At 42.5% G+C, this 57,671-nt stretch carries 50 protein-coding genes, 2 tRNA genes and 1 pseudogene (1 of these 53 running past the window's edge); 22 read left to right on the top strand and 31 right to left on the bottom strand.

All coding sequences use genetic code 11. The annotated features are described in order from the left end of the window. The 10 genes from WHS63_RS06315 to WHS63_RS06270 form a co-directional block, all read right to left on the bottom strand. Positions 1–764: the 5' portion of a hypothetical protein gene (locus tag WHS63_RS06315; RefSeq protein ID WP_445204370.1), read on the bottom strand. It extends 871 nt beyond the left edge of the window; 764 of the gene's 1,635 nt are visible here — the first part of the coding sequence; it begins with the start codon at positions 762–764; the stop codon falls past the left edge of the window. 206 nt (positions 765–970) lie between these two features. After that, positions 971–2,371: an alkaline phosphatase gene (locus WHS63_RS06310; RefSeq protein ID WP_445204369.1), complete on the bottom strand. Its 1,401-nt coding sequence runs from the start codon at positions 2,369–2,371 to the stop codon at positions 971–973. Positions 2,372–2,528: 157 nt separating this feature from the next. Continuing rightward, entirely contained in the window at positions 2,529–3,002 is a 474-nt protein-coding gene (locus WHS63_RS06305) for an ExbD/TolR family protein (RefSeq protein WP_445198347.1), read from the bottom strand. 2 nt (positions 3,003–3,004) lie between these two features. Next, positions 3,005–3,580: an ExbD/TolR family protein gene (locus WHS63_RS06300; RefSeq protein WP_445204368.1), complete on the bottom strand. Its 576-nt coding sequence runs from the start codon at positions 3,578–3,580 to the stop codon at positions 3,005–3,007. Positions 3,581–3,638: 58 nt separating this feature from the next. Then, the gene (locus WHS63_RS06295) at positions 3,639–4,070 is read right to left on the bottom strand and encodes a hypothetical protein (RefSeq protein ID WP_445198345.1); all 432 of its coding nucleotides are present in this window, start codon (positions 4,068–4,070) and stop codon (positions 3,639–3,641) included. Positions 4,071–4,076: 6 nt separating this feature from the next. Then, complete coding sequence (locus WHS63_RS06290) at positions 4,077–4,874, bottom strand: MotA/TolQ/ExbB proton channel family protein (RefSeq protein WP_445204367.1); 798 nt, start codon at positions 4,872–4,874, stop codon at positions 4,077–4,079. Positions 4,875–4,947: 73 nt separating this feature from the next. Further along, positions 4,948–5,038: transfer RNA gene (locus WHS63_RS06285), tRNA-Ser, on the bottom strand. A 76-nt stretch (positions 5,039–5,114) separates the two neighbouring features. Continuing rightward, the gene (locus WHS63_RS06280) at positions 5,115–6,152 is read right to left on the bottom strand and encodes an asparaginase (protein ID WP_445204366.1); all 1,038 of its coding nucleotides are present in this window, start codon (positions 6,150–6,152) and stop codon (positions 5,115–5,117) included. Further along, a complete protein-coding gene (locus tag WHS63_RS06275; protein ID WP_445204365.1) occupies positions 6,139–6,924 on the bottom strand; it encodes a TatD family hydrolase in 786 nt (261 codons plus the stop codon). The genes WHS63_RS06280 and WHS63_RS06275 overlap by 14 nt, the downstream gene beginning before the upstream one ends. 3 nt (positions 6,925–6,927) lie before the next feature. Beyond that, a complete protein-coding gene (locus tag WHS63_RS06270) occupies positions 6,928–8,205 on the bottom strand; it encodes a M23 family metallopeptidase (RefSeq protein WP_445204364.1) in 1,278 nt (425 codons plus the stop codon). A 95-nt stretch (positions 8,206–8,300) separates the two neighbouring features. On the opposite strand from WHS63_RS06270, the gene thiL reads away from it, so the two are divergent. Next, on the top strand, positions 8,301–9,347 hold the full coding sequence (thiL, locus tag WHS63_RS06265) for a thiamine-phosphate kinase (RefSeq protein ID WP_445204363.1): 1,047 nt from the start codon (positions 8,301–8,303) through the stop codon (positions 9,345–9,347). 36 nt (positions 9,348–9,383) lie between these two features. Here the strand turns inward: thiL and gcvH are convergent, their stop codons facing one another. From gcvH to pdxA, 4 genes are all read right to left on the bottom strand, one after another. After that, positions 9,384–9,767, bottom strand: coding sequence for a glycine cleavage system protein GcvH (gcvH, locus tag WHS63_RS06260; protein WP_445204362.1), 384 nt, complete (start codon positions 9,765–9,767; stop codon positions 9,384–9,386). Positions 9,768–9,885: 118 nt separating this feature from the next. Next, complete coding sequence (sov, locus tag WHS63_RS06255) at positions 9,886–17,238, bottom strand: T9SS outer membrane translocon Sov/SprA (RefSeq protein ID WP_445204361.1); 7,353 nt, start codon at positions 17,236–17,238, stop codon at positions 9,886–9,888. Positions 17,239–17,260: 22 nt separating this feature from the next. Continuing rightward, positions 17,261–17,845, bottom strand: a complete 585-nt coding sequence (gene ruvA, locus WHS63_RS06250; protein WP_369488583.1) for a Holliday junction branch migration protein RuvA — start codon at positions 17,843–17,845, stop codon at positions 17,261–17,263. 12 nt (positions 17,846–17,857) lie between these two features. Beyond that, positions 17,858–18,910 carry a 4-hydroxythreonine-4-phosphate dehydrogenase PdxA gene (pdxA, locus tag WHS63_RS06245; RefSeq protein ID WP_445204360.1) on the bottom strand — a complete coding sequence of 351 codons (1,053 nt, stop codon included), beginning with the start codon at positions 18,908–18,910 and terminating at the stop codon, positions 17,858–17,860. Between the two features lie 183 nt (positions 18,911–19,093). On the opposite strand from pdxA, the gene WHS63_RS06240 reads away from it, so the two are divergent. Further along, the gene (locus WHS63_RS06240) at positions 19,094–20,197 is read left to right on the top strand and encodes a CofH family radical SAM protein (protein WP_445204359.1); all 1,104 of its coding nucleotides are present in this window, start codon (positions 19,094–19,096) and stop codon (positions 20,195–20,197) included. A 67-nt stretch (positions 20,198–20,264) separates the two neighbouring features. Here the strand turns inward: WHS63_RS06240 and WHS63_RS06235 are convergent, their stop codons facing one another. From WHS63_RS06235 to WHS63_RS06220, 4 genes are all read right to left on the bottom strand, one after another. After that, entirely contained in the window at positions 20,265–20,771 is a 507-nt protein-coding gene (locus WHS63_RS06235; protein ID WP_445204358.1) for a thioredoxin family protein, read from the bottom strand. A gap of 57 nt (positions 20,772–20,828) precedes the next feature. Continuing rightward, complete coding sequence (locus WHS63_RS06230; RefSeq protein WP_369488590.1) at positions 20,829–21,029, bottom strand: 4Fe-4S binding protein; 201 nt, start codon at positions 21,027–21,029, stop codon at positions 20,829–20,831. A gap of 211 nt (positions 21,030–21,240) precedes the next feature. After that, a complete protein-coding gene (locus tag WHS63_RS06225) occupies positions 21,241–22,068 on the bottom strand; it encodes a hypothetical protein (RefSeq protein WP_445204357.1) in 828 nt (275 codons plus the stop codon). A gap of 41 nt (positions 22,069–22,109) precedes the next feature. After that, positions 22,110–22,985 (bottom strand): FecR family protein, encoded by an 876-nt coding sequence (locus WHS63_RS06220; protein WP_445204356.1) that lies wholly within the window; start codon positions 22,983–22,985, stop codon positions 22,110–22,112. Positions 22,986–23,273: 288 nt separating this feature from the next. Here WHS63_RS06220 and WHS63_RS06215 point away from each other — a divergent pair, with 288 nt between their 5' ends. Next, a complete protein-coding gene (locus WHS63_RS06215; RefSeq protein WP_445204355.1) occupies positions 23,274–24,077 on the top strand; it encodes a hypothetical protein in 804 nt (267 codons plus the stop codon). 96 nt (positions 24,078–24,173) lie between these two features. On the opposite strand, the gene WHS63_RS06210 is transcribed toward WHS63_RS06215, so the two are convergent. The 4 genes from WHS63_RS06210 to rho form a co-directional block, all read right to left on the bottom strand. Continuing rightward, a complete protein-coding gene (locus WHS63_RS06210) occupies positions 24,174–26,825 on the bottom strand; it encodes a carboxypeptidase-like regulatory domain-containing protein (RefSeq protein WP_445204354.1) in 2,652 nt (883 codons plus the stop codon). A gap of 53 nt (positions 26,826–26,878) precedes the next feature. Continuing rightward, complete coding sequence (locus tag WHS63_RS06205; RefSeq protein WP_445204353.1) at positions 26,879–27,760, bottom strand: FecR family protein; 882 nt, start codon at positions 27,758–27,760, stop codon at positions 26,879–26,881. Next, complete coding sequence (locus WHS63_RS06200; protein WP_445204352.1) at positions 27,757–28,329, bottom strand: RNA polymerase sigma factor; 573 nt, start codon at positions 28,327–28,329, stop codon at positions 27,757–27,759. The genes WHS63_RS06205 and WHS63_RS06200 overlap by 4 nt, the downstream gene beginning before the upstream one ends. 72 nt (positions 28,330–28,401) lie before the next feature. Then, entirely contained in the window at positions 28,402–30,207 is a 1,806-nt protein-coding gene (gene rho, locus WHS63_RS06195; RefSeq protein ID WP_445204351.1) for a transcription termination factor Rho, read from the bottom strand. Positions 30,208–30,585: 378 nt separating this feature from the next. On the opposite strand from rho, the gene WHS63_RS06190 reads away from it, so the two are divergent. The 4 genes from WHS63_RS06190 (at position 30,586) to WHS63_RS06175 (ending at position 35,041) form a co-directional block, all read left to right on the top strand. After that, on the top strand, positions 30,586–31,857 hold the full coding sequence (locus tag WHS63_RS06190; RefSeq protein WP_445204350.1) for a carboxypeptidase-like regulatory domain-containing protein: 1,272 nt from the start codon (positions 30,586–30,588) through the stop codon (positions 31,855–31,857). Between the two features lie 81 nt (positions 31,858–31,938). After that, on the top strand, positions 31,939–32,466 hold the full coding sequence (locus tag WHS63_RS06185; RefSeq protein WP_445204349.1) for an RNA polymerase sigma-70 factor: 528 nt from the start codon (positions 31,939–31,941) through the stop codon (positions 32,464–32,466). 27 nt (positions 32,467–32,493) lie between these two features. Further along, positions 32,494–33,477, top strand: coding sequence for a FecR family protein (locus WHS63_RS06180; protein WP_445204348.1), 984 nt, complete (start codon positions 32,494–32,496; stop codon positions 33,475–33,477). Further along, on the top strand, positions 33,452–35,041 hold the full coding sequence (locus tag WHS63_RS06175; protein WP_445204347.1) for a carboxypeptidase-like regulatory domain-containing protein: 1,590 nt from the start codon (positions 33,452–33,454) through the stop codon (positions 35,039–35,041). Before WHS63_RS06180 ends, WHS63_RS06175 begins: the two co-directional genes overlap by 26 nt. On the opposite strand, the gene WHS63_RS06170 is transcribed toward WHS63_RS06175, so the two are convergent. Continuing rightward, positions 35,038–35,580 carry a hypothetical protein gene (locus WHS63_RS06170; RefSeq protein WP_445204346.1) on the bottom strand — a complete coding sequence of 181 codons (543 nt, stop codon included), beginning with the start codon at positions 35,578–35,580 and terminating at the stop codon, positions 35,038–35,040. The genes WHS63_RS06175 and WHS63_RS06170 overlap by 4 nt on opposite strands. 202 nt (positions 35,581–35,782) lie before the next feature. Here WHS63_RS06170 and WHS63_RS06165 point away from each other — a divergent pair, with 202 nt between their 5' ends. Together WHS63_RS06165 and WHS63_RS06160 are read left to right on the top strand one after the other, a co-directional pair. Then, complete coding sequence (locus tag WHS63_RS06165) at positions 35,783–36,331, top strand: hypothetical protein (protein ID WP_445204345.1); 549 nt, start codon at positions 35,783–35,785, stop codon at positions 36,329–36,331. Continuing rightward, positions 36,303–36,764: a hypothetical protein gene (locus tag WHS63_RS06160; protein WP_445204344.1), complete on the top strand. Its 462-nt coding sequence runs from the start codon at positions 36,303–36,305 to the stop codon at positions 36,762–36,764. The genes WHS63_RS06165 and WHS63_RS06160 overlap by 29 nt, the downstream gene beginning before the upstream one ends. Here WHS63_RS06160 and WHS63_RS06155 read toward each other — a convergent pair. Next, the gene (locus WHS63_RS06155) at positions 36,744–37,595 is read right to left on the bottom strand and encodes an MBL fold metallo-hydrolase (RefSeq protein WP_445204343.1); all 852 of its coding nucleotides are present in this window, start codon (positions 37,593–37,595) and stop codon (positions 36,744–36,746) included. The genes WHS63_RS06160 and WHS63_RS06155 overlap by 21 nt on opposite strands. 138 nt (positions 37,596–37,733) lie before the next feature. Here WHS63_RS06155 and clpX point away from each other — a divergent pair, with 138 nt between their 5' ends. Continuing rightward, positions 37,734–38,957, top strand: coding sequence for an ATP-dependent Clp protease ATP-binding subunit ClpX (gene clpX, locus WHS63_RS06150; protein ID WP_445204342.1), 1,224 nt, complete (start codon positions 37,734–37,736; stop codon positions 38,955–38,957). Here clpX and WHS63_RS06145 read toward each other — a convergent pair. From WHS63_RS06145 to lptB, 5 genes are all read right to left on the bottom strand, one after another. After that, positions 38,954–39,439, bottom strand: coding sequence for a dihydrofolate reductase (locus WHS63_RS06145; RefSeq protein WP_445204341.1), 486 nt, complete (start codon positions 39,437–39,439; stop codon positions 38,954–38,956). The two genes, clpX and WHS63_RS06145, sit on opposite strands and share 4 nt — an antisense overlap. Before the next feature lie 15 nt (positions 39,440–39,454). Then, complete coding sequence (locus tag WHS63_RS06140) at positions 39,455–40,249, bottom strand: thymidylate synthase (protein WP_445204340.1); 795 nt, start codon at positions 40,247–40,249, stop codon at positions 39,455–39,457. Between the two features lie 62 nt (positions 40,250–40,311). Continuing rightward, positions 40,312–41,292 carry a nucleoside recognition domain-containing protein gene (locus WHS63_RS06135; protein ID WP_445204339.1) on the bottom strand — a complete coding sequence of 327 codons (981 nt, stop codon included), beginning with the start codon at positions 41,290–41,292 and terminating at the stop codon, positions 40,312–40,314. A gap of 78 nt (positions 41,293–41,370) precedes the next feature. Beyond that, positions 41,371–41,452 (bottom strand) — tRNA-Leu (locus WHS63_RS06130). Between the two features lie 65 nt (positions 41,453–41,517). Further along, complete coding sequence (gene lptB / locus WHS63_RS06125; RefSeq protein WP_445200027.1) at positions 41,518–42,243, bottom strand: LPS export ABC transporter ATP-binding protein; 726 nt, start codon at positions 42,241–42,243, stop codon at positions 41,518–41,520. 193 nt (positions 42,244–42,436) lie between these two features. Between lptB and WHS63_RS06120 the strand changes: the two genes are divergently transcribed. Further along, the gene (locus tag WHS63_RS06120) at positions 42,437–44,341 is read left to right on the top strand and encodes a polysaccharide biosynthesis protein (RefSeq protein WP_445204338.1); all 1,905 of its coding nucleotides are present in this window, start codon (positions 42,437–42,439) and stop codon (positions 44,339–44,341) included. Next, a complete protein-coding gene (locus WHS63_RS06115; RefSeq protein ID WP_445204337.1) occupies positions 44,316–44,756 on the top strand; it encodes an acyl-CoA thioesterase in 441 nt (146 codons plus the stop codon). The genes WHS63_RS06120 and WHS63_RS06115 overlap by 26 nt, the downstream gene beginning before the upstream one ends. Here WHS63_RS06115 and rimM read toward each other — a convergent pair. Both rimM and WHS63_RS06105 read right to left on the bottom strand, forming a co-directional pair. After that, the gene (rimM, locus tag WHS63_RS06110; RefSeq protein WP_445204336.1) at positions 44,751–45,272 is read right to left on the bottom strand and encodes a ribosome maturation factor RimM; all 522 of its coding nucleotides are present in this window, start codon (positions 45,270–45,272) and stop codon (positions 44,751–44,753) included. The two genes, WHS63_RS06115 and rimM, sit on opposite strands and share 6 nt — an antisense overlap. A 5-nt stretch (positions 45,273–45,277) precedes the next feature. Then, positions 45,278–45,805, bottom strand: coding sequence for a 30S ribosomal protein S16 (locus WHS63_RS06105; protein ID WP_369488637.1), 528 nt, complete (start codon positions 45,803–45,805; stop codon positions 45,278–45,280). Between the two features lie 188 nt (positions 45,806–45,993). Here WHS63_RS06105 and WHS63_RS06100 point away from each other — a divergent pair, with 188 nt between their 5' ends. From WHS63_RS06100 to xerA, 10 genes and pseudogenes are all read left to right on the top strand, one after another. Then, on the top strand, positions 45,994–47,370 hold the full coding sequence (locus WHS63_RS06100; RefSeq protein WP_445204335.1) for a bile acid:sodium symporter family protein: 1,377 nt from the start codon (positions 45,994–45,996) through the stop codon (positions 47,368–47,370). Positions 47,371–47,400: 30 nt separating this feature from the next. After that, the gene (locus tag WHS63_RS06095; protein WP_445204334.1) at positions 47,401–48,750 is read left to right on the top strand and encodes a 1-acyl-sn-glycerol-3-phosphate acyltransferase; all 1,350 of its coding nucleotides are present in this window, start codon (positions 47,401–47,403) and stop codon (positions 48,748–48,750) included. 119 nt (positions 48,751–48,869) lie between these two features. Next, entirely contained in the window at positions 48,870–49,622 is a 753-nt protein-coding gene (locus tag WHS63_RS06090; RefSeq protein WP_445204333.1) for a LytR/AlgR family response regulator transcription factor, read from the top strand. 9 nt (positions 49,623–49,631) lie between these two features. Then, the gene (ruvX, locus tag WHS63_RS06085; RefSeq protein ID WP_369488644.1) at positions 49,632–50,051 is read left to right on the top strand and encodes a Holliday junction resolvase RuvX; all 420 of its coding nucleotides are present in this window, start codon (positions 49,632–49,634) and stop codon (positions 50,049–50,051) included. A gap of 25 nt (positions 50,052–50,076) precedes the next feature. Then, entirely contained in the window at positions 50,077–50,628 is a 552-nt protein-coding gene (gene def, locus WHS63_RS06080; RefSeq protein ID WP_445204332.1) for a peptide deformylase, read from the top strand. Between the two features lie 1,681 nt (positions 50,629–52,309). Further along, entirely contained in the window at positions 52,310–52,765 is a 456-nt protein-coding gene (gene rplM / locus WHS63_RS06075; protein WP_445199546.1) for a 50S ribosomal protein L13, read from the top strand. 8 nt (positions 52,766–52,773) lie between these two features. Continuing rightward, the gene (gene rpsI / locus WHS63_RS06070) at positions 52,774–53,160 is read left to right on the top strand and encodes a 30S ribosomal protein S9 (protein ID WP_369488650.1); all 387 of its coding nucleotides are present in this window, start codon (positions 52,774–52,776) and stop codon (positions 53,158–53,160) included. A gap of 119 nt (positions 53,161–53,279) precedes the next feature. Next, positions 53,280–54,149 carry a 30S ribosomal protein S2 gene (gene rpsB, locus WHS63_RS06065; RefSeq protein WP_369488652.1) on the top strand — a complete coding sequence of 290 codons (870 nt, stop codon included), beginning with the start codon at positions 53,280–53,282 and terminating at the stop codon, positions 54,147–54,149. Between the two features lie 29 nt (positions 54,150–54,178). Beyond that, a complete protein-coding gene (gene tsf / locus WHS63_RS06060; protein WP_445204331.1) occupies positions 54,179–55,006 on the top strand; it encodes a translation elongation factor Ts in 828 nt (275 codons plus the stop codon). 1,499 nt (positions 55,007–56,505) lie between these two features. Then, positions 56,506–57,590, top strand: a pseudogene (gene xerA / locus WHS63_RS06055) (site-specific tyrosine recombinase/integron integrase). Positions 57,591–57,671: the final 81 nt, after the last annotated feature.

The following is a 57,671-nucleotide window of genomic DNA, read 5'->3' as shown; positions in this document are numbered from 1 at the left end:
CCAAGCTGAGTATCCTCAGTGGGTTGCGAGGCGGTGGCATATACAACTGTTTGAGTAACAAACTCAATAGGAATATTTAGCTCCTGGAACTTTTTAATTTTTTCCTGACGAACAGCGGGAGAGTCTTCAGGATAAATCCAGCAATCGTAAAGCGCATTCTGGGTTTCCTCATTGAACTTTACTTTATAAAGGTATCCATTAACGGTGGCCTTCCATCCCTTCATTTTCTCAACCTTTGCCTCTTTCATGGTAAGTATACTCTGGTAATCAAGCACCAGTATGTAACTTTTCTCAATCAGGCGGTTCCCATAATCCTTAAGTATGTTATCGCCTCGCTTTGTGGCTTGGGCTTTTATGTACTGAGCGTCGGTAGCATTAAACATACCCCTGTCGAAAATGAGGTCCAAATCCATTGAGCCATCATCCTTACGGTTGTACCACTTACTAACAATTGACTTTGACACCCCTTTCTGCATCAGAAAGTTTTCGATGGCTTTGGTTGGAACAACAGAGGCATCGCCTCGGGTAAAGGGTGCTTCAAATACCAAAGCATCCAGATTGTTGTTGTAATACTTATCGGTAAACTTTACTTCCGGAAATTTAGCTTCCACCTCCGAGGCATGGTTTTCACCCGGGAACTTCATGTATAAAACCGTAATGGAGCTACGGTCGTAGGTGGATGGAATGCGATTCCCTTTTTCAATATCCTGAGCGTAAATATTGGCACTAAGCAGTAAGGCCAAAAGCAAATATCCCTTTTTCATACTTTATCACTTTAAAGTTATTGAATAAAGTTACGGCAATTTTTTTATTTTAAAATTTTTTTTGGCCATATGAATTGATAAATATCACCAAAAAACGTTTGTTTAAAGCAGATTGCATTTAATTAAAGCAACAATTCATTGCATTCGTCAAATAAATAAGGGAAGGTTTAACCTTCCCTTACATTTAATTTCGCTTATGGTTTAGGCTATAAGCCTGCAGCTCTAGCAATATTTTTGGGGATATCGGTGTTATCGAGCAAAGGAACAAATAGCTGCTGACCACTACCAATTGCAAACACTGGCACGGGTTGACCAGTATGTGAGCCCGATGTCCATCCTACTGCAGCCTTTGAGTTTAGTATCTGAATGGAAACCTTTGATATGGGATCAGTTTCGCTATATGTGGTTTTTTCATTTGATTTTAAACCCTTAAAGGCTACGTTGTATGCATCTTTCAGCATCTTGATATTGTTTTCGTTTAGCTCAATATCTTTTGAAAGCCCTGTCTTATCGGCCAGGAACTTCAATAAATCGTCAAACTTTGCCTTTGGGTTTTGTTCCCTTAATTCAGCAATAACCTTATGCAAACGCTCCTTGGATGCAGTTTGGTAATGGAGCAACTTAACGTGAAAATCGTACTTGTTTTCCCTGTTTCCAATTGAAAGTCCACCAGTTTCGTGATCAGCAGTAACCACTATTAATGTTTCGTGAGGATGTTTCCTGTAAAATTCCAAGGCAACATCAATAGCACGGGCAAAAGCAAGCACTTCATGTATCACAGTTGCAGCATCGTTGTCATGGGCAGCCCAATCAATTTTGCCCCCTTCAACCATAATAAAGAAACCGTTGGGGTTATCCACTACCTCAATGGCTTTACGGGTAATGTCGGCAAGGCTTACATCGGATTCCGAACGGTCAATTTCATACTGTAATGTGCTGCTGGGTGCAGGATTTGGGGCAGAGTAAACAATGGATTTTGCTCCTGCTGCCACCAAAGAGTCTACCTCCGTTAGCGATGAAGTAAATTGGTAACCTCTAACCTTTCCCAACTCATATACGCTAACGGCATTGGAATCGGTTTTGGTACCATAGGGTTCAAGAAAACCACCCGATGCAAAAAAATCGTAATTTGACTTTAGCAGTTGTTTAGCAATATCGTAGTAACTGCCACGTGAGCCAACATGGGCATAAAAAGCTGCCGGTGTTGCATGGTCAATGCTTACGCTGGTTAAAATGGCAACTTTTTTCCCAGCTTCCTTAAACTTTTTGGCTATACTGTATAAAGTATCCGTCCTGTCGTAAGTTAAACCAATGGTGTTGATTGAAGTTTTGGTACCAGTTGAAAGAGCAGTTCCGGCAGCTGCTGAACAGGTAACATACCTGTTATGTGCATAGGTAGTAGAAAGCGAAGTGACGGGGAAACGGGTAAACGACATTGCCGTGCTGTCGTGCAAAACGCTATCGGCATACAGCTTTGCAAGTGTCACGTGCGATACTCCCATTCCATCGCCAATAAAGTAAAACACATACTTTGCCTTGGGCTCATGTTTCCCACAGGAAGCCATTGCTATAGCGAGCAAAATTGTTAGTAGGGTTCGTGATCTCATCTCTTATGATTTAAAAAATTTATTGAATGTTAAGGTAACAAAACTACACTAAAAAAGTTGGAGCAACATACAAGCCTTTAGCTCGGTTTATTAAAAGGTGTTAAAAAACAGGAAGCTGCCCAAGGGCAGCTTCCTGAAAGAATGATATAAAAGCAAATTACTTTTTCTTATCGGCCTTGCGGGCAGCGTAAACTATCTTAAGTGCACTGGCCTTACGCAACTCCTGCTTAACATCGGTAACAATACCCATACGGGTCTCCTTGTCAATTTTGAGTGATGTGGTAAGCAAGGGCTTTTCATCTTCCTTCATCGCTTCACGCTCCGATGCGATAAAATCGCGAATATCGTCGAGCGATTTGAAGGAATCGTTAAGCTGTATGCGTGGCTCAGTACCAAACAGTGATTGGAACTGCCTCATAGGAGGACCAATGTAGATATACGATACCAACGACTTCTTTTCCAACTTGTTTACTTCAGTGGCTTCGGGTAACTGGCTACGAACCATTAGCGTGGTTTCACGCATGGTTGTACTAACCATGAAGAAGAAAAGAAGCATGAACACAATATCGGGAAGCGAGGCAGTTGAAATAGCCTGCAACTCGTTTTTACCTTTTCGTTCAAACTTAGCCATAACTACTTTCCTCCTACGTTCTTAGGTTCAGCTTCGGAAATCTTCAATGGAATTGCCTTAGAGATTGTTTCCTGCTCTTCCTTGGCTAACTTGCTGAATGGCTTTCCGTAAACTGAAGTTGATAATTCGTCGCGTAACTCATTGTATGCAGCAACCAATTCGTTCTGAACCTTCATGTACATCTCGTACGATGTACCACGGTCGTTCTGAAGCGAAACAACGCCCTTGGATACTTTAAACTTACCAATTCCGGGAATATCCTTTTCCTCAAACTCGGAAAGGTTGGGGTCGTTATTCGGGTTCATAATGAACTCCTTGGTCTTCTCTTTCAACATGCCAACCTCCATGGGTTCACCACGGACAAGTAACTTATCGCTCTTGTTGATAAGCACAGAGAAAATATTCCTGCGCTTAACCTCAACATCATCCTGTTTCTGATTGGGATCGGGCATGGGAGGAAGCATCCTCGTAAGACCCGTATCCACGTTCATGGTAGTGGTCATCAGGAAGAAGATGAGCAATAAGAACGCAATGTCGGCAGTTGAACTGGCATTTACTTCTGGTACTTTTCTTGCCATCTTTATACTTAGTATTTTTCAGGTTAGCCGAACTGAGCCGGCTAACCATTTGTTTAAACTACTTATGGAATGCACTGCGAACGCCGGTATATAACAACAATAGCATAGAAATGCCAAATAACAGGTATGTTGCAATTAAACCGGTATCGCTAATAATCAGAACGGTAGGATTTGAAAGGTCAGCGTTTTGAGTTGGCGATGGAATTGGAGTAGCATCGGCCAAAACATAGCCAATTACAAAGATTACAGCAACTGCCAGTAATCCTACCAACGATTTGGTGACATTCTTGGGGTTTCTAACAAGGTTTACAACAGGGAAAACTAATGCCGAAACGGCAGCAATGGCAAACAGAATATAAGCCCAATCAATGAATGGTTCTACAGATTCAATATCCTGGTTGCTTAAAAAGAATAGTATGGTTATAACAATAGAAACACCCATTAATAGCCACGAAAGAACCTTGGTATAGGTTGATAATGAGCTATTCATGGCCAATTATTTTTGAAGGTTATACTTAACAAGAATATCGAGAAGACTTACAGAAGCATCTTCCATTTCATTGGTGATGCTATCAATCTTATTGAGCAGGTAGTTATAGAACACCTGAAGAATAATAGCAACAATAAGACCGAACACGGTAGTGATAAGAGCAACCTTAATACCACCAGCAACAAGCGACGGAGAAATGTCACCAGCAGCTTGGATAGCATCAAAAGCACCGATCATACCGATAACAGTACCCATAAACCCTAACATAGGTGCAACTGCGATGAAAAGCGAAATCCAGGTTAATCCCTTTTCCAGTTGACCCATCATAACTGAACCGTAGGTAACAATTGATTTCTCAACAACTTCGATACCTTCGTGAACACGGTCAAGACCCTGGTAGAAAATGCTGGCAACAGGGCCACGGGTGTTACGGCAAACTTCCTTTGCAGCCTCAACACCACCATTTTTCAGGGCTTCCTCAATATTGTTGAGTAACTTTTTGGTATTGGTGGTAGAAAGGTTTAGGTAAATAATACGCTCAATTACAATAGCCAAACCAAAGATTAAGGTTAAAAGAATGGATGCCATAAATCCAGGACCACCCTCAATGAATTTGGTTTTGATAGCCTTGTGTAACGATTGTTCTTCAACAGCAGGGGCTGCAGGTGTTGCTGCCTGAGCTGCTTGCTCCTGAACCATTGCTGAGTCAGGTTTTGCTGCAGGTTCATCCTGTGCGTTTACAAAGGTTGATGCTCCAAACGAGAGCACTCCCAATACTGCTACTAGTGTGAATAGCTTTTTCATGGTTTGATTGTCGTTTAATTATTACTAAAGGTTTGTTTTGTTTGTTCTCAAATTTAGTTAAACATTAAAAGGCTGGCGGAGAGAGAGGGATTCGAACCCTCGATACGCTTTTGGCGTATACACGCTCTCCAGGCGTGCGCCTTAGACCACTCGGCCATCTCTCCAAAGTTACGAAATACTAAATAAAGAACCTTTAAAACGTGGCGCAAATTACAAAAAAAATATTGAAAAAAACAATGACTATTTCAATGTTATTTCGCCTGCTATGGATTTTTCTAACTCATGGGCAAGCTCCTTACCATAAAACCCTTTGCCTAGCAAAAACATTAGCTTAGCAACTGCTGCCTCATAGGTTATATCGTGGCCGCTAACTACACCCAATCGTTTCAGCATAAGGCCATTCTCATACTTATCCATGTCAACCCCGCCAGCCTTGCATTGAGTAACGTTAAACACAACTATATTATTGTTTATGGCGTATTCCAGTTTCTTTAAAAACCAGTTCTGCATTGGTGCGTTGCCCGAGCCGTAGGTTTCCAGTATAACCGCCTTTACCCCTTTGGTGGTTAAAACGGATTCCACAACATTTTCCGATATTCCCGGAAAAAGTTTAAGTACAGCAATAGAGCTATCGAGCTGTGTGTGGACAATAAGCTGCTTTTCCTGCGTAGGGTAATGAATAAAAGGGTAATTGTACTTTATTGATATCCCTGCCTCGGCAAGGGGGGGGTAGTTGTCGGAACGAAAGGCATTAAAGTGTTCGGAGTTATGCTTGGTTGTTCTGTTCCCACGGTATAGCCTATTCTCAAAGAAAATGCTTACCTCCGGTACCATTGCCTGCCCGTTTTGAATGGAGGCGGCAATCTCAATGGCGCTGATAAGGTTCTCCTTCCCATCGGTTCGCAACATGCCTATGGGTAGCTGGGAACCGGTCAGAACAACGGGTTTTGACAACCCCTCGAGCATAAAGCTCAGAGCAGAAGCAGTAAACGACATGGTGTCGGTTCCATGGAGAATCACAAAACCATCGTAGCTTTGGTAATTATCCCCAATTATTGCCGCTAACTTCCTCCAGAAATCGGGATTGATATCCGATGAATCGATTGGGGGTTCAAAAGAATATGTGTTGAGGTTGAAGCCAAATTTTTTGAGCTCGGGAACCTCCTGTTCAATTTGTTCAAAGTTAAAGGGGGCCAATGCACCGGTTTCAGGGTTTTGCTTCATCCCAATTGTCCCACCAGTGTAAATAATTAGAATTTTTGTGTTACCCGATTTCATCTATCTGAAGTTTGAAGAGTTTAACGGCATTTTGGGTTGTTTGTTTCGCAACCTGGTTGACAGAAGTTCCAAGCAGGTCGGCTACCTTCTCCGTAATGTAGATAAGGTTAAAGCTTTCGTTCCGCTTACCCCTGACAGGTACTGGCGATAGGTAGGGGGAATCGGTTTCCAATAAAATTTTGTTTGGATCCATCTGGTTTACTAAACCGCCAACCCCTCCATTCTTGTAGGTTACAATACCACCAATCCCCACCAAAAAGGTTTTGTATTGGTCAATATGTTTATAATCGTCAATATTTCCAGTAAAGCTGTGAAAAACACCCTTAAGAGTGTTGTCAATTTCCTGATCGACAATATCAAAAATCTCCCTGAAAGAATTGCGGGAATGAATTATAACCGGAAGGTTGAGCTTTTTGGCCAGCCTGAGCTGATGCCTGAATGCCTCCTGCTGCTGTGTAAAGTATGTTTTATCCCAATACAAATCGATTCCAATTTCCCCAATGCCCCAGAACTTGTTCTTGGACAACTGCTCCTCAACGTGATAAATTTCCCTTTCAAACCCGTTCCGGACAGAGGTAGGATGCAAACCCATTAAGGGGAAGCATTGCGGAAAGCGATTGCAGGTATCGAGCAAACGGTTGGTAGAGGAAGAATCGATGTTTGGTAAAATGTGATATTTTACACCAACCTCGGCAGCACGCATAAGAACAGCTTCACGATCGGTATCGAACTCGTCCGAGAAAATATGTGAGTGAGTATCAATTAAAAGCATGGCTTACTCCTTTTGAGCTGCATAGTAGGTTCTACTTCCGGGTGTTATGCTATCGAGCTGTGCCGAGAGTTTGGCTACCACATTCCTGAAAGCCTCAAGATTTTCCTGCTTAACGGGCTCCACGGGAGGTGATTTCATTTTTAGAGGGTCAATGGGTGAGCCATTCATCCAAATACGCATGTCGAGGTGCGGGCCAGTGGCATAGCCTGTACGACCAACATACCCTATAATATCGCCCTGTTTTACGCGCGCACCCCTTGCAATACCCTTGGCAAATCGTGAAAAATGATTGTAGCCAGTTGTATAAACGCTGTTATGGCGAATTTTAATGTAATTACCTGCGGCCTTATCGTAACCCATATCAATTACAACACCATCGCCTAGGGCCATTACAGGTGTTCCTTCAGGAGCAGCATAATCCACACCGGAATGAGGGCGGTAAATTTTTAGCACGGGGTGGAAGCGGTTCCCGCTAAAACGGCTTGAAATGCGTGAAAAGCGGAGCGGAGCTTTGAGGAACGATTTACGAAGTGAGTTTCCTTTTTCGTCCCAGTAGCTGGCTACGGAGTCCTGTTCAAACCTGAATGCATAAAATTTCTCGCCACGATGTTCGAACCATGCAGCATAAATAGTCCCAATCCCAATCGATGCGCTATCAACATAAAGCTCATCGTACATCACCCTGAACTTGTCTCCCTTAAAAAGGCCAAAGAAATCGACTGTCCAAGCAAAAATATCGGAAAGCTCAAGGGCAAGCATGGGATTTAGTCCATTTGCCTTCATATCGACCCATAACGACGTTTTGATTTCAGCCTCGGAAATTTTCCTAACAGGCACAATCTCCTTTTTAAAGGGGTAAACGTAAAGGGAATCGGTTAGGTTGAAAACGAAATATTCAACAGGTGAAACCTCATAAACAAGGTAAGCAGGAGTTTGAAGGGAATCCTTCCGGGCGAAAACCTTATACCGAGCCCCCGCCCTAACCTTTTTCACATCAAAGATATCGGGCGTAAGTGAGAGCAGAAACTCATTAACATTACCAGTTAGGTTTAAGCTGAAAAGTATTTTTCCCAGTGTTTGGTTACTCCTAACGGTGTATTCGGTAACATAAAACGAATCGATTGGTATACCATACTCCAGTATAGGTTGCACATCCTCCACCAATGGTTTTTGATCCTTTTCAGGGCTGTATAGCTTAATGTAGGCTGTACCTATGAAATAGTCAATTATGAACACTGTAAGTAAAGAAATAACTAAAATGGGTAAAATCTTTTTAAGCATAAATTTTCTGAATTTTGCCCCAAAACTACCAAAAAAGAATTTAACTGTATTTTGGTTATTCTATTTTGATGTAGGTTTGCAGAAAAATTATAAAGATGAGCGAAACACAGAAAAGAACCGAGCTTTACGAACTGGGTGAGTTTAAGCTGATTGATAGGTTAACCGAGCCGTTTGCCCCAAAACATCAAGAGACACTAAAAGGGGTGGGCGATGATGCTGCGGTAATATCATGCGGAAAAGGTGAATGCCTTGTGGTAACCACCGATTTGCTCCTTGAAGGAATTCATTTTGACCTAACCTACACACCCCTTAAACACTTAGGCTATAAAGCTATTGTGGTTAACCTCAGCGATGTTTACGCAATGAACGCAACCCCTAAACAGGTAACGGTTTCCATAGGCGTTTCGAAGCGCTTCTGTGTGGAGGATCTTGATGAACTTTACAGCGGAATCAAGCTTGCCTGCGATAGCTACAATGTTGACCTGGTAGGTGGTGATACATCGTCGTCGATGACCGGAATGACCATAAGTGTTACTGCTATTGGCAGCGCAAAGGAGGATGAAATTGTTTACCGGAGTGGGGCCAAAGTAAACGACCTAATTTGCGTAACCGGTAATTTAGGCGGGGCTTACATGGGGCTTCAGCTGCTGGAACGCGAAAAGAGAATCTTCCTTTCAAATAAGGCAGCCAAGCCAAAGCTGGAAGGTTACGATTACATTCTTGAGCGATTCCTGAAACCCGAAGCCCGAAGGAATATTATTGAGAACCTACGAAAGGCAGGGGTTAAACCTACATCTATGATAGATGTTTCCGATGGGCTGTCGTCGGAGCTGCTGCATATTTGCAAGAACTCCAACGTGGGATGCAGGATATACATGGACAAAATTCCTATTGATGAGCAAACCGCACGAATGGCCGAGGAATTTAATATAGATATGTTTACTGCTGCACTGAACGGAGGCGAGGACTACGAGCTTTTGTTTACGGTTCCGCTATCGGAATACCAGGTAGTTGATAGCATGGAAAATGTCAGAGTGATAGGGCATATTGTTGAGCCACACCTTGGTGCATACATGATACCACCATCGGGTGAAGACATAAGGATTACTGCTCAGGGCTGGAATGCTTTACAAAAGGAGTAGCAATAAAAAAACCCCGCTTGAGCGGGGTTTACTTTTTTACTCGTTGATAATTCCTTTGTACTGCTCGGCATTGAGCAGATCGTTAAGCTCAGCAGGATTGGACATTTTGATTTTAATCATCCAGCCTTCGCCATAGGGATCCTTGTTAACGATATCGGGTTGTTCAGTAACCTTAGGGTTAACCTCAACCACCTCGCCACTAACAGGCATAAACATATCGGAAACGGTTTTAACAGCCTCAATGGTGCCAAAAACCTCTTCCTTGGCAAGGGTTTCACCCTGAGTTTCAATCTCAATGAAAACAATGTCGCCAAGCTGTGTTTGGGCAAAATCGGTTACGCCAACGGTAGCCATGCCATTGCCTTCGTCCTTGATCCACTCGTGATCCTTTGTGTACTTTAGGTTTGATGGAATATTCATAGTATTTTCAGTTAATAGTATTACACTAAAGATTTTGCTGTTCAAAAGTAGTGAATTTTAAGATTGCATGTTCAACCCGATAAGTTTTTTTAATTAGTGCTGCATGTTATTCAGCACATTAGTTAACCAATTCAAACCTAACGCTAAATCCAAAGCTGGTATTGGTTGTTCGGAATGTTCTTGAAACCTTAGGGTTATTGAGGGTGCGGTCAAAGAACAGGCGAATGGTTACCTTCTCATTAATCCGGTAGTCAGCAGCTGTTTTTATAGTGCTAATCAGCTGACCTGCAATAATATCGTTCGAATCCTCAACCAACTTTCGAAGAATGGTAGTATTATCGCGTAGCGAAAAATCCACAGTTAATCGTAAATCGCTCTTGATTGCCTTTTTACCGCCATCCTCGGCCTGGAAAATAAGAGGTAAATCCTCAAACCGGTAACCAGCTCCTACGATAAACTCGTTGCCATAAATCTCGGTAAGCTGGTTATTGGCAAAGCTCATGGCTAATGAACGGCTATTCTTAATCTCGATCCTGTTGGTAAGGTTATTGTTCCATCCCAAATCGAGCCCAATCAATGGGATAAACTGCTCGTTTATGGCAACATTAGTGATCTCGTTCTGCGGAACAAAATCGCCGTTAATGTTACGAACGTAACTAAACCCATCATCCTCGGGTAAATAGGTAAGATTGCTTGTAAAAGCCCCAATGGTATAGAGCGATCGATACCCATGATTGATAGTAATTGACTTAAACCAACGCTTAAGAGGTTTCATCTTGGCCAAACCATCGTACGATAGCTGCCAGTTAGGCATTGGTATAAGGGGGAAATCGCTTAGCGAGACCTTGCCTGGGGATGTGTTGGTGTAAGCGGCCAAAAACGAAGCCCTGAGAACATCCTGTGATAAAGGCCCATAGCCATCGGGAAATCCTGTAACAGGATCTATCACATTGGGGTCATAGCCCTGCGATGGATTTGGAACCCTCCTATCGCGGAGCCTATAGGCAATTTCCAATCGGTTTTGCTTCATCCTTTCAAAAGCCTTGGAACTTCCAGTCCGTTTACCACCCTCGAATGCAGTACCTATGGTAAGCACGCTAATACTGAAATTTCCTGTTGTGAGCGGACTTAGCACCCTGTAAGAACCCAAACCATCGGATTTAAAAATTTTGCTATTGCTTTTACCCAGTGTTCTAGTAGCGCTAACATCGAAACGGAAGCCCGGTAAAGGTTCCAGTGTTGCTCTGAAGTTAAGATTCTCATTGCGAGTAAAAACTACTGGTGTGTTAAACGATGTGTCGCGGGTGAGCCAACCATTAGTAGCGGCCTTCCAGGCAAAGTCGGGGTCCTGCCAACCAGCTACAAATTCCCAGCCAGGGGCAAGCATACCGTTAAAGTTCTCAGTTCCCAAGTAGTTTACCCCAGGTTTATAACCAGGTAGTAATGTTCCGTTTGTTTCCGTGTACGATGCTCCCAGGCTTTTTATGCTCATCAGAAGTCGGAGTGTGGTTTCAAGGGCAAACTTGGCGGGGTTAATCTTTTCAGGGACTTTACCTTCAACCACAACCTTGCAGTTCTTATAATCGGCATCGGCCTTAATGGCTACCTTGGTGTCGCCACGTACCTGTGAACTTACCTTTATCTCCTTGCCATTGGGGTCGAAAACCTTTACAGTAACCTTTTCCGTTTTTAGCTTGTGGGTAATAACCTTAGTTGCATTTGCCCTAAGGTTTACCTTTTCCTCCTCATACTTAACCGTTCGGGTTTGGGGTGCAGCCCCCCTTGCCCGCTGGTCAAACTGCTGGTTAACCCTTTTAAGGTATCCTACCTTATTAAATAAGGTATTAATGTTTACCTGCCCATTCAGCTGAATGGTGTTTGAGTTCTGAACTGTATTCCCCGGATCGAACCGTGAAGTGTCGGCCAAAATTGGCCCGGCCTGCCAACGGTATATTCCGGTGTAACGCGATGTAACGCTAATCCAGTTGAGTAATGGAATCTTGCTTAACGGAAGGGAATAGGTTATGTTAAACTGATGGTTGTACATGGTGTTTCGTCCACCCCTACGGATATTCTGCCAAACCGAGTCCTTCCACTGCTCATACCTGTCCCTATCCCTATACCTGTCCACCATGCCCTCGGGTTCATCGATACGAGCTGTGGCAGTAGCCACAAAATCAAACTTAACCGATTGGGTAATATCCCAGTTCAAGGAGTAGTTCCTATTCCACATAAAATCCTTTGAAAATGTGGGTAAAAATACCTGATTGGGGTTCTGAATATTTCGGAATTGCTGTTCAAAGTAATTCCTATTCAGATCGGTACGGAACGAGAGCTGGGTTGGGAATAGGTTAAAGTTAAAATCGCGTACTAAAGCCAAATAGCTTGAATTTAACCATTTTATCTTGCTAAATGGGGATATGTACTTGGGCTGTCGATTATAATTATAGGTAAATGCACCCCGAATATTGCGCTGAATCCTATGATCAATTCTTACGTTACGGGAGAAAATCTCGCTGTAAGAGTAGCTTACCGAAATATTTGCAGGGTCCCATAGACGGGGCTTTGAGCCCATTTTATCAATCTTTACATTGGTGAAGTTGATACTTCGCCTGCGAGTATAATCCTGGGCAATCCGTTTAATGGAATCTCTTTCGCGTTCCGATGCGTTACGTAGGGCATCGTCGAGAAGTATATCGGGGTCAAGCGGGTTGTACTGGGGGTTTGCCATCGATTCGCCGAATCCAATGAACATTGGAATTTTAATGTTGAACGAGGCGGGGAAAAACTTACCCAGCTCAAGGGTTGAGTTGATATCGTACTGGTAAACTGTCTCCTTGCTCCGCTCGTTAACCTTTTTCTCAATTGAACCAAAACCGGGTGTTATGGTGGTGCCAGCAACGGTAACCATTCCCAAATCGGCAAGTTTTGCCGATAAGCGAGCATTGGCTGCCCATCCGCTTTGATCGTTAAAGTTAGTAAGCCTTAACTCGTTGAACCATGCTATTACCGATTTAGGCATTCTATCATCGGCAGGGTTCCTAATTCCTATCATTATCACCTTAACGTTGCTAAGGTTTGGATTTCCGGTAACTTTTAGCTTACTGTTCCCGCTTTGAACAACATACACAGTATTCAGGGTGATAAGCGATCCCGGTTTTTGCATGGCATTGTTTCGGGCTACTTTAACATCAACCAGTTTATCGAGGTCGATATCAATTACATTCTCCCTTGGCCATACCGCCTCGCGATCGCGCTCCCGGCTATTGTAGTAAAACCCGTAAGGAGTCAGCTTTAACGGTATTTCGTACTCGTAGTAGTTAGTATTATAGTCGGTACCTATACGGATGAAAGCTGTTACCTCTTGGTCGTTCAATGGATACCCCTCAATAGCTTCGGCATGAACATCCATTTTGAGTCGTTTGTACTGCCTGATATCGATGTTAACATTCTTAAACGCTGCACGGGCATCGCCATCGGCCAAATCGGTTACCCTGTACTCCATGGCCTGTTCGTTAAGCTGGATAAGCTGGGGTTGACTTGGGTCAATAACCCTATCCACACCTGGTGGCAACACGTAGTTAACGGGTGTTCGTTTGTCGTTCTCCTCAATATTTACGGTTGCTATCGATAAGCTGCCTACAGGTAAATCGCCAACGGGCATACCCTCCTGGCCTTGAATAAGTGAGTAATTGTATTTACGCCACTCGCTACGAACCAGATGCAGCGTAGCAAAGCGTAGTATAACCGTATCCTGGAAACCGCGCATGAACATCCTCATGAAACGGATTGACTTGAAATCCTCAATTGGGCCAACCACCTTCTCGTATTCTGCAATGGGAACCTTAAATTGATACCACTTTACTGCTTTATTTAAAATTTTATCCTTATCGCCTGTTATAACGTTAGTTATAAAATTCTTACCAACCTCCATGTCCTGCGGGCGAAGCGAAATGCGATACTGGTAGTAAGCCTCATTCTCGTTCATGGTATTATCGGTTCCCAGTTCCTCCACATCGGGGGTTGAGTAGCTCTGCTGCGAGGTAGTTCCGGTTGCAACTGGCGAATTATTCTCGGTTCCGTTAAAGTACTTATATCGGTCGAGAATAGTGGCACGCTGTTGGTCGTAAACCCCGCTAAGGTAATGCCTGAAGTTATCGCCTGCCGGATCGCTTTCAAATCCTGCGAGTATATCGTTATCGGTAATTTTATTCCTAAGCTGGTTTATATACTCCGAAAAGAAAAACTGCTCATCGGGTATCCCATCGCCATCCAAATCGACCGACGAGGAAAGTCCATCTAATCCAATATCCTGGAAGGGGCGCTTAGCTTGGTCGTTATCGAAACCAACAGGCAGATACTGCTTGGTAGGAACCCTACCCCAGGCAGTTTGATCGGTTTTGGAAAGTTCCTCCGATGAGGTGGGTAGTCCATTCTCAAACGATTTTCGGCCATCCCTTAAAATATCCTCCGAGATGTTACCAAGGTTGATGTAAAAATCGCCGCCACTACTGAGCGTGTCGTACACAAACGGATCCATCAACCAAAACTCAATATACTCAATGTTTGATGCTTCAAAGTCAGTGGTGCTCAGGTTGCGCATTATACCACCCCAACGGCGCTGCGGATCTATTAACCTTCCGTTTGCATCAAGTTCAGTAGTATTAAAGTTATACTGGCCACGTTCAGCAGGGTAGAATGCAAGGTTAAGAACGGAGATATTGGTTGGTTGCCCCTGTGGCGTGTTCTTGTTGGGAAAAAGTTCGCGCTCAAATATTTCGCGAACAAAATGGTTCCCCTGCAACTCCTTATTATTACGGAGATACGATGGCGTAAGCGATGTGTTCCTCAAAAATAGCGGATCGATGTAGTACCAAGCCAAATGGGCGCGGTTGTAACCATACCGTAAATCGTTGGAGAACGAGGCTTCCGGGAACATATCGGGTTGCCCCTGGGGAGTACTTGCTAACTTCCATTCCACCCATGAACGAATATCAAGCGATGTGCTGCTCCCCTCAAAATCATCGATATATACTGTACCAGCCTTACCAATGGCACGCGAGTGCCCGGGAATTAGCTGTGCAAATTCAGCGTCAAATGTTATTGTTGATTTTTCCTTGGTTTGAATGAATGGAAGAAAGTCGACCATTTTAGTCAGGAACTTGGACTCGGTTTGGTACGAGGTATTAAATCCCCATATTGTATTCGATACTGCCTCGTTTCCAAAACTTACCTTTTGGGTTAGGGGGCGCTCCGTGAGGTTCATTAAGGTTGCCCCAACATTAAAGTTATCGGAGAAACGGTAATCAAAGTGGGTTCCAACCAAGGTTTTGGTTTGTAGGCTGAACAAGGCGTTGCTTTCCACTGCAACCTTTATGGGAGTACCGGATTCAAGAAGTCCCTGGTTGATAATTCGCACAGTACCCAGATTGTAATCAACAATAAAATCAACATCCTCCTGCAGTTTTGCACCACCTGCAGTTACAACCACGGCACCTTTAGGAATATTGGGCGCATTCAGAAAGATTTCCGATCCTCCGGCCGACTTGTATGAACCCCCTATTAGGAATTTGTTCTTATCGGCAACCTGTCGTGCTTTGGTTAACGATGAATCGTATAGCTCTTGGAAAATATACTTCTGGGCAATGGTAGGATCGCCTATACGCGATGCCAAATCGCGTCCAAACGGTTCCAAAACAGGAAAAATAATTTTGCCGTTAGCGGGATTAATGGTTACACCCTCAATAAAGTCAAACACTCCATCGGGGAACGCATCGAGCTGGTTGTTCAGGTTATCAAGATTAAGTACTCTGATTAGCGGAACTTCGGCAATATTCCCTTCCTTGATATAGTTAACAGGGGTTCCGGTTGCATCGTCCTGGTAAAAAATATCGAGCCTGAATTCATCTTTGCTAATCTGATAGGCATTCATGGAGTAAATGTTTTTCATCATCAACCTCCATGTGGGCATTTTAGGGCTAAGGTTTGTTCCCTTTAGGAGCTTAAGGATTAAGGCTTTGGGAGCCTCTACCCCATCGGTAGAGAATTCACCAACCTTGTAGGTTTGGCCATTGTATGTGAACTCATATGCAACCGCAAGTACCTCATCGCTATTAAGCGCCGACGATAGTGAGATATACCCCAACGCCTGATTTATGGTGAACTCATTAGATGATAGCTTGCGGGCATACTCAATCTTCTCATAATCGCGCCCACCGGTAAAACCCTGCGATTCCAAGGGCAACAACACATTGCTTACTTCGGCAACATCCCGAATACCGGCGTAGGTAGTGGTCATAAGCTCGTACAGGTTATTTAAACCGTTGCTTGCCGGGCCACTTCCCGTTTGGGTAAAAATATTGGAGGCAAAGATGTTGTTCTGGGCCTCGCCCAAATCGGCAAATGCAATTATATTGCGGGAGTTCTCAAAGTTTGCCTGTTTGTTTGTTACCCACACCTCAATTTTAGTGATTTGCACCCCTGAGTTAATAATGGGTAAGTTCGCAAGGGAACGATTGTAGTTTTCCCTGAAGTAGTGGGAAAGGAAAAAATGCCTATTGGCATCGTACTCATCGGCTTTAAGCTGAAAATCGCGCGTTTGCGCACCACCCTTAATCTCAACCACCTGTGTTTGGCCATTCTGTTTGGATACTACGCTGGTAACGTTTAACTTCCCGAACTTAAGCTGGGTTTTAATACCAAAAAGGCTCTGACTCCCAGTTATTAGAGTTCCGGGTAAAGGCAAAGAAACGTTACCAGCCTCAATGCGCTGAATGATTTCATCCTCAAATCCGTTGTACTCTATTTTAACATTATTCTCAAAGTCAAAGGTCGCCTCGGTGTTGTAATTCACCTCCATTTTTAGCTTCTCGCCAATCTTACCGGAAACATTCATCTGGATTTTCGACTGAAAGTCGAAGGTTGTGTTCCGTCGCTGATCGATTGGTAATGCTGGGTTATCGGTTTTAGCGCTTGATACTCCAAACACCAGCTCGGCATTACCCTGTGGGATAATTTCTATGGTGTTGCTCCCAAAAATTCGGTCGAATGTTTCACCACCAACCTGAATACGGGGCAGAATGCCATCGCCTTTCCCCACAAATTCGCCGGTTTGCTTTTGTCGCCAGTACTCACGCATTGCCTTCTCCACACGATACGACCGGTACTCATCGGCCGATAGCACACGTGGAGTTTCAATGGTTGTATTTCCAACCTTTCTGTAAATGACGTACTGGTTGTTGATTGGATCAAACACAACCTCCTCGCTTATGTTTGATGGGTTTGAAAGGTATAACGGCGAATACTGCGTGTCAATTGACCATATACCGGGTTGTTTAATAGGGAAAGGCAAATTTAGTGTATCCTGTTGTGGAATGGGAACAGAAAAAGCTCTCGTAATGGTAATGGTTACGAGAGTAAGTATTCCAATTATTCGGATAGTATGTGTATGAGATAAGTGTTTTACCCTCAACTTACAAAGCATTTTACTGTTACTACAAGCGTTTGAGCGCATGCTTAATGAGCGCTTCAACTGGCATTTGCCCCATTTCCTTCAGAACCTGGTCAATTACCTTATCGGCAGCTGAACGGGCAAAGCCGAGCATCACCAATGCAGATAACGCTTCGCTCTTTAAAGTATTGTTTGATGTTGATAAAATTTGTGAAACCGTAGCCTCCCCTATTGAAACCTTATCCTTAAGATCAACAACTATGCGTTGTGCCGTTTTAAGGCCAATTCCCTTAACCTGTTTTATGAGGTTAACATTTTCCGTGGTTATGGCTGCCTGAATCTCATCGGTAGTTAGCGAGGAAAGAATAAGCCTTGCCGTACTAGCACCAACTCCAGAAACTGAAATAAGCAAGCGGAAAATCTCCCTTTCGCGTACATCGGTGAAACCGTAGAGCAAGTGAGCATCCTCGCGGATAATTTGATGAAGCCAGAGCTTGACCTGTGTTTTACCCTCCAGCTGAGAGTATGTTTGTAACGAAATATTTACAAAATACCCAACTCCACCAGCATCAACAATTGCATGGGTTGGTGTCAGCTCGGCAAGGGAACCCTGAATGTACTCGTACATAAATCAACTTTTTTATGCCGTTTCTGGGTCAACTGACTGCAAAGGGTTTGAGGTAAGCTCTTTATGCAGCTGTCGGTTACGGAAAATATCAATGGCAAGGTAAACCGCCTGGCGGAATGAGTTCGGGTTAGCCAGGTTATGTCCGGCCAAATCGTATGCCGTTCCATGATCGGGCGAGGTGCGAACAATGGGTAAACCAGCAGTATAGTTTACTCCTGTATCGAAGTTTATCACCTTAAAAGGCGATAAGCCTTGATCGTGGTACATGGCCAGAATTGCATCGAAACGGGTGAACCTATCGGAGCCAAAGAACCCATCGGCTGGATAGGGCCCCATGGCAACTATCCCCTCATCGTTCGCCTGCTTTATTGCCGGTAGTATAATTGTTTCCTCCTCGTTGCCAATAACACCGCTATCGCCAGCATGGGGGTTCAAGCCAAGTACAGCAATACGTGGCCGGCGGATTGCAAAATCCTTAATTAGTGTCTCGTTAAGCAAGCGTAGCTTGTTGAGTATGGCGTCAACAGTAATATTTTTTGGAACATCAGCAATTGGGATATGACCCGTAACAACACCTACCTTCATGGTATCGCTTACCATGAGCATTAGCGCGCTTTTAACACCAAACTCATTGGCCAAGAACTCGGTATGCCCCGGAAAGCTAAAGCTTTGACTTTGTATGTTAGCCTTATTGATGGGTGCGGTAACCAGTACGTCAATTTTACCTGCTTTTAAGTCGGCTATAGCAGCCTGTAATGCTAGCAACGCACCCTGTCCGCCATACTCAGTTGATTTACCTAACTCCACCCGAACGTTTTCGTCCATGCAGTTTACAATATTGGGGCGTTTGGGGTTTGCCTCTGAGGCATCCTTTATTTGGTTAAAGCTGAAGTTTTCAATGTTCAACGCTTTGCGATGATAGGCAGCAACCTTGGGCGATCCGTAAACAATTGATGTGCACATCTCGTCCATACGAGGGTCCATCAATGTTTTAATAATTACCTCATAGCCTATTCCGTTAATATCACCCTGTGTGATTCCTACCCTAATCTTTTCATTACTCATACCTTGTAGTATTTTAAATGGCTCGTAAATATGCAAAAGTAAAAAAAAGCTGTAAACATAGTTAACACCTTGTTGTTTTTACTAGGAATGTTTTTGTTACTTTTAATACCTTTGCCCAATCAACATTGAAGAATGCAAGTTAAAGATATTTTAAAAAAGGCAATAAACCTTGAATCCCTCACTTTGGAAGAGGGCCTTTATATTTACACACAGGCATCAACACCCGATTTGATGTATGTTGCAAACGAGCTTCGCAAATTTCATGTTCCTGGAAACAAAGTTACCTGGCAGATTGACCGCAACGTAAACATCACAAACGTATGTATATCGGGATGTAAGTTTTGCAACTTCCACTGTGGGCTTCAGTCCGATAGCGCCTTTATCACGTCAATTGCAGAGTATAAAGTAAAGATTGAAGAGCTTGAGCGCTACGGAGGCGACCAGCTTCTACTACAGGGTGGACTTCATCCCAGGCTTGGTATTGAGTTTTATAGCAGCCTGTTCAAGGAGCTAAAGTCAATGTTTCCCAACATCAAACTTCACGCCCTAGGGCCTCCTGAAATTGCCTTTATAGCTAAAAAAGAAGGTATGACCTACCGGCAAGTTCTTGAAGAACTTGTGGAGGCAGGCCTCGATAGTTTACCCGGTGCTGGTGCCGAAATTCTTGTGGACAGAGTACGAAAGCAAATATCGCCGGGCAAACCCGATAGCCAGGCCTGGCTCGATGTTATGGCTCAAGCGCACCAAATGGGGCTAGTTACCTCTGCTACCATGATGATTGGACATATTGAAACCATGGAGGAGCGCGTTGAGCATTTGATTAAGCTCCGCAACCTCCAAGCGCAAAAGCCTGCCGACGCCCCCGGATTTCTGAACTTTATTGTTTGGACCTTTCAGGATGAGGGCACCAAGCTGCAGCGCGAGGGCGTGCTAAATACGGTAACCACTGAGGAATATGTTAGGACTATAGCCCTATGCAGGATCATGTTGAATAACATCCCGAACATACAAGCCTCCTGGCTTACGGTGGGTATCGATACCGCTCAGCTTTGCTTGCACGCCGGAGCTAACGATTTTGGCTCAATAATGATTGAGGAGAATGTTGTGTCATCGGCTGGAGCCAAGTACAAGATGGATGCCTATGGCATTCAGAAAGCCATTGTTGATGCCGGGTTTGAACCTCAACTCCGCAACCAACGTTACGAATACATAGTACTCCCGGACTGTGAGTTTAGCCGCATTTACAGCATTGAGGAGCTAAAACAAAACGCCAGCCCACTGTTCTAAGAATAAAAAAAGCCGGCATAAAGCCGGCTAACCAACCAAAAACAGTTATGACGGGAGTACTAATTAATTACTTGTTCTTAAGTAGTTCTTTCTCAATAATCTCCTTGAACATTTTTTTGGTTTCCTCAGGGGTTTGAGCTATACCTGAGGTAGCAAAAGGCTTTCCGTCCATGGGAAAGAATATAAATGTTGGTATGCTCTGTATACCTAGTTCAGCAGAGATTTGCTGCTCGTTTTGGGTGTTCACCTTGTAAACATAAATTTTGCCATCGTACTCCTTGGCCAGTTCCTCCAGGATTGGACCCGCAATACGGCAAGGGCCGCACCAGCTTGCCCAGAAATCGACAATGGCAGGCTTATCGCCAAGGTATTTCATATTTTCCTGTCCCTTAGTGTAATCCAAAATTTTGGTCAGGAAAAAGTCACGGGTAATATCAATGGCATATTTCTCTTTAGCTGGTTTTGATGCAGTAACGGGTTCACCTTCGTTTTGCTTGGCGGCGGTACCGTTACATGCTCCTAGCGCAAAGGCTGCAACCAAAAGAACCGGGAAAAAAGCAGTAAGTTTTCTCATAGCTATCTCTATTTAAATATTTTCATAATCAAAGGGCAGGGTTGTACCCTCCCTTTACTACCTGCCATTATCGGCAAAGGTAAATGCACCGTACCCACAAATCCTAACGCACAAACCGCAATTCTTGCAGTTTTCCTTATCAATCTCTGGTGCGCTATTCCAGCTACGCTGTTTAATTGCACCTGTTGGACAGTAACGAACCACCGGACAAGGATGGTTCTGCGGGCATCGTGCTTCATCAACAACTATAGTGCTCATTTTGTTCAGTTTTTTCGGCTACAAAAATAATATATTTTCATATATCTATATGTTAATTTATGTTGATATTTAACAATGAGCACGGACTGTCAAATTATGAGCAAAAAGAGGTTTTAGCTGAACCCCAAAAATGATTTAAAATTCACATAAAGGCAATGAAAATAAAAAAGGAGGGTTTCCCCTCCTTTTTAACTTTCTAGTTCATATTTAACTACTTGCCACCCCTCAGCTTTACTTCGTAGGTTCTGCCATTTACTGTTACGTAGGCAATGTTATCGCAATCACCATTACCGTAATCAATAGTGGCCTGCTTATCGCCTACAGTCAAATCAATCACACCTTGAACCAACCACCTGCACGATAGCTTGAACATGAGTGCACTGGTAATTTGGTGAGCATAAGTGTAACCTCTACGGTTTACGCCTGTGGCTACACCTTCCAGAGTGTAAACATCATCCCAAATGTTGAACGGAGTATCATAACCTTCAACCCAAGTACGGGTGCGCTCTACAGTACGGGTGTAGGTGGTACCATCGGTAAAGGTTATTTTACCATTAGTAAGTGAAATCTGATACTCATGCTCAGCAGTTTTGCGGATAACTTTTGTTCCTTCAATTAAATTGCCATTAATGGTAAAGTTTTTGAAATTAATGGTTCGCTCAAATTCTGCACCATTATACTGACCACAGGTACGGATTACAATTAACCCGTTCTTTACTCTCTCGTAACGGGAGTTAGCATTCACAAAGTTCTCGTAGGTTAGAGAGTCGATGCGGCAATTTCCGTCCCAGGATGTTTTACGAGTACGTGTACCTTGACCACCGAGTGTTGCATACATCAGCTGCGAGTCCTTTGAGTCGCCGGCAAGTGTAATTTCATCCACTTCGGTCATTACATCATCGTAGTAGGTATCCACATCGGCGTCTTCGCTAGCCAGGGTAACCACTGAATCTACTTCCTCGTCCTTTTGGCATGAGGAGAGTGTAAAAGCTGCCATTAACATAAGGCCTGCTGCAAAAATTAAACTTGTACGTTTCATAGCTGTAAAATTTAAGTTAGACAATTGGTTTTTAAAATCATTTATTTGCTTGTAATTACAATTATTTCACCACTGTAATCCCACTTTAAATCAAGCGGTATGCACACCAGGTTTAAAGCTTCGTCCAGGTTTGTACGTTTGAAGTAGCCGGTATAAAACCTACTTGTGTCAGTATTAAGGAAAATATCCGCATTGAATTGACGTTCTAATTCCTCAATCACAGCACTTAAAGGAGCATTCTGAAAAAAGAACTCGTTGTTAGTCCATGCGGGTTTAGACTCCGCTTTTGTTGTTTGTGTTTTATTTACATCTAAAGCATATCCCATTGTTTTTGCCTCCATACCTTTAGTTAGCAATGTTTGCGACTTACTGTTTGTGGCAACTACTTTTACTTTGCCTTCAAAACAGGTTACCTTAACTAGTCCATTGCGGCTAAACACATTGAATACAGTACCAAGAACTGTTGTGGTTGCACCAGTTGTTACCACTTTAAAACGACGCCCCTTGCTAACCTCAAACAACGCCTCGCCGGTTAACGATACACTCCTATCGAAAAACCATCGATTCTTGTTATAGGTAATTTTCGATTCGGCATTCAGAGTAACCCTGCTGCTATCGGGCAGGTAAACCACACCGTGTTCACCACGCGCTAGCTGCACGTGCACATTTCCCATCCTATACAAATAGATGTATGAGGTAAGCATTAGGGCAACTAAAACTGATGATGCTACTGCAACACGAGTTAATGTCAATTGTATTACTCTTCCCTTTGAGTCTTCCTCAAAGTTTTTATGGTCAATTTTTTCAAAGATCGCTTCCCAGGCTTCGGAACGCATTTTCCCTGCAGGTACCTTGTAGCTATCAAGCAGCCTTTCAATGTTTTCAGGTAGCCTTTCTATTTTCCCGTCCCGAGTCATTTTGTTTTCCTTTTGCTATTAATACAACCCTATTCCAAAACACCCTACCGTATCCACAAAAAAAATCATTGAACTTGTTCTGTAATTGTTTTGCTACTAATACATCTACCTTAAAAAATACCCTACCGTTTTATTAGAAAATTTGATAATGCCCCCTATGCCTTAACCAATCGTTTTAATGGGGCTTTAGTAAACCAAACGAAGAATAAATTTTTAGAAGATTTATATTATACAGTCGTTTGATTTAATTTGATTTTTTAAATTTGTGCATCTGTTTTTTTACCCGATATGGAAAATAAAGTATTGTTTACCGATTCCGTTGTTGCAAACTTTTGCAAAGCTACCGTTGATGATAACCCAATTCATGATCCAGCGTTCATGTATAACCAGAACAAGGGTGTTGTTGTTCCCGGCATGCTTTTGTTTTCAACAATTGTCAATTTGCTTCACAGGAAAACCGACGAGTATTTTAATTACTACAAGCTAATTTTTGGCAACGTAATTTGTACCAACGAGCCTATTGACTTAGGTTTTGAAACCAAAGGCGATCAAAATTACCTATATGCCATAAACGGACACGATATGTTTTCCACAAAGAACGAGAGATCAGTTGTTCTGAAAAATATCGAGCCCAAGGTACTCGATTTAGATGGCATCGTAAGAGCTATGCCTTTCCATAAAACGCAGCTGGAAACCTTTAGGGAGCTAACCAACAGCTTAAACAACACCCTATCCGATTTCCTTTTTACAATAGCATACGCCAGCGCTGCTCTTTTTAAAGCCATCCGAGAGCCGATAACCGAGGTGGAAACGGAAATTAACCGGTTGCTAAATAAAACCATTAACCCCGATCAGGTGTCACCCTTTTACCAAACACTTGAAATATTTAGGGTAAATCCGCACGCTGAACTTAATCCTGAAGGTACAATTGAGTACAATATTAGTTTCGACAGAGAAAAAGCCAATAAAACATATATTGCCCAGGTAACATGTATACATAACAATCAGTGTTTTTACCAATCGGTTTACAGGTTAGTGGCAATACCCGATAAGCTGATAATGAGAATGGTGAAGGATAGGGATAAAGGTTAAAGGTTAAAGGTTAAAAGTTTGAGGTTCAAAGTTCAAGGTTTAAGGTTGACCCGTGACCCGGGTCCAAAAACATTAATCCCTTTTAAGTTCAACTTATTAAAACTTGATATTAAAAAAGAATGTGGGAGTAATACTGTAGCCGTAAATATCGTGATACTCAATGATTGATTTGCCCTGTAGGTAATCGGAAACAGGTGTATCGGTAAGCGTGTAGGGGCGCGCAAGCATATTATCCCTATTATAAAGGTTAAACACTTTTACACCAACCTCAAGCTCACCACTAACTGAAACCTTTGTCAAGTAGCTTAACCCTGCATCTAACCTATGGTACGGCTCTAACCTGCTCGAGTTTTTTTCATAATCAGGTGAAAGGGTAAGGTTTGGAGTTAGCAAGAGCTCATCCCAGGGTTTAGGAGTACCAAAAATCCAAGTCCCAACAACTCTCCATTTTCGCCACTTGTATAAACCAACTAACTTTAACTCATGCAAATGGTCGTCGAGGGCATAGTACTCATCGCCCCCGTTCAGGGTTGATGACTGATTGAAAGCCTTACTAAGCGAATATGATACCCAACCCTCGGCATTTTGCCATGTTTTTCGGACTAAGACATCAACCCCAAATGAACGACTATCAACATAAAAAATTTTGGATTGCTCTACAAATCGGTTGGTTGAGGTTCGCCGGATCACAGTTTGAACGTACGATAAGCCCTCGGTTTGCTTTGCATATCCTTCAATATCTACTGTTAATCCATTGCTTGTGTAGTTCAAACCGGTAACAAAGTGCTTTGACTTTACTACCGGAAAGGTCTTTTCGTCGGAAGCTACCCACAAATAGCGAACCCCGTTGCCGACCAGGTAAATACGGTTTATGAATTGGTTATATAAGCCTGCAGCAAACTTTAAATCGAGCTTTGATGTTGGGCTAATCACCATTTGGACACGCGGCTCTAGGTAGTATTGGTCGGTAAGGTTATGTTGACTCACTCGCCCCCCAATGACAAGTGATTTCAACCCATTAGTTTTAAAGTTAAATTGAAGCCAACCGGTATTAACCCTTGAATTAAAATCGTTCTGCCTTAGGGTATCGGCAACAGGAAGGGAGTTTACAGCATGATAATAATTCTCAGATGATTTAGAATTCACCAAATTACTCTGGTATCCCAGCTCTAGTATGATTTGGTTCGAAAGAGTTACCTGGGCATTCAGGTTTACAGAGATATCGTTTAATCCCGTTTCAGTTGCATAGTTTCGGACAATGGTGTCGTAAACCGGCTGCATTCCACGGCGTTTTAATGTACTGTCGTAATGTTGATAGTTGCTGGTAAATTCAGAAATCCCAACGGTAAAATTTTGGTATAACCAGCTATTCCACTGCTTAGCCCAGCGAGCGCCAGCACCACTATTCCCCCAAAGAGCATTTTCTTTAATAAAAGGCGATGAAACCATTTGCAGGAAATTGAGCCTATCGCGTCCTACATACCCACTTACCGATAAAATGTCGTTGTTTGATGGTCTCACGCTAACCTTTGCGTTTGCGTCGTAAAAAAGGTATGAGGGGGCATCGGGATCGGAACCAAACGCGGTAAAGTTCTGCTTGGAAAGCATAAGATCCGAAGCCGCACTCTCAAAAAGATTCAGAAACTGTGGGGAGCGGTAAAAATCGGTATAGGACCTACGCGCCGACACTATAAAGGAGGCATGTTTCCCCAACGGACCTTCAAATGTGAAATCGCCAGCAAGCTGGTCGGTGCCAGCATCAACTCTTACGCTATTCTCGTTGCCGGTTTTACCTGTTATTTCTATTACTGACGATGCACGACCACCCCACCTCGAATCGAAACCACCACGGTAAAGCCTTACATCCTTTATGGCCTTACTGTTCAAGCTTGAGAATGCGCCAAAAAGATGGTTAATGTGATAAATTGTAAAGCCATCGTACGAGATCAGGTTTTTATCGGCTGGCGAATGGCGAACCATTAGCCCTGAAAGCGATTCAGTAGTACCATCTACTCCCGGAAGGAGCTGAAGTGGTGCCAAAATATCAATTCCTGAGATTCCTGGTATATCGCCTACCTTTTTTGTGTCAAAAACCATCTCTCCAGGGCGGTCGCCGGTAGCAAGCATTGAGGTAATGTTTCGCACTACCTCCACATCGGCCAGGATGAACTTTTTAGGATCGAGCTCTACAACTAGAGGTTTTGAATTGTACTGTACACGAGCCACCCTCATCTGTAAGGGTTCAAAACCAAGATACCGAACCTCTATACTAACCGAATCGGATTTTACTTCGGGTATCGTAAAAAAACCATCGGTATTGGTAGTAGCTCCAAAATCGTTATCTACCACTCTTATTGATGCATAAGGCAGGGCTTCGCCCGAAATCCTATCGCGTACAATTCCCTGAATGGGTTTGGTTTTTTCTTCTACAATCGGTTTCTCTACCCTTTTAATGACATAAACGTTATTGAGTGCAATAAACTCAAACCCTGAATCTTTTAGCAACTGCTTCAAAACCTTATCGGGCGAATCGTTCCTAAACTGTCCGGTAAAGGAAATTTGGTTGAGCGCCACCGGGTCGTAAGCAAATTTTAAGTTGTACTTACCCGATAAAGCTGAGAGTATTTGATCTAAGGATTGATTGCTAAAACTTTCGGTAATCTTAACCTTTTGGGCATAAGTAGCTTGTTGGATTTGTAAAGCAAATCCAACCAGAAGTGATATAAGTAAATACTTTATTCTGCTCATGGGGTCAGGTTATATCTCATGCTAAGGTTAATACAACTTAATAACCCAATACCCTACCTGAAAGTGTAAACGGTTGAATCGGCATTAACAGTATAGCTCAAACCCATAGATATTGATATTACATCAAGTACATCAGTTGCCTTGCCTGCTGGTATGGTTCCAGAAAAGTATCGGCTTGCCGGATCAAAACCCTCCGCGCTAATCTGAATATTGTAGAAATTTGATATTTGCTGGAAAACCTGGGAAAGCGGCTCTTCTGCGAACTCAAACTCGTGTGTAACCCAAACAGGCTTGGTTAACTCCTTATCGGATTGCTTTGAATGTATTAACATCCCATTGGTTTTAGTTACGCTCTCGCCCTTTTTAACACCAACGGATTTTAAACCTGAAATCAAAACATTCACTGAGCCCTCAAAGCATTGCACCTCAAAGGAATCACCCCTGGTTACAAGACTAAACTCCGTTCCTGTTACAACCACTTTCTGGTTCTGGTTATCGGCAACCACGAATTTTCCCTTACCGCTCTTTACCTTGAAGTAAGCCTCTCCCTCCATTCTAACATTTCGGCCAAACCAACCAAACGATTTTTTATAGGAAATCCATGAGCGAGCATTCAAATGTACTACCGATCCATCGGGAAGTGTATGTTCAAGGGTTTGTGCCTGCATCGTTTCAAAACGGTACTCAGTATTCAGGATAAATAAGCTGCCAACCAGCATAAGTATAATTACTGATGCGGCTGCAAGTAACCATTTGTAATGGGGTTGAAAGGTTACAACCCTTGCAGGTTCCGCATGCTTACCTTCAATGGTCTGCATAAGCATGTCCCACGCCTGCTCTTTAGTACGGTTTGATGGAGGAACAGAAATGTTAAACTCAATGGGATTACTATCAAACCTTGAGTCAGTGCTATTTATATTGCTGTCCCTTTTCATATTTTATAGCCAAATTTTTGACGAATAGCTGCCAGTGCTTCGGACATGCGTTTTTCAATTGCCTTAACGCTAAGTCCAAGCCTTGCAGCAATTTCCTCATAGGTTAACCCATCAATTCGGTTCATCAGAAAAACTTCCCTCTGTCCATCAGGTAGCGATGCTAAAACCTCTTGCAATTGCTTATTGAGCTGATCCATTCTGATGCTCTCATCGGCGCTACTGAGATTTGAGGTCAAATCACCTTTAACTGCAACCTGAAAGCTATACACCACCTTAAGGTGCTTATAGTGATTCTTAATTATGTTACCAGCTATGGTGTAAAGTAACGATTTAACCGTATCGTTATTGACCTTGCCGCGCATGTCCCAGAGTTTAAGAAAGGTTTCCTGCACTATGTCGTCCGAAAGGTCAACATCGCCGGTTTTATAGTAGGCAAAATGCCTGATACTCTCGTAGTACTGATCAAAAATACTACGGAACCAACTTAACTCCTCCTTGGTGTAGTTTCCGCTTGGTAGGGTCATTTGAATATCATGGAGTAAAGCAAAAATACATTTTTTTACATTCAATCAGCTGGCCATTTAAATAAAAAAGCAACATCCTTAAATGGATGTTGCTATCGGTATTGACCTTAAAAAATACTAGAAATCGCTATTCATGCTCCAAAGGAATTCCTCATTAGTAGCTGTTTTCACTAGCCTATCGCGCAGGAATTCCATAGCCTCAACCGAGTTCATATCGGTAAGGTAATTGCGGAGAATCCATATCTTCTGTAATATTTCTTTATCAAGCAGCAGATCCTCGCGGCGTGTACTCGATGCCATGATGTCCACAGCAGGGAATACCCTCTTATTCGCTAACTTGCGATCGAGCTGCAGCTCCATGTTACCGGTGCCCTTAAACTCCTCAAATATAACATCGTCCATCTTGCTACCGGTTTCGGTTAAGGCAGTTGCCAGAATGGTTAGCGAACCGCCATTCTCTATATTCCGGGCAGCGCCAAAGAAACGCTTGGGCTTTTGCAATGCATTGGCATCAACCCCACCCGATAGCACCTTGCCGGAGGCAGGCTGTACTGTGTTAAAAGCCCTTGCCAACCTGGTAATTGAATCGAGAAGTATAACCACATCATGGCCACACTCAACAAGGCGTTTGGCTTTTTCCAAAACAATATTGGCCACCCTAACGTGCCTTTCGGCAGGCTCGTCAAAGGTCGATGCTATTACCTCGGCGTTTACGCTACGGGCCATATCGGTTACCTCCTCGGGGCGCTCATCAATCAAAAGAACTATCATGTAAACCTCTGGATGGTTTGCCGCTATTGAGTTGGCAATGTCTTTCAGCAATATGGTTTTACCGGTTTTGGGCTGGGCAACAATTAAACCTCGTTGTCCCTTGCCAATGGGCGCAAACATATCGACAATCCGTGCCGATAATAGGTTCATGCCATTCCCAATCAGCTTAAACTTCTCGTTTGGGAAAAGTGGGGTTAAGTAATCGAACGGAACCCTATCGCGTATAAATTCAGGATCGCGACCATTTATCTCAATTACCTTTATTAATGGGAAATACTTTTCGCCCTCCTTGGGTGGGCGAATGGTGCCAGTAACGGTATCGCCGGTTTTAAGCCCAAAAAGCTTGATTTGCGATTGCGATACGTAAACATCGTCGGGAGAGCTAAGGTAGTTATAGTCCGATGAGCGGAGGAAGCCATACCCATCGGGCATAATCTCAAGAACACCTGTAGTGGCTACAATGCCATCAAAATCGAATCGCTCACTACCGGGGCGCCTTTCCTGGCTAGGAATGGGTTGAGCATTATTTCCCTCCTTTACAGGTTCAACCACTTCGGTAGCCGATGCCCGTGCCTCCTGTTCCGGTTTTTCAGAAACCAAGGCCTCAACTTGAGCCTCTTCGGTAACCATAGGAATTACCGTATCCTCTTCGTCATTGCTTAACAGTATGGTTTCCGAATGTGTTTCGGTATCGAGCTCAGGGAGGATAACGGCCTTTTCGTTAAATTTAATGGTGGTTTTATTGCTTCGTTCCTTTTCTTCGCTTGAACTATTGGTAGGGGTAGCTGAGAACTCCCTTCTAACCTCTTTTGCCCGAATAATCCTTTTACGTTTATTCCTTTCATTTATTGCTTCCTGGCTACTTGTAGCCTCGTCAGGCTTAGCGGCTTGCGGTTCCTCTTTTTTAGGTGCAACCGGTTGGGTTTCTTCCCTCTTTGCTTCTACCTGTTTCTCAGGCTTTCGGAAAGGTTTTCGGTGATCCTTTTTCCGCTCATCGTCAGCTGATAGCGATGCGTTTATTGCTTGTTGATCGAGAATTTTGTAGATTAACTCTTGCTTCTTAAAGTTCTCTACCTTCTTAATATTCAAATTTTTAGCAATTTCCCTTAATTCGGGAAGCAACTTTTTGTTTAGTTCAAGTATATCGTACATAGTTTGTAAAATGGTGTTTTGTGTGAAAATGAAGATGGAAAAAAGTAGTTGAAATTCTAAAACCTTTTGATTTGGATTAGGAAGATTTTCCTGTTTTCGATGATGCAAATTTAGCTTATTGTTTGTAACATGCAAAATAAATTGAGATTTGAATAAAAATTGGAAGAACTAATTACTTGCTTCAAACAACACTTAAAGATAAAATGTTTTGCTTAAACAAAAAAACAGATGATGTAATTTTTGACAACTCATTGAATTTCATTGAATTTTTAGGTAAGTTAAAGGAAAAATCAAAAAAGTTATAGGGTAAAAGCTAGCTCGTGTATCATAGGTACAGAAACAGGTAAGCAATTTATGTTAAACTTAATACTTTCAGCCATGAAAACCCTGAATGCACTTATTGGAAAAAGCCTGAGGTATAGCGCTACAGCAGTTGCGCTGATAATCTCAGCAGTGCTCACAGCACAAGAGGTGGACTACAACCTCGTAAACGGAGTAATTAAGGATGCCAAAACAAAGGAACGAGTAGTATTTGCAACCATTAGTGTGCCCGGCACAACTATTGGAACAGTTGCCAATGCCGATGGCGAATTCACCCTTAAGGTTCCCAAAACTGTAAAATCGAATGTTTTTGAAATAACTCACCTGGGTTACCAGAACACTCAATTCCCAATAGTTAACGGAACTAGTGGCAAGGATAAGGTTTACCTGATTGAACCTGCATCGCTCGAAATTCAATCGGTAGTAATTCGCCCAATGGATGCCAGAAGTATACTGGAAGGTGCCCTTAAGAACATTGACAAGAATTACAGCGATAAACCTGTTAGCTTTACTGCTTTTTACCGGGAATCCATTAAGCAGAGGCGTGAATATATCTCCATTGCCGAAGCCGTTGCTGAAATATACAAGGCTCCTTACCGGTATACCCTTGAAACCGATAAAGTAAAAATTGTAAAGGGACGTAGGGGCGAAAATGTTAAGAAAGCCGACACCCTGATGGTAAAAATGCAAGGAGGGCCACATGTATCGCTTTACCTTGATGTTATAAAGAACCCCGAATTAATTCTCACCCGCGAAGACTTACCCTACTACAACTACGAGGTGGTGGATGTTGTTAAGATTGACAATGAGGCCAACTACGTTATCAGCTTTACACCTAACACCAAACTTGAATATCCACTTTACCAAGGTAAACTGTATATAAATACTGAGAATCTTGCTATAACAATGGCTGAATTCAGCATCGATTTAAGTGAACCCGAAAAGGTAGCCCAGATTTTTGTTCGGAAAAAACCTGCCGGTTTAATTTTTGAACCCATCAGCACAAATTACCTGGTTACATATAAAAAGGTAAACGATAAGTATCACGTTAACTATATGCGTAGCGAGGTTAAATTCCGTGCCGACTGGCGTAAACGGATATTCAAAACCAATTACACCATAATGTCGGAAATGGCAATAACGGAACGGAACTTTGACAATGTTAATAAAATCACATTCAAGGAGTCGTTTAAGCCCAACTTGATACTGGCCGACAGGGTAAACGAGTACTTTGATGAGAATTACTGGGGTTCATACAACACCATTGAGCCCGACGAGTCGATACAATCGGCAATCAGTAAGTTTAACAAGCGGTTCAGGAAGCAGTAAGGATTGGAACTGGGCAGGGGTAAGCCCTGCCCTTTCTTTGCTTTGTTTTATTAATTTTGTATTTGTTCAACTGTTTTGTTTATGGTATTGGCCTCCACTAACCCCAACGAGCCTGACCTTAAAGAGTTCGAGAAAGTATTCCGGAAATACTACGAACCACTTTGCCGCTATGCCTATTCCATTGTACGCGATGCCGATGAGGCCGAGGAAATTGTTCAGGAGTTCTTTTACACCTTTTGGTTAAACCGTAGCCGGATATCTATCAGGCTATCGCTAAAATCCTACCTATACCGGTCCATTCGAAACAGCGCCTTACGTTACCTTCAGCACAAAAATATTGTAGACCAATACCGTACCCAGGATTACGCCCTCAATCATGTTGAATCGCCTGAGCAGGTTATTCAAGAGAATGAGATGGCCGGGATAATTGATAAAACCCTGAAAGGGTTACCTGAACGGACTAGGCAAATATTCTTGCTTAACAGAATTAACGGTTTAAAGTATAAGGAAATTGCCGATTTGCTTAAGATTTCAATTAAGACAGTTGAGGCCGATATGGGAAAGGCCTTGCTTGAACTAAGGTTACAACTTAAACGTGCGGGTTTTTAAAGTAAGTAATGCCTAATGCCAAGAACCATGAATAGTAAAAAATCATACCAAACCCATGTAGCAAAATACCTTAGCAACGAAATGGCTTTGGCTGCTAAAATTTGGTTTTACCTCAAAAACCAAATTAATCCTAAAACAAAACATGAACTAAATACACTTAAAGTTTTTTTTAATTCCATGAAAGTGAACGAAAACAATAAAGATATTGAATTTGATACCGGTAAAGCCTGGCAAAAACTTCAGGAAAGGATAAAAACCGAGTCCTATACCGGGCAAAGCCGCACTGCCTTTATTCCAAACCTCAACTATTTTGCTGTTGCAGCAACAGTGCTGGTTTTGGTAGCACTATCGCTATCGGTATGGTTTTACTACAACCCCAAAACTATCACCCTAGCTAACATGACTCAAAGAAGTACCATTATTCGAACTCTGCCCGATGGTACTCAGATATTTTTAGGGGAAAACACCATTCTGGAATATCCTGTAAGGTTTGCAGGAAAAACTCGCACCGTAAAACTCAGTGGCGAAGCATACTTCAATGTGGCTAAAAATGGTTCAAAACCTTTCATTATAAAAGCCTCGCATGCCGATGTAAAAGTAGTTGGAACCTCGTTTAACCTTAAAACATCCAACAACGAAGTTCACCTGAAAGTAACCGAAGGTAAGGTTAAGATTACCCTTGCCACAAACCAAAAAAGCGCATTGGTGCAGGCAGGCGAGGCTGCCATTGCCAGCAAAAACGATATTGTTACCTACACCCAACCAGCAGGCGAGACCATAAAATCGGCCATGAAGCTTTTGATGTTTCAGGACGAGACATTAGACAATATTGTAAGGGTTATAAACAGTACCTATGGTTCAAACATAAAGGTTTTAGGTGATGACTTAAAAGATATGAGAATTTCTGTTACTTTTGATAACGACATCAGCAGCATTGTGAATATCCTGTCGGTGTCATTTAACCTCAAAGTAACACGTAGCCCCGATGGAACCATTATCATTAGTAAGTAAAAACATAAAAGTAAAACCATTTTGGCATGTATTCCATCGGGTAGTACTTTTTATGCTCATAATTTACGCTGTAAAAGCTAATGCTTACGAACCCGACAGCTTACTACGGCAAAATATTACAATTAGCATAAGGACTACAACCCTGTTTAAAGCACTAAACCAGATAGGCGACAAAGCTGGCTGTTTTTTCATTTATGATAGTCGTGATGTAGAAAGCAACCGGCGTGTAAAGTCAATAGAATGGAGTGACAAACCGCTCAATGACCTACTCAACCAGGTTATTGGTGATACCTTAGTAAAGTACAGGGTTATTGGCAAACATATTTTACTTTATAGACCAAAACTATCCGACACCCTAAAAGCACAATCACAAGACCAAAACATCAAGTATGTTCAGCTTAGCGGTCGTATTTTGGATAAGGAAACGGCACAACCTGTAGCGTTTGCTACTGTTGGGATACCCAGTTTAGCTATTGGGACAATTAGTAACCTCGATGGGGTATTTACCCTTAGAATTCCAAAGCAGTACACCGACTCAAGTATAGCTATATCGCACATTGGTTACATTCAACGCAAAGTGCCAGCTGGGCTTCTTACAGCCAAAACCTTTGAAATTTTTCTTGAACCCAGTTTTATTCCCGTACAGGAAATTTTTATTCGAAACATTGACGCACGAAATACTGTTCGTGAGGCGGTAAATAAACGATCACAAAACTATTTCCAACAGGATATCTACATTACAGCATTCTACCGCGAAGGGGTATTGCGCAATAAAAGGATATTGAGCTACTCTGAGGCCTTTGCCAAAATCTTTAAATCATCGTACAGCTTTGACTCCCGATACGATCAGGTTAAGCTTATACGTTTCAGGAAAATGGAACAGGCCAACAGGCGCGACACCCTCGATGTAAAGCTCCAGGCTGGGATGAAAGCTACCCTTGATGTCGATATCATGAAAAACCTCCCCGACTTTTTAGATCCGGAATTTACGCAGTACTATGACTACACCCGAACCGATATTGTTGTGTACGACAACAAATCGGCTTACGCTATCGGGTTTAAGCAGAAACCCGAAATTACGGACCCCCTTTTTGCCGGCTTACTATATATTGATACTGAAACTTTAACTCTACTTGCCGCTGAGTTTGAGATTAACCCGGACATGGTTCAGAAAACCGCAAGCCAACTCGTGGTAAAGAGAGGGAGAGGAATACGCGTTCAACCCCAAAAGATTAAGTACCTGGTTAAATACCAGCCTCAAGATGGCAAGTGGTATGTAAACCACGTAAGAGGTGAAATTTCCCTAAAGGTGCAAACCCGTTTTTGGCCCTTTGCCAATACTTTCGATCTGTTTTTTGAGTATGTTGCCCTACAGGTGGAGACCCTGGAGGTTAAGCGCTTCCCAAAGCGCGAAACGCTCAAAACAACCGAAGTATTCTCTAACACACAAGCCGAATACGACCCAAGCTTTTGGAATGATCTCAACTACATTGAACCTGAAGAGAGCATTCTAAAGGCATTAGGAAGAATTACCCCAAAAATTGAAATGGTTACCGAACTCTAAAAGTAAAAAACCACTCCCCCGCCAATTAGATTGTATGCCGGATCGGTCAGTCCAATTTCGGCCTCAAGAATAAAACTCATGTTTTTACGTAAACCTATATCAACACCAGCAGGAATCCAGAGCAGAAATTGTGCATCGCCCCCATCGGGGAAGTTAATATCGGTGTCCAAGCCAGTTATTAGCCTAACCCCCTTTGCCAAACCAAAAGTAAGGTTCAATGTACCATCGAGTCCAAAACTCCCAAAGCTATGAGCTCCCCCCGCCAACGAGATATTTTTACTCAGAACAAACTCAACATTAGCTCCAAAGTAATTTTCGGGGCCAAGTACACCGGCAGTGATACCAACATCTATTCCCTTTGTAAGCCCGTAACCACCATGCAGAAAAAGCATGAACTCATTACTCCCATTAATTAGCACTGCTGGTTCAATGCCTACCGAAAAAGTTTTGGGTTTTAGGGTTTGTCCGGTATTAAACACTTGCCCTAACGAAATCATGTTGATGGCAACAAATACAGATATTAAAATGGTCTTTTTCATGGTTATGTGATTTAGAATTTAACTTAAAGAAAGAGAAAAAACGATTTTGGTTTTTACAAATTCGCAATAAATAACCCTTTAAGGATTCCTTCAACAACTTATCTTGAAATGCATATTTGTAACAAAGTTAAATAAAATAAGCTTTTAAAAAACTATGCAGCAAAATATTACTATCTTTCGTCGTTATAGAAAACATTAAGCCATGAACGTAGAAGTTAAAACCACAGCAGGCCAGGCCATGGGGATTGTAGGTATAGTGCTTGCAGTAATCTCACTCATCCTAGCCTTTATACCATGTATCGGATTCGTTGCCTTGCTTCCAGCTGCCCTTGCATTAATTTTCAGTATTATCTCAATTATTCAAGCCACAAATGGTTATGGTTCAAAAGGGCTGGGCATTGGGGCACTCATTGTTTCTGTTCTATCAATTTTCCTAGCAGTAATGTGGCTAACAATAATCAGTGGTGGCTTTTCTGTTCTTAAAGATTTGGATAGGCATCCTGAAAAAATTGAAATATTTGGGAAGGAACTTGAAAAGGAGCTTAACGATGCCAATATTCAGATAAGAATTGAAACCGATAGCATGGTAAAAACACTTAGGCAACTTGAGGGTGAGTCCGATAGCATTAAAGTGATAACCATTAAAAAGAATAAAGCCAATAAGGGCGATGATTCACAGGGTGCCCGAATTACGATTGATACCGATTCTGTTCAAATTAGAATTGAAGCCACTGAAAAAAAGAAAAAGTAACGGTTTTAGCTTTTACAGCATAGCTGCTACTCCTTACCTTAAAGTAAACTCAGCATTTGCGCTGATTTTACTTTTGGTTTTTATTTACTCTCTGGTTTTCAGCCAAAACAACCATCCCATACCTGCAGCACTTACGCAGCTAACGGGGATAGTTCCTCCCAGTAAAGGTTTGTCGGCTGCGTTCTCGCAGATTGTAAGGTTCAACTTTACAAATGCATACATTCTCAACCCTTACGGTTTAAGAGTATTCTCATTTTTCCTAATTCAATTTATACTGCGCGTAGGCTTAATAGTTACAGAGTTAAGGTTTCCTAACTATGTCAAAACATCTACTATAGCTGTTGATATACTAATTTCCCTTACTCTACTTATCTACTGCTTTTACCCGCTAATTGAATTCACCTTTAAAATATTACTTCAGCTTCTCCATTAGTTCTTCAAACGTAAAACCATCGGTTGCCCTAATTCCTTTTGGGGTAAGTTGTAGCTCGCTGCAATCGGCAAAGTAGTCGTGTTGGTAGATATAAATGTACTCACCTTCAAGCGACTCCTTCAAAAATGTTTCCTTTTCCTTCAATGTCACAAGCGGTTCCACGTCGTAACTCATAATCCAGGGTAGAGGAATATGTGAACGGAATGGGAAAAGATCGGCCACAAAAACCAGTTTCCGTCCCCTGTAGCTAATAATCGGGATGATTTGCCCACGGGTATGACCGTTAAAAAACCGAAGTTCTATTCCGGGAATAATTTCCCCTTCAGCTTCAATTAAATTTAATGCACCCAAATCGCGCATAGGAAAAAGGTTTTCGGGTAGGTATGCATCTGCCTCACGCGGATTTGGATTTATTGCCCATTCCCACTGAGCGCGTGACACATGGTAGCGAGCATTTGGGAAAGTCAACTTAAGGTTGCCTTCACTATCACGATAAACTCCTCCTCCGCAATGGTCATAATGCAGGTGGGTTAAAACCACATCGGTGATATCGGTGGGCTTATAGCCCCTTTGGGCAAGCCCATCAATTAAACCCTCGCCGCCAAATGCGTAAACATGACTCATAAACTTTTCATCCTGCTTATTGCCAATGCCATTATCAAAAAGCACCACTCTGCCATTAACCTCAACAACAAGCGATTTCAGGGAAAGCGGGATTAGATTGTTAGCATCTGATGGGTAAACCCTGTTCCACAAAACCTTTGGAACTACACCAAACATGGCGCCACCATCAACCTTGAAGTTTGTAATATTAAAAAGCGACAGCTTCATGATATACTTTTTTTATGTGTGATACAAATTATTTATGCCCAGTTAACATAACATTTAGGGATACAACTTTGTTCTTTTAAAAATAGATAACCCAATTCGGTTATTATTGATTAACTTTGCAGCAAATTTAATGGTAAAATGAAGAATACCGACAAGTGTTCGTTTTGTGGTCGTCCGCGTAGGGAGGTTAACCTGCTAATTGCAGGGCTCGATGGGTTTATTTGCGACCTATGCTCTGAACAAGCACACCTTATAGTTAAGGAAGAGCTTAAAAAGAAAGGCGAGTTTAAGCTTCAGAAAAATAAGTTACTCAAACCTCTTGAAATAAAGAAATTTCTTGACCAGTATGTAATTGGACAGGATGAGGCAAAAAAATTTCTATCGGTAGCCGTTTACAATCATTACAAGAGGCTCCTCCAGGCCGACGGGGGCGATGATGTAGAGATTGAGAAATCAAACATTCTTCTGGTTGGCGAAACCGGAACAGGGAAAACCCTTTTAGCCCGAACCATTGCCCGAATGCTCCATGTCCCCTTTACCATTGTTGATGCAACCGTGCTTACCGAAGCCGGCTATGTAGGCGAGGATGTGGAAAGCATCCTTACAAGGCTTTTACAGGTAGCTGATTATAACGTTGAGGCAGCCGAAAAGGGAATTGTGTTTATTGACGAGATTGATAAGATTGCCCGTAAGGGCGATAATCCCTCAATAACCCGCGATGTTTCAGGCGAGGGTGTTCAGCAAGCTCTACTTAAACTGCTTGAAGGCTCAATTGTAAATGTCCCCCCCCAAGGCGGACGAAAGCATCCTGAGCAGAAGATGATTGCCGTTGATACTAAGAATATCCTATTCATCTGCGGTGGTGCATTTGAGGGCATACAGAAAAAGATAGCCCAAAGGCTGAACACCACGGTTGTTGGATATGGTGCAAGCAAAACCCGCGAGGTTATTGATAAGGATAACCTCCTTCAATACATTGCCCCGCAAGACCTAAGAGCCTTTGGCCTAATACCCGAAATAATAGGACGTTTACCCGTAATCACATACCTAAACCCCCTCGATCGCAAGGCTTTGCGCGACATTCTTACCGAACCAAAGAACGCCATTATCAAACAGTATATCAAACTTTTTGATTACGATGGCATTCACCTTAAGTTCGACGACGAAGTTCTCGATTACATTGTGGATAAGGCTGTTGAGTTTAAGCTGGGCGCCCGTGGCCTACGGTCAATTTGCGAAGCTATTATGATAGATGCGATGTTTGAACTCCCAACCAGCGAACAAAAGGAGATGGTTGTTACCCTAGAATACGCCCAGAATAAGTTGGAAAAATCCAACCTTAAAAGGTTAAAAGCAGCTTAATGCTTAATCCTAACATACTCCTCAAAGGTGTAGCCCGGCCCCGTGGTCGGGTTTCCTTTTTCGGAGTTAACCAGTTGCCATTCATTAATGTCGATATCGGGGAAGAATGTATCGCCCTCGTATTTATCGTGCACCCGGGTAATGTATAGCTTAGTTGCCATAGGCAAGGCCTGACGATAAATCTCACCTCCCCCAATTATAAAAACTTCGTTTTCGGATTTTGTCATTTCCAAAGCATTGGCAATAGAGCTGGCCACCTCTGCTCCAGCAACAGCAAAACTGGGGTTTCTGGAAATCACTATATTCCTTCGGTTGGGTAGCGGTTTACCTATACTCTCATAGGTCTTTCGCCCCATAATCACACTGTGACCCGATGTGATCCTTTTAAATCGTTTCAAGTCATCGGGGATATGCCAGAGCAACTCATTCCCTCCGCCAATAACGCCGTTCTCAGCAATTGCAACTATAATTGATATCTCCATAGGTTTATCCATGAGCTACACAGCAATATCGCCCTTTATATGTGGGTGCGGATTATAATCCTCCAGCTTGAAATCAGTATACTTAAAATCAAAAATCGATTTAACCTCAGGGTTTATTACCATACGTGGTAACTTTCGGGGTTCACGGGTCAGCTGTAGCTTAACCTGTTCAATATGGTTAAGGTAGATATGAGTATCGCCAAGGGTGTGAACAAACTCACCTGGTTCATACCCGCAAATCTGGGCCATCATCATGGTTAGCAGGGCATAGGAAGCTATATTAAAAGGAACGCCAAGGAACACATCGGCGCTGCGCTGGTAAAGCTGACACGAAAGTTTGCCGTTGGCAACATAGAACTGGAATAGAACATGACAGGGCGGTAAGGCCATATTCTCAATTTCACCTACATTCCATGCCGATACGATATGGCGCCGTGAATCGGGGTTATTTTTGAGGGAATCAACCACCCTACTTATCTGGTCAATATGCCTTCCATCGGCTGTTGGCCAGCTTCGCCACTGGTAGCCATAAACCGGGCCCAACTCGCCGTTGGCATCGGCCCACTCATCCCATATGGTTACTCCATTCTCGTTCAGGTACCGGATGTTGGTTTCCCCTTTGAGGAACCATAAAAGCTCATGGATTATCGATTTCAGGTGAAGCTTTTTGGTGGTAAGCAACGGAAAGCCCTCCTGCAAATCGAATCGCATCTGGTAACCAAAAACACTAATGGTTCCTGTTCCAGTTCGATCGTCTTTACGTACACCATGCTTAAGGATGTGATCGAGCAGATTAAGGTATTGAACCATGACCAAACATTTTTCTGCTCAAAAATATAAAAGAAAAACGAAGCGAGCGTGAACTGTTGATATCAAATGAAAACTTCTCCTTTTGCAGATAGATACCACCTACGAGCCCACACTGCCAGGGCAGCAATTATCAGTCTAATGCCTAGCATCCATGGAATTGAAACACCAATGGCTGCAAACAGGAGTAAATCCTCCAGGTTTGAGTGCGAAATGGCAATGTGGTAGTTAAGCAAATCGGCTTCAGGCTTTCTAATTCTTCCCTGGCTAACCTCATCGAGCATAACAGCTGAACCGTAGGCAAGCCCTAATGTGTTTGCAATAATCCACAGGAACGATGTTGATTGAGGCAGGCCAAGTAATTTTATTATGGGCGACATTGGAGCAGTTAAAACCTTTATGAGATTGAATTCCCTGAGCACCTCCTGCAATACCATTAACAGGAAAATTAGAACGATAATCTTAAAAATCATTCTAAATGCAGAGAACAGCCATCCCTGCAGGTGAGCAAATAGACTTAAAGTTTGGTCATGATTGGCAGGGTGTCCAAAAACCTGATCTAAAGGTGGAAGAGTAAGGTTTAGCATAAGGGCAGCTAAAAAAGCCATACCTAATCGTAAAGCAACCATATGCCATGCTTTTGAGCCGGTTTTCGACTGCACAGTGGTTTCAACAATTAGATTGTGAGCTATGAGGCTCATAACGGCAATAATGGTAACCTCACGTAGTGTTAAGGTTAACTGCGATAATACTGCTATTACTGAGTAGATATTCAGGAAAACCCCAGTTACAAAGGCTATGGCCGCCTCGCCCCGTAAACCAATCAACTTGAATGCCGGGGTTAAAAAAACGCTAATTGCATTTAGCAATCCAAAGTAACTCAAAACACTTACCAGTAACGATACGGGCAATGTAATCTTAAGTATCCAAAACGAAGTTTTTAGTGCTTTTGGGAAAGCTCTCTTGAGACATCCCAAAATTCTTTCGGAAAAAGAACCAATTAAAAACCTTAAGATAGCTGCAATGGCCAAAAGTATGCTTCGCATATCAATAACTATTGTTGCTATGATGCAGAACCTATGCAAAGGTTTAAAAAAGAATAAGCCCGGTTATCCCGGGCTTAGTGCGGATAGAGGGACTCGAACCCCCACGCCTTTCGGCACTAGATCCTAAGTCTAGCGCGGCTACCAATTACGCCATATCCGCAAAATTTCGGTGCAAAGTTATAAAGTATTTTTAAAATACCAATAACCTTAAATTATTTTGGATAATTATTTCCTAAGCTCAAAGTTTTGCCCCAGGTATAGCTTACGAACCTGTTCATCATCGGCAAGTTCTTCGGCAGTACCAGCTTTAAGTATTTCGCCATCGTAAAGTAGGTAAGCCCTATCGGTAATGGATAGTGTTTCATGGACATTATGGTCAGTGATAAGAATGCCGATATTCCTATCCTTGAGGTGGGCAACAATGTTCTGAATATCCTCCACGGCAATGGGATCAACCCCGGCAAAGGGCTCATCGAGCAGGATGAACTTGGGGTCAAGGGCAAGCGCACGGGCTATTTCGGTTCTACGTCGCTCACCACCTGAAAGCTGTATACCTAAACTTTTCCGAATTTTTTGTAGGCCAAACTCATTGAGCAACGACTCCAACTTCTCGTGCTGGTATTCCTTACTGAAGTTAGTCATCTCCAGTACGGCCTTAATGTTATCCTCAACGCTTAGCTGCCTAAAAACAGAAGCTTCCTGTGCAAGATAGCCAATACCGCGTTGTGCGCGACGGAACACCGGTTCGTCGGTTATCTCAACATCATCAAGGAAAATCCTGCCGGAGTTTGGCTTAATGAGACCAACAATCATATAGAAAGTTGTGGTTTTACCTGCCCCATTAGGGCCAAGCAACCCTACAATCTCCCCTTGACTTACCTCAACGCTTGCACCTTTAACAACAGTACGAGTCTTGTATCGCTTAACCAGTGTATCAGTATAGAGCCGCATAGTACAGTTAGCTATTCAATTTGTGCGTAAAAGTAACTATTTTATTTTACTCAAAGTATACCTTAATCTTTTTTAAATCGTACGGTATCCATATACTCTTCCAAAATCCGGTTCTAACTTTCAACTATGGCATAAAAATTGTAAAAATGCGATTAGAAATTTTTACGTAACTTTGCATAAGAAATTCTCAAAAATGATAAACCCTCCAAAACATACACCCCGGTGGATAGTGTTTTTAATCGATTTGGTTATATGCTTATTTTCCATAACCTTTTCGTTTTTTGTCAGGTTTGAGTTTTCTATTTCAGAGGAATACAGAATACTGCTAAAATCGGTTATCCCTTTAGTTCTTTTTATCAGAGCGGTTCACTTTTTATCGTTCCGTACCTTTGCAGGCCTTATTCGCTACACTAGTACCAAGGATGCCGAAAGAATTTTTGTTGTAACAAGCGTAAGTACTTTCGTACTTTTTGTCATCAACTTCATCAACTTTTTTATTAGCAGCCGTTTTATCATTCCAAACTCCATTTTACTGATTGATTACTTTTTGACCATAATACTAATGGTTGGGTCAAGACTTTTCTACAAAACACTTTACTATACCATCAGAAACTCTGACCTAAATAGTGAAAAGATACTAATAGTTGGGGTTGAACAATTTGCTGCGGCTGTTAAGCGCGCTATCGACAGGGAAAGCCTTTCAGGTATTCAAATAGTTGGGTTTATTGACCCATACAACAAGCAGGAAGGGAATAAGATAGAAAACATTGAGATATACAATATCGGCAAAATTGAGTACCTAATCCAGAAGCACGACGTTACCAAGGTTATTCTTGCAACCAAAAATCTTGATCCAAACCGAAAAAACAAGATTATTGAAAAGTGTTTAAACCTAAACGTTAGCGTTCAAACCATCCCCGATGCAAATGCATGGATTAACGGGGAGCTCAATGTAAAGCAGATTAAAAATATTAAAATTGAGGATTTACTTGAAAGGCCACCCATTGTCCTTGACAAAAAGCGAATACAGGACTACATTAAGGGTAAAGTGGTCTTGGTAACAGGTGCTGCCGGATCAATTGGTAGCGAGATGGTACGGCAAATCACCAAGTTTCGTCCCAACAAGATCATTCTTTTCGATGTGGCCGAAACACCCCTATACGAATTGGAACTTGAGCTGAAGGAAACTTTTCAGTTTTTCGACTTTGAAACTGTTATTGGAAGTGTTACAAACGAGTACAGGGTGAACAGGCTGTTTGAGGCATTTAAGCCACAAGTGGTTTTCCATGCTGCTGCCTACAAGCATGTTCCCATGATGGAGAATAACCCTACCGAAGCAGTGTTTAACAACGTTTTGGGAACAAAACTAGTTGCCGATATCGCCGTTAAATTTCACGTTGAGAAATTTGTAATGATTTCCACCGATAAAGCGGTAAACCCTACCAATGTGATGGGTGCAAGCAAACGTATAGCCGAGATCTACACCCAAACGCTGAACTATACTTCCCAAACAAAGTTTATTACTACCCGTTTTGGAAATGTTTTGGGTTCAAACGGATCGGTCATTCCACGCTTCAAGAAGCAAATTGAGAATGGGGGGCCAATTACCATTACACACCCGGACATTATCAGGTACTTCATGACCATCCCAGAGGCTTGTCAGCTTGTTCTTGAAGCGGGGGCAATGGGGCAAGGCGGCGAAATATTCATTTTCGACATGGGCAAGCCAGTAAAGATTCTCGATCTGGCCAAGAAGATGATTAAGCTCTCAGGACTTACTTATGGTAAGGATATTCAAATCAGCTTTACCGGACTTAGACCCGGGGAAAAACTATATGAGGAACTACTTAACAACAAGGAAAACACCATCCCTACCTACCATCCTAAGATTATGATTGCTAAAGTTAACGAGTATAAGCAGGAAGAGGTGATGCCCAAAATAATGGAATTAGTAAACACTCTTCCAAGCCACAATAATTTTAGGATAGTAAGTATAATGAAGGATATTGTCCCCGAATTTATCAGCCGTAACTCGGTTTACGAAGATATCGACCAGCAAAAAAAGTACAGAAATGAGCAGCAATCCAAAACTGCATAAATTTTTCCACCGTACACCCATCCAAATCAGGTTTAACGATATCGATCAGCTTTCACACGTAACCAACTCGGTTTACCAGCAGTACTTTGACCTGGGCAGGTTGAAATATTTTACTGAGGTTCTACAGGAAAAAATGAACTGGGAGATAGAGGGGCTGGTACTAGCGAGTATCACCATCGATTACCTTATTCCCATACGCATGTGGGATAATATTGAGGTATTAAGTAAGGTTTATGAAATTGGCAACAAAAGCCTAAAAATGCGGCAGGAGATTTTTAACAACACTACCGGTGAAGTGGCCGCAGTTAGCAAAGCTGTAATGGTTTGTTTCAGCAACGCGGCCGGCAAATCCATTCCCATCCCGCACCGTTGGAGAGAGTTAATATTAAACTTTGAGAAAGATTTACAGCTATAGGTTTAAATCAATCAACCCTTCAGGAAGTTCCATTTCAAGCAGCTTAGCCGAAGTATCAACCTCCACAATCAGTTCGTCAGCTGCTGGGATCAGTACATGTTTACCATCAGGAGTAACCAGCTCAAATGTTGCATTCATTGAGTACTCTGTGTAATCGACTATTACTCCAACCTCCGATTTATCGGTATTCAGCACTTTGTATCCAACTAAATCGGAAAGGTAAACTTCGTCCTCCAGCTCTATACTGGTGGAAGGGATTAACATTTTAATACCGTAAAGTTCCTGCGCTTGGTCAATAGAGTCCACATCATCGAACTTTACAATTGCTTTTTCAGGGTTTTGGAAACGAATACGGGTAATAAAAAAAGGAACCGGTATTCCTTCAATTTCAAGAAATACCGATTCCAATTCTTCGGGGTTGAACTCAACCGATGAGTTTAAACTCACCGCCAGTTCACCGTTAATGCCATGTGTTCTTTGGATATATCCAATCTCAACGAAACCGGCATCCCCCATGCACCTTAAGCCTCAGCGTTTTCGGTTTCCTCCGAAGTTGACTCTGCTTGAGAATCGGCTTCTTTGGCAGCCATTTCGGCGCGCTTCTTGGCTATTTCCTGAGCGCGAGCATCACGAACCTTCGATTCGGCTTCCATGCGTTTCTTCATCTCCTCGGCTTCGCCCTTGGCCAATGAATCAATCTTAGCCTTAATCTTAGCTTCCTTTTGGCTTACCCAATCCTGGAATTTAGCCTCAGCTTGCTCGGGGGTAAGAGCACCCTTTTTAACACCCTCAAGAAGGTGTTTCTTTAGCATTACACCTTTGTACGATAGGATAGCCCTACAGGTGTCAGTAGGTTGAGCGCCTTTTTGCAGCCAGTCCAATGCCCTATCAAAATTTAATTCAATAGTAGCAGGATTTGTAAGGGGATTGTATGAACCAATCCTCTCAATGAATCTGCCATCTCGTGGCGCCCTGCTATCCGCCACCACAATGTGGTAGAAAGGTCTTTTCTTCCTTCCCTGGCGGCTTAGTCTGATTTTTACAGGCATACTTTACGCTTTTAGTTAAACCTACTATTTTACTTTAGCGGCGCAAAGATATACTTTTTTTTACGATTTGGAACTCAGAAAATTGCTTTATTCTTATTTTGATATAAATTTTTGACAATTGCTATTTGAAAAAAAATATTAACCTTTGCAGGGTACGGGTTTGTTAAAAAACACTAAACCTACCAAGCATGAAAAGAATATCAACCATTACGCTAAAGCTGTTAGTTTTCTTATTGGTAATACTGCTATCATCGTTTGCAAACGCTGAAACCATTGCCAAAAAGATAAAAACCATCCCACAAGGTAGCGATTCAGCTTTTATTACCAAAACACTTGGCACACCAACCGAAATACAGGTGGTTTTCAGGTATTTCTACCAAGGGAATCAGGCCGTTTTTATTGACAGCGTTATAAGGGATATTCGGCTAGCTGAACCGCATAAAAAACTAAAAATTAAGCTGAAAAGGCAACTTAAAGCCGAACAGAAAAAGGAAACTCCCATATCATCGCTCAGGATTGGAATGAATATTTCTGAAGCGCTGGAGCGCGCAGGTGAGCCCGATAGTATAGTAAAAGGAGAGGATTGGTACTACACCAACAGGCATCGTATTGAAATGGCCAACGGAAAAGTTATTAAAACTGAGGTTCACCTAAAAGCCACACTTGAGACACTTGATTGGATATGGCTCAACTTTACAAAGGGTGGTTTGCTTTTTATGAACATCACCCTGGCTTTAATAATGTTTGGCATCGCCCTTCAAATCAAGATTGAGCATTTTAAGCTGTTGCTGGTTAGTCCTAAACCTGTTATTCTCGGTTTCCTTTCACAGTTCCTTGCTTTACCTTTGTTTACATTTCTACTAGTATTAATAATTCAACCAACACCAAGCGTTGCAATGGGTATGATACTTGTTGCAGCTTGCCCGGGAGGAAATATATCTAACTTCATTTCATCGTTGGCAAAGGGAAACGTGGCACTGTCAATTACTTTGACGGCCATTGCCACCCTTGCGGCAATATTTATGACACCCTTCAACTTTGCCTTTTGGGGAAAACTTTACTCAGCGGCCTCAAACCTGGTAATACCCATTGAGATTGATGCTTGGGAAATGATTAGAACCGTTCTGATACTGCTTGGAATACCGGTTATTCTTGGTATCGCCTTTGCCCGGTTCTTCCCAAATACTGCGGAGCGCATTTCAAAACCTTTTAAGATTTTTTCCATTGTGGCATTTTTGGGTTTTGTTGTTGCCGCGCTGGCTGCTAACTTTGGGTACTTCCTGAAATATATCCATCTAATTGCGCTAATTGTTCTTGTACACAATGGATTGGGGTTACTAGTAGGTTATACTATCCCAAGCATTTTTAAGCTTAGCAAGCAAGACCGAAGAACTATAGCAATTGAAACCGGTATTCAGAATTCAGGTCTTGGACTTGTGCTAATCTTTAACCCCAACCTATTCGATGGACTTGGCGGAATGGCCTTTATCGCTGCCTTTTGGGGTATATGGCACATAGTATCGGGACTTGGGATTGCCTATTACTGGTCAAGAAAACCCCTCTAAATGTATTTTTGTTTTTAATCCAACATAACTATGCCCACCAATCGTGAACGAATTGAGGAATGGTCAAAAGCATACTGGCTTTTAAGGTTTTACCAAAACTTTTTGTTTAAGCTTTACTTTAAAACCGAGATTGTTGGCATGGAAAAGCTTCCGCCTAATACTACCTTTATTTTTGCCCCCAACCACCAAAATGCGCTAATTGATGCGCTTGCCATGCTAACCCTTAAACATAGCTGGCAGCCCATTTTCCTTGCCCGTGCCGATATTTTTAAGAAACCGCTGGTATCAAAAATACTTACCTTTCTAAAAATCATGCCCGTTTACCGCATTCGCGATGGTTTTGAGAACCTCTCACTTAACGATAGTATTTTCCTAAAAACCATGGATATAATCCGTAAAGGAAATGGTCTTGTAATTCTCCCCGAGGGTAACCATGCTGGTTTCAAAATGCTACGACCACTAAAGAAGGGTATTGCCCGCATTGCCCTTCAAACCGAGGATGCTTCCGATGGCTCACTTAACATTCATATTGTCCCTGTTGGGCTGGACTACTCAAACTATGTTAGGTATAGGAGCAAATTGCTCATTCGGATTGGTGAACCTTTCCCTGTTAAGAAATACCTTGACCTTTACAGGCAAAACAAAGCACTTGCCTATAACGCCCTGATTGATGAACTATCAGAACGCATTAAAGCGGAAATGATTCATATTGAAGATGAACAGAACTATTATGAGTACCTTTTCCTAACCCAGCTTTTCCCAAAAAGATTTATCAAGGAGAACAAACTACCCAATACTCTAAACCAGGCATTTGAAATAAGCAAAAGGTTGATTTCCAAACTCGACAGCCTAAAGGAATCGGACAGGAGTACCTTCGATGGGATTATTCAGCTAACCCATGAGCTGAGGGATCGAATTTCAGCCAACCGGATTAAACTCCAAGCATTGCCGCTAAAGGTAAGTAAAGCTTTTAACCTGCTTTGGATGGTTCCGCTTTTTATCGTATTGTCGCCTTTGGCCATTTTTGGTTTCATCAACCATATCATACCTATAATTATTCCCTACCAGTTAAGTAAGAAATTTGAGGACGTTCAGTTCCATAGCTCAGTTCGCCATGCTGCGGGCTTGCTGTTATTGCCACTTGCATACCTAATCCAAACAGTAATTGTTGGACTGATTCTAAAAAGCTTAGCAATGGCATTGCTTTACCTTGTTTTACTACCTCCCACAGCAGTTATTCTTTACTACTGGCGTAAGTTGTTCTATAAGATTAGAGGATTAACCAGTATTTTGATTTTTGCGATGAGGAATAGAAATGAGTTTGAACTCATCAATAACCATTTCAACAGGTTAATGAATGATATTAAGTCGATATTTTAATTCGGAATATCTTGTTCTGTAATCATTATACCCATTCAACGTCAGGTTTTGCTGTAATACCATTACATTTGAAAATGAATGTAACTATTCTTATTTTTGCACGATGAAATATTAACCCGATGCTTAAGGCCCTAATTGTTGACGATGAGATTGCCTCGTTACGTACGCTTGAGCTGCTCCTAGGACATTTTGAGCAGCATATTGAGATTATTGGGGTTGCTCATTCTGCCAGTGAAGGTATCGATAAGGTAACCAAATATGATCCCGATATCGTTTTCCTCGACATCGAAATGCCGGGAGGTAGCGGCTTCGATTTCCTTGAGGGTTGTCCTCACCGGAACTTTGATGTTATCTTTATAACCGCATACAATAACTACGCCATCAAGGCCTTTAAGTATAGCGCTATCGTTTTTTTACTAAAGCCAATTGAGGTTGATGAACTCCACGAAGCGTTGGAAAAGGTTATCCGTCGGCGTTACTCAAACTTTGATGGCCGTAACAAGTATTTCGCCCTCTTTGAGAATATCAAGGAGATTATTCCCCAAAAGTTGGTGGTTTCAACAAATGACAAGTACGAGTGCCTTGATGTTGGCGAAATTGTTTTTGTTGAGAGTGTTCCTAACGGAACCCAAATCAAGCTGGTAAATGGCACCCATTTTCTGGCCAACAACCCTTTTGGCGACATTTGCACTTTGCTTGAGGAACGTAATTTTAGCTTCATCAACCCAAACTGCCTCATTAACCTTGGAATGATCCGCAAGATTTCAAATAAGCCAGAAAGTAATATAGAGCTGAAAAACCACGAGCTAATTACCGTAAGGGGCGAGTATCTGGAACGATTGAATCATCAGCTCGAGAATATTTCAAAATAAGCTGCTGTTTTGGGTAGAATTGTTGCACTTGATATCGGTCGTAAGCGAACGGGCATAGCCATGACCGATCCGTTGCGAATTATTGCATCGCCGCTGGAAACCATACCCACCCATAAGGTAATCGATTATCTTACTGAACTTTTTCTGAAGGAAAACATCGACATACTGGTAGTGGGCAATCCCCGCCAAATGAACAATACCCCTTCCGAAGCTGTTAACTACATAAAGCCCGTTATTAACGCCATCAAAAAGAGGTTCCCCGAAATGCCCATTGAACTTGTGGACGAAAGGTTTACCTCCAAAATGGCCTTGCAGGCCATGATTGATGGTGGCATGAAAAAGAAGGACAGGCGGGAAAAGAGCAATGTAGATAAAATCAGCGCTGCCATTATCCTGCAAAGCTACATGGAGGGATTAAAATATAAGTAGTAATTTTACGCGTTAATTAGGACAGATGATACGAACAGTTTACGTTTACGGATCGCCAGTATTGCGCAAGGTGGCTCAGAATATAACACCCGATTACCCCAAACTCGATGCACTTATAGCTGACATGTTCGAAACCATGGAGCAATCCGATGGTATTGGTTTGGCTGCCCCCCAAATTGGCCTTTCCATTAGGCTTTTTGTTGTTGATGGCACTCCCCTTGCCGACGATGACCCAACCCTTAAGGATTTCCGCAAGGTCTTTATAAACGCCCAGATTACTGAACGGTTTGGCGAGAAAGTAATTTATAACGAAGGTTGCTTAAGCCTGCCTGGCTTACATGAGGATGTTGAACGGGAGTCGAAAATTCGCATTCGTTACCACGACGAGAAGTTTGTGGAGCACGAGGAAGTGTATGAGGGCATGGCTGCCCGCATCATCCAGCATGAGTACGACCACCTGGATGGTATACTCTTTACCGACCGTGTATCGCCCATCCGCAAGCAGCTGCTCCGCTCAAAGCTCAATGCCATAGCCAAGGGCAAGTATAGCGCAAGCTACAAGTGCCGAATTGGTTAAATGGTACCTGGGTTTTTATTCTGCTAAATACTTCTTTGCAGCTAAAACTCTTATCGTATCCCTTTGAGAGTTTGAAAATTCAAATTTTGTTCAGCTAACAAAAGAAACGCTCTTTTGTTAACCTGTTCCCCGATATATTGGGATAAACTTTGCCGAGGAATCGCATATTTAGTGTACCGTGTTCCGTGTGCAGTGTACAGTGGGGGTGATGTTTAAGGATAAAGGATAAAGGATAAAGGATAAAGGATAAAGGATAAAAATTTAAAATTTCAGATTTCAGATTCATGACTGAAGGTGGTTTCTTAAGCCAACAACCATCAACTAAATTGTTATCACAGAGTTACACAGTGTAACACGGTGTTACACTGAATGGCATTCACGAACAACGATTCACGAGCAACGAACAACCTCTCCAGCCCCGTAGGGACTAAACATTTGTAACCCAATGGCTACTCCCATATGTTCAGCGATGCACGCATTTACATTCCAAAGAGCATCACTGAAACGTTGCATCGCAACAGAAAAGTATGGCCAAGAGCAATTGCCAAAAAACCAATCAAAAGAGATGCTTCGGCTAGCTCAGCATGTCAATCGTCTCATGAACTGAGCAACAACAAGTGTCACAGAGTTACACAGTGTAACACGGTGTTACACTGAATGGCATTCACGAACAACGATTCACGAGCAACGAACAACGTTTCCAGCCCCGTAGGGGCTAACCATTTGTAACTCCATGGCCACTCCCGCATTAATTGCGATGCACGCTATGGCATTCCAAAGATCGACTCTGAAACGTTGCATCGCAAAAGAAAAGCATGGCTAAGAGCAATTGCCGAAAAAACATCAAGAATTAAAGGTTAAGAGATGCTTCGACAAAGTCTATCCCGATAAATCGGGACTCAGCATGACAATCGTCTCATGAACTAATCAACAGCAAGTATCACATTGTAACTCGAAATTACACAGAGTCTAAACTGTGTTTCATATTGTAAATCCGTCAAATCTGCGTCATCTGTGTTCCATCTCAATTCACGAGCAACGAACAATCTCTCCTGCCCCGTAGGGGCTAAACATTTGTAACCCAATGGCTACTCACATATATAGAGCGATGCACGCATTTACATTCCAAAGAGCATCACTGAAACGTTGCATCGCAACAGAAAAGTATGGCCAAGAGCAATTGCCAAAAAACCAATCAAAAGGTATAAAGGTAATGAAAGTAAAAGAGATGCTTCGAAGAGCTCAGCATGACAAAGGGGACGTGGATGTCAAAAGTATTGTCGTTCCGAGCTAGTCGAGGAATCTCATTTAAAAAAGGGAATAAAGGTTCAAAGAGATGCTTCGGCTAGCTCAGCATGACAGATAGATGTTTCGTCGGAATCCATCCCGAACAAACGAGACAAAACATTAAAAATATCCTAAATTAAACAGTATTAATTCCTGAGTTATCAATGAAGGGCTCCCTCATACTTAAGTGGAGCCTTACTTTAGGACTAGACAATAATAAACCTACTATACCCTAAACACTAAAACTAACCACTTCAGCTTCAGTTCAATCAAAAATTTTTCTTTAAGCTATCCCTTGCTAATTAAATAATTAGTTGTATTTTTGCGTCCCGCTTATTATCAAATTAAAGGATCACAAAAAAGTTGGTATTAACCTAAAAATTAGGAGATTGCAGTGAATACGCAAAGTTACAAAACGGTAATGGCAAACGATGCCACCGTTAAAAAGGAGTGGGTTGTGATTGATGCTACTGACCAGGTGCTAGGTCGCCTATCGAGCCAAGTGGCAAAAATCCTAAGGGGGAAACACAAACCCAGCTACACCCCACACGTTGATTGTGGTGATAATGTAATTATCATCAATGCCGACAAGGTTCGTTTAACCGGTCGTAAGTTAACCGATAAGGAGTATGTACGCCACACCGGATACCCTGGTGGTCAGCGTTTCTCAACCCCTAAGGAAATGCTTCATCGCAAGCCCATTTGGGTTATTGAGCACGCTGTAAAGGGCATGCTGCCTAAGAACAGGCTTGGCGCCGAGATGTTCCGCAACCTTTACGTTTATGCTGGTTCCGAGCATCCGCACGAGGCACAACAACCAAAGAAAATTGAATTAAGCAACATTAAATAAGTTAACTTATGCAGGTTTATAACGGATTAGGTAGAAGAAAATCGGCTGTTGCCCGTGTTTACCTTCGCGAAGGTAAAGGCAACATCACCATAAATGGCCGCGACCTCAAGGAGTATTTCAGCTCAGAGCTGCTCCACTACGTGGTAAAGCAGCCTCTAATGGTACTTAACGCCACCGAAGGTTTTGACATTAAGGCAACCCTCGATGGTGGTGGTATAACCGGTCAGGCTGAGGCTCTTAGGCTTGGTATTGCCCGCGCACTTGTTGAGTACAACGAGGCAAACAGGGCTGTTATGCGCGCCAACGGTTTCTTAACCCGCGATCCTCGTGAGGTTGAACGTAAGAAACCCGGTAGGCCAAAAGCCAGAAAGAGATTCCAGTTCAGCAAACGTTAATGCTATCAATTGTTTAACAAACTATTTATTAACCATTTGGCAGGCAGTTTAGTAATAAATTGCCCAGACTCCCGAAAGGGACTACTGAGCGATTGCCAAAAAATCTAAACAAACAAAAAATGTCAAGAACAAATTTTCAGGAACTGCTCGAAGCAGGTGTGCACTTTGGTCACTTAAAGCGCAAGTGGAACGCAAAAATGGCTCCTTACATCTTTATGGAGAAAAACGGTATCCACATTATCGACCTGCACAAAACAGTAGTAAAAATCGATGAAGCTGCCGCTGCAGTAAAGCAAATCGCCAAATCGGGTCGTAAGATCCTTTTTGTTGCCACCAAAAAACAGGCAAAGGACATTGTTGCCGAACGTATCAAGGCTATTAACATGCCTTACGTTACTGAGCGTTGGCCTGGTGGTATGCTCACCAACTTTCCCACCATCCGCAAAGCCGTTAAAAAGATGAACAGCATCGATAAGATGATGACCGACGGCACTTTCGACACCCTTTCAAAGCGTGAAAAGCTCCAAATTCAACGCCAACGCGCCAAGCTGGAAAAGAACCTTGGTTCAATTGCCAACCTCAACCGCTTACCAGCAGCCCTTTTTGTGGTTGACGTTCAAAAGGAATACATCGCCGTTCGTGAAGCTAACAGGCTTAACATTCCGGTTATCGCAATGGTTGATACCTGCTGTGATCCTACTCCAATCGATTTTGTGATACCCGCTAACGACGATGCATCCAAATCTATCGCCCTGATTGTTGACATCATGGCTAAAGCCATTCAGGAAGGGCTAGAGGAACGTAAGGCTGAAAAGGATAAGGAACCTGCCGCTGCCGAAAAAGAGGAGGGCGTAAAAACCCGCGCTCGCAAGGCAAAAAAGGCTGCCGATGTAGTTGAAGAGCCCGAAGATGAGGATGAAGCCGACGAGGTTGAAGAGGTTGAAAAACCCACTGCCACTATCGTTGACGATGAGATTGACGAAGAATAACAACTTAGACCCTAAAAAAACTAAATACCATGGCTGAAATTACAGCTGCTGATGTAGCAAAACTTCGTAAACTTACCGGAGCAGGCATGATGGACTGCAAGAATGCTCTGGTTGAAGCTAACGGCGATATGGAACGCGCCATTGAACTTATCCGCGAACGCGGTAAGGCCATTGCCAACAAACGTGCCGACCGTGAAGCCGGCGAAGGCGCTGCCCTTTCAAAGGTTAACCAGGCCGGTACCCGCGGTGCCATGATTGTTCTTAACTGCGAAACCGACTTTGTTGCTAAGAATGCCGATTTCCTTGGCGTAGCCAATAAAATACTTGACCATGCCCTGAATACAGCACCTGCCAACCTCGACGCGCTCAAGGAATCGAGCCTCGATGGCCGCAAGGTAGCCGATTTTGTTGCCGAGTTCTCCGGTATTACCGGCGAAAAGGTTGAACTATCGTACTATGAGCAGGTTGAAGCACCCATGGTGGTTTCATACATCCACATGGGCAACAAGCTGGCTACTTTGGTAGGCTTCAGCAAAGCAATCGATATCCAGGCCGCTAAGGATGTTGCCATGCAGGTTGCCGCCATGAGCCCTGTGGCTATTGACAAAGACGATGTTCCCGAAGATATACGCCAGAAGGAGTTTGAAATTGGCCGCGAGCAGGCACGCCTTGAGGGCAAACCCGAGAACATGCTCGATAAGATTGCCGAAGGCAAGCTACAGAAATTTTACAAGGAGAGCACCCTGCTCAACCAGGAATTTGTTAAGGATAGCAAGTTAACCATACGCCAGTACCTGCAAAGCGTCGATAAGGACGTTAAGGTAACCGCATTCAAACGCGTATCGCTCAACCTATAATCCTTACAGCATATTACATTGAAAGGAGAGCAACCCTGCTCTCCTTTTTTATTATATCTACTCAATGTCGTTTAGTTAACAAAAATATACATGCCTATCATCTCGCGCGGCCTGTCCCGCCCTAGCGGGGAGCGAAGGATCTCTAATCTACCCATGAGATGTTTCGATTGCGCTCAACATGACAAAGGGAGTTAGGGAGCCAATGATGTTGTCATCCCGAGCGTAGTCGAGGGATCTCATAAAAGGATAACAGGAGAAAGAGATGCCTCGCCTGGGCTCAGCATGACAACCCACTCATGAACCGAGCAACAGCAAGTATCACAGAGTTACACAATGCTACACTGTGTTACACAGGGTATGTGACGTGATATTCACGAACAACGATTAACGAACAACGTCTCAAGCCCCGTCGGGGCGTAAAATTTGTAACACCATGGTTATTCCCACATGCATAGCGATGCACTCAATACATTTTCCAAAGAGCAAAGGTGAAGCTTTGCATCGCAACATAAAAATCAATACAAAGAGCCGTTTTCATGTTCTTTCTTGTCTTGATACAAGAAAGAACCAAAGAAAATCAAGGCTGAAAAGCCCGACCCGATGGGTACCCCGCGGGTGGAACTGCCACGCGATACTATTCGCCACGCCTGCAGCGTGGCTCATATGGTATCGCTAACTAGACCCACCGCCACGTTCCACCCCCCGACCCATTAACGGGTCAGGCTTTTATGCCTCTGCTTGCTTCTTACGCTCCATTCCCTCTCAAGGAAAAGGCTGGGTTGAGGTCGTTTCCCACGAACAACAAGCAACTTACACGAATAACTTCATTTGTCATCCTGAGCGTAGCGAAGGATCTCTAATCGACCCATTGAGATGTTTCGCTTGCGCTCAACATGACAATAGTTTCAAGAACAACGAGCAACGCTTCCAGCCCCGTAGGGGCGAAATATTTGTAACCCAATGGCTTCTCCCTCGTGTGTTGCGATGCATGTAATGTATATGCCAAAGAGCAAGGTGGAAAAATTGCATCGCAACTGAAGAGCATGGCAAAGAGCGGTTTACAAAATAAGCAACAAGGATTAAAGGTAAAGAGATGCTTCGGCTAGTTCAGTATGACAAGGGAGCAGAAAGGAAGATAGGGTTTTTGTCATCCTTAACAAAGTCGAGGGATCTCTTCAAAGGATTGAAGAGAAAAGAGCAATGAGATGCTTCGGCGAAGTCTATCCCTATAAATCGGGACTCAGCACGACAGCGTAATGTTTAGCTTGCGCGCAACATGACAAATAACCTTAACTAAACATCATTGAAATCTAACTACTAACCCAATTCACTGACGTAAACACAGATACGTCAATTGATTATATCAATTGATGTGACTTGAATAAATAATTTTTTTTAACTTTACTAAAAGAATTATGTGACAAATTGAAAAAGAAGAACTTAAAACAATCACCTGTTCAGTAAAGTTTAGGTAAGGCCCCAATATTCACCCATTGAACATGAAAAACGTAACTATAAAAGTTGATAGACACCGCGACGAAGAAGTTATATGCTTTATATGTGAAAAGGACATACAACTAATAGAGATACTTAAAACTAAGCTCAATGCACATTGGAGTGCCACAAAAAAATGTTGGTATCTGCCCATTTCTCAGTTCAATTTAAACAAAGCATTTGAAGCATTTAAAAGCATAGCTTGGTTGGATATAAAGAATCTACCTCATACATCAAACGAAGATAAATACCAGATAGATACTCAGCAGGAAAAAGAAAGGTTTGAAAAATGGCTAAAATTTAGACGTTATAGCCCCAATACAATCAAAACCTATACAGATGCGTTGGTTGTTTTTCTCAGCTATTTTGACCATAAACCGGTTTCTGAATTGTCCAACGACGATGTGGTATTATTTGTAAACCAATATATACTAAAGCGCAAGTATAGCTTTTCGTATCAAAACCAAATAGTTAATGCACTAAAACTTTACTTCCGGGAAATACGCAAAAGCAAAATAGAGGTTGAGAAGTTGCAACGCCCCCGTCGGGAGCATAAGCTGCCAAATGTTTTAAGCAAGGAAGAGGTCAAAGCCATACTCCATGCCCCAACCAACGTAAAGCATCGCACCATGCTAAGCCTGATATACGCTTGCGGACTTCGTCGAAGCGAACTATTGAACCTAAAAATTGGAGACGTTGACTCAAAACGCCATATGCTCATTATTCGAAACGCGAAGGGCTATAAAGACAGACAAGTACCTATTTCAGACAAAACCATTGAGATGCTCAGAGAATACTATAAAATGTATAGGCCAAAAGTATGGTTGTTTGAGGGGCAGAAAAATGGTGAAAAATATTCTGAAACGAGTTTACAAGAAGTTTTAAAATCAGCAATAAAAAAGGCGGGAATAAAAAAACCTGTAAGCCTTCATTGGTTAAGACATTCATATGCCACACATTAGAATCAGGAACTGACCTGCGTTACATTCAGGAATTACTTGGACATAAGAGCAGTAAAACAACTGAAATTTATACTCATGTTTCTCAAAAAAGTTTGCAAAAAATTAAATCGCCATTTGATTTTTTGTAAAAAAAATCACTACTGAACGACTAAAAAAAATAGGGGCTATTTCCCGAAGGATTCACCCCAAGTTGTAAGTTTGTTTTTGCG

Source organism: Tenuifilum sp. (assembly GCF_037481895.1).
GTDB classification, from domain to species: Bacteria; Bacteroidota; Bacteroidia; order Bacteroidales; family Tenuifilaceae; genus Tenuifilum; species Tenuifilum osseticum.
This window is presented reverse-complemented; position numbering and strand designations above follow the sequence as displayed.

Coding starts and splice junctions, on each gene's coding strand:
- rpsB (WP_369488652.1), top strand. CDS start 53,280: ATGTCAAGAACAAATTTTCAGGAACTGCTCGAAGCAGGTGTGCACTTT.
- WHS63_RS06235 (WP_445204358.1), bottom strand. CDS start 20,771: ATGAGAAAACTTACTGCTTTTTTCCCGGTTCTTTTGGTTGCAGCCTTT.
- thiL (WP_445204363.1), top strand. CDS start 8,301: ATGAGCGAAACACAGAAAAGAACCGAGCTTTACGAACTGGGTGAGTTT.
- WHS63_RS06220 (WP_445204356.1), bottom strand. CDS start 22,985: ATGACTCGGGACGGGAAAATAGAAAGGCTACCTGAAAACATTGAAAGG.
- WHS63_RS06300 (WP_445204368.1), bottom strand. CDS start 3,580: ATGGCAAGAAAAGTACCAGAAGTAAATGCCAGTTCAACTGCCGACATT.
- WHS63_RS06180 (WP_445204348.1), top strand. CDS start 32,494: ATGAATAGTAAAAAATCATACCAAACCCATGTAGCAAAATACCTTAGC.
- WHS63_RS06165 (WP_445204345.1), top strand. CDS start 35,783: ATGAACGTAGAAGTTAAAACCACAGCAGGCCAGGCCATGGGGATTGTA.
- WHS63_RS06290 (WP_445204367.1), bottom strand. CDS start 4,874: ATGAAAAAGCTATTCACACTAGTAGCAGTATTGGGAGTGCTCTCGTTT.
- WHS63_RS06295 (WP_445198345.1), bottom strand. CDS start 4,070: ATGAATAGCTCATTATCAACCTATACCAAGGTTCTTTCGTGGCTATTA.
- WHS63_RS06280 (WP_445204366.1), bottom strand. CDS start 6,152: ATGAAATCGGGTAACACAAAAATTCTAATTATTTACACTGGTGGGACA.
- WHS63_RS06270 (WP_445204364.1), bottom strand. CDS start 8,205: ATGCTTAAAAAGATTTTACCCATTTTAGTTATTTCTTTACTTACAGTG.
- WHS63_RS06310 (WP_445204369.1), bottom strand. CDS start 2,371: ATGAGATCACGAACCCTACTAACAATTTTGCTCGCTATAGCAATGGCT.
- WHS63_RS06305 (WP_445198347.1), bottom strand. CDS start 3,002: ATGGCTAAGTTTGAACGAAAAGGTAAAAACGAGTTGCAGGCTATTTCA.
- WHS63_RS06115 (WP_445204337.1), top strand. CDS start 44,316: ATGAGCAGCAATCCAAAACTGCATAAATTTTTCCACCGTACACCCATC.
- WHS63_RS06140 (WP_445204340.1), bottom strand. CDS start 40,249: ATGGTTCAATACCTTAATCTGCTCGATCACATCCTTAAGCATGGTGTA.
- WHS63_RS06190 (WP_445204350.1), top strand. CDS start 30,586: ATGAAAACCCTGAATGCACTTATTGGAAAAAGCCTGAGGTATAGCGCT.
- WHS63_RS06230 (WP_369488590.1), bottom strand. CDS start 21,029: ATGAGCACTATAGTTGTTGATGAAGCACGATGCCCGCAGAACCATCCT.
- WHS63_RS06210 (WP_445204354.1), bottom strand. CDS start 26,825: ATGAGCAGAATAAAGTATTTACTTATATCACTTCTGGTTGGATTTGCT.
- WHS63_RS06185 (WP_445204349.1), top strand. CDS start 31,939: ATGGTATTGGCCTCCACTAACCCCAACGAGCCTGACCTTAAAGAGTTC.
- pdxA (WP_445204360.1), bottom strand. CDS start 18,910: ATGAGTAATGAAAAGATTAGGGTAGGAATCACACAGGGTGATATTAAC.
- gcvH (WP_445204362.1), bottom strand. CDS start 9,767: ATGAATATTCCATCAAACCTAAAGTACACAAAGGATCACGAGTGGATC.
- lptB (WP_445200027.1), bottom strand. CDS start 42,243: ATGCGGCTCTATACTGATACACTGGTTAAGCGATACAAGACTCGTACT.
- rimM (WP_445204336.1), bottom strand. CDS start 45,272: ATGGGGGATGCCGGTTTCGTTGAGATTGGATATATCCAAAGAACACAT.
- WHS63_RS06105 (WP_369488637.1), bottom strand. CDS start 45,805: ATGCCTGTAAAAATCAGACTAAGCCGCCAGGGAAGGAAGAAAAGACCT.
- WHS63_RS06275 (WP_445204365.1), bottom strand. CDS start 6,924: ATGCTTTTAATTGATACTCACTCACATATTTTCTCGGACGAGTTCGAT.
- WHS63_RS06145 (WP_445204341.1), bottom strand. CDS start 39,439: ATGGAGATATCAATTATAGTTGCAATTGCTGAGAACGGCGTTATTGGC.
- WHS63_RS06175 (WP_445204347.1), top strand. CDS start 33,452: ATGGAACCATTATCATTAGTAAGTAAAAACATAAAAGTAAAACCATTT.
- tsf (WP_445204331.1), top strand. CDS start 54,179: ATGGCTGAAATTACAGCTGCTGATGTAGCAAAACTTCGTAAACTTACC.
- WHS63_RS06205 (WP_445204353.1), bottom strand. CDS start 27,760: ATGAAAAGGGACAGCAATATAAATAGCACTGACTCAAGGTTTGATAGT.
- ruvA (WP_369488583.1), bottom strand. CDS start 17,845: ATGTACGAGTACATTCAGGGTTCCCTTGCCGAGCTGACACCAACCCAT.
- rpsI (WP_369488650.1), top strand. CDS start 52,774: ATGCAGGTTTATAACGGATTAGGTAGAAGAAAATCGGCTGTTGCCCGT.
- WHS63_RS06225 (WP_445204357.1), bottom strand. CDS start 22,068: ATGAAACGTACAAGTTTAATTTTTGCAGCAGGCCTTATGTTAATGGCA.
- WHS63_RS06120 (WP_445204338.1), top strand. CDS start 42,437: ATGATAAACCCTCCAAAACATACACCCCGGTGGATAGTGTTTTTAATC.
- rho (WP_445204351.1), bottom strand. CDS start 30,207: ATGTACGATATACTTGAACTAAACAAAAAGTTGCTTCCCGAATTAAGG.
- WHS63_RS06100 (WP_445204335.1), top strand. CDS start 45,994: ATGAAAAGAATATCAACCATTACGCTAAAGCTGTTAGTTTTCTTATTG.
- WHS63_RS06095 (WP_445204334.1), top strand. CDS start 47,401: ATGCCCACCAATCGTGAACGAATTGAGGAATGGTCAAAAGCATACTGG.
- WHS63_RS06135 (WP_445204339.1), bottom strand. CDS start 41,292: ATGCGAAGCATACTTTTGGCCATTGCAGCTATCTTAAGGTTTTTAATT.
- WHS63_RS06155 (WP_445204343.1), bottom strand. CDS start 37,595: ATGAAGCTGTCGCTTTTTAATATTACAAACTTCAAGGTTGATGGTGGC.
- WHS63_RS06215 (WP_445204355.1), top strand. CDS start 23,274: ATGGAAAATAAAGTATTGTTTACCGATTCCGTTGTTGCAAACTTTTGC.
- def (WP_445204332.1), top strand. CDS start 50,077: ATGATACGAACAGTTTACGTTTACGGATCGCCAGTATTGCGCAAGGTG.
- WHS63_RS06090 (WP_445204333.1), top strand. CDS start 48,870: ATGCTTAAGGCCCTAATTGTTGACGATGAGATTGCCTCGTTACGTACG.
- WHS63_RS06170 (WP_445204346.1), bottom strand. CDS start 35,580: ATGAAAAAGACCATTTTAATATCTGTATTTGTTGCCATCAACATGATT.
- clpX (WP_445204342.1), top strand. CDS start 37,734: ATGAAGAATACCGACAAGTGTTCGTTTTGTGGTCGTCCGCGTAGGGAG.